Origin of the sequence: Burkholderia sp. BCC1993 (genome assembly GCF_905339865.1) — a bacterium.
Classification (GTDB): Bacteria; Pseudomonadota; Gammaproteobacteria; order Burkholderiales; family Burkholderiaceae; genus Burkholderia.
In genome coordinates this window covers 55,915-113,585 of sequence record NZ_CAJPGZ010000018.1, presented here as the reverse complement: position 1 = coordinate 113,585, position 57,671 = coordinate 55,915, and the positions used below count along the sequence as shown (strand labels likewise).

Annotated in this window: 47 protein-coding genes and 4 pseudogenes (2 of these 51 only partly in view); 18 read left to right on the top strand and 33 right to left on the bottom strand. The window is 59.1% G+C overall.

Annotated features, from left to right (window positions below):
* The 8 genes from tssH to U4Y91_RS28075 all read right to left on the bottom strand — a co-directional run.
* Positions 1-1,000, bottom strand: partial view of a type VI secretion system ATPase TssH gene (gene tssH / locus U4Y91_RS28110; RefSeq protein ID WP_321807818.1) — the 5' end (the start) only. 1,670 nt of this gene lie to the left of the window's left edge; the window shows 1,000 of its 2,670 coding nt (coding positions 1-1,000); its start codon is at positions 998-1,000; its stop codon lies beyond the left edge, outside the window.
* A gap of 40 nt (positions 1,001-1,040) precedes the next feature.
* Complete coding sequence (gene tssG, locus U4Y91_RS28105) at positions 1,041-2,141, bottom strand: type VI secretion system baseplate subunit TssG (protein ID WP_321807817.1); 1,101 nt, start codon at positions 2,139-2,141, stop codon at positions 1,041-1,043.
* Positions 2,105-3,940 carry a type VI secretion system baseplate subunit TssF gene (tssF, locus tag U4Y91_RS28100; protein ID WP_321807816.1) on the bottom strand — a complete coding sequence of 612 codons (1,836 nt, stop codon included), beginning with the start codon at positions 3,938-3,940 and terminating at the stop codon, positions 2,105-2,107. Before tssF ends, tssG begins: the two co-directional genes overlap by 37 nt.
* 77 nt (positions 3,941-4,017) lie before the next feature.
* Positions 4,018-4,503 carry a type VI secretion system baseplate subunit TssE gene (tssE, locus tag U4Y91_RS28095; protein ID WP_044845929.1) on the bottom strand — a complete coding sequence of 162 codons (486 nt, stop codon included), beginning with the start codon at positions 4,501-4,503 and terminating at the stop codon, positions 4,018-4,020.
* A 62-nt stretch (positions 4,504-4,565) separates the two neighbouring features.
* Positions 4,566-5,069, bottom strand: coding sequence for an Hcp family type VI secretion system effector (locus U4Y91_RS28090; protein ID WP_006477093.1), 504 nt, complete (start codon positions 5,067-5,069; stop codon positions 4,566-4,568).
* Between the two features lie 70 nt (positions 5,070-5,139).
* The gene (gene tssC, locus U4Y91_RS28085) at positions 5,140-6,630 is read right to left on the bottom strand and encodes a type VI secretion system contractile sheath large subunit (protein WP_039320274.1); all 1,491 of its coding nucleotides are present in this window, start codon (positions 6,628-6,630) and stop codon (positions 5,140-5,142) included.
* 15 nt (positions 6,631-6,645) lie between these two features.
* Positions 6,646-7,161 (bottom strand): type VI secretion system contractile sheath small subunit, encoded by a 516-nt coding sequence (gene tssB, locus U4Y91_RS28080; RefSeq protein ID WP_121859106.1) that lies wholly within the window; start codon positions 7,159-7,161, stop codon positions 6,646-6,648.
* 44 nt (positions 7,162-7,205) lie between these two features.
* The gene (locus U4Y91_RS28075; protein ID WP_321807815.1) at positions 7,206-7,847 is read right to left on the bottom strand and encodes a tetratricopeptide repeat protein; all 642 of its coding nucleotides are present in this window, start codon (positions 7,845-7,847) and stop codon (positions 7,206-7,208) included.
* A gap of 378 nt (positions 7,848-8,225) precedes the next feature.
* Here U4Y91_RS28075 and tssJ point away from each other — a divergent pair, with 378 nt between their 5' ends.
* From tssJ to icmH, 3 genes are all read left to right on the top strand, one after another.
* The gene (gene tssJ, locus U4Y91_RS28070; RefSeq protein ID WP_321807814.1) at positions 8,226-8,837 is read left to right on the top strand and encodes a type VI secretion system lipoprotein TssJ; all 612 of its coding nucleotides are present in this window, start codon (positions 8,226-8,228) and stop codon (positions 8,835-8,837) included.
* Positions 8,838-8,939: 102 nt separating this feature from the next.
* Positions 8,940-10,286 (top strand): type VI secretion system baseplate subunit TssK, encoded by a 1,347-nt coding sequence (gene tssK / locus U4Y91_RS28065; protein WP_321807813.1) that lies wholly within the window; start codon positions 8,940-8,942, stop codon positions 10,284-10,286.
* Positions 10,283-11,065 (top strand): type IVB secretion system protein IcmH/DotU, encoded by a 783-nt coding sequence (gene icmH / locus U4Y91_RS28060; RefSeq protein WP_044845934.1) that lies wholly within the window; start codon positions 10,283-10,285, stop codon positions 11,063-11,065. Before tssK ends, icmH begins: the two co-directional genes overlap by 4 nt.
* 98 nt (positions 11,066-11,163) lie before the next feature.
* Here icmH and U4Y91_RS28055 read toward each other — a convergent pair whose 3' ends face one another.
* Positions 11,164-11,481: a hypothetical protein gene (locus U4Y91_RS28055; protein ID WP_124893530.1), complete on the bottom strand. Its 318-nt coding sequence runs from the start codon at positions 11,479-11,481 to the stop codon at positions 11,164-11,166.
* Here U4Y91_RS28055 and U4Y91_RS28050 point away from each other — a divergent pair.
* The gene (locus tag U4Y91_RS28050; protein ID WP_321807812.1) at positions 11,468-11,863 is read left to right on the top strand and encodes a hypothetical protein; all 396 of its coding nucleotides are present in this window, start codon (positions 11,468-11,470) and stop codon (positions 11,861-11,863) included. The two genes, U4Y91_RS28055 and U4Y91_RS28050, sit on opposite strands and share 14 nt — an antisense overlap.
* A 415-nt stretch (positions 11,864-12,278) precedes the next feature.
* Here U4Y91_RS28050 and U4Y91_RS36825 read toward each other — a convergent pair.
* The 11 genes and pseudogenes from U4Y91_RS36825 to tssI all read right to left on the bottom strand — a co-directional run.
* A pseudogene (locus tag U4Y91_RS36825) lies at positions 12,279-12,542 on the bottom strand (hypothetical protein); the annotation flags it as partial.
* 103 nt (positions 12,543-12,645) lie between these two features.
* Positions 12,646-12,906 carry a hypothetical protein gene (locus U4Y91_RS28045; protein WP_321807811.1) on the bottom strand — a complete coding sequence of 87 codons (261 nt, stop codon included), beginning with the start codon at positions 12,904-12,906 and terminating at the stop codon, positions 12,646-12,648.
* 174 nt (positions 12,907-13,080) lie between these two features.
* Positions 13,081-13,215: pseudogene (locus U4Y91_RS36820) on the bottom strand (RHS repeat-associated core domain-containing protein); the annotation flags it as partial.
* Positions 13,211-13,636 carry an SMI1/KNR4 family protein gene (locus U4Y91_RS28035; protein ID WP_124667619.1) on the bottom strand — a complete coding sequence of 142 codons (426 nt, stop codon included), beginning with the start codon at positions 13,634-13,636 and terminating at the stop codon, positions 13,211-13,213. The pseudogene U4Y91_RS36820 and the gene U4Y91_RS28035, both read right to left, overlap by 5 nt.
* Before the next feature lie 113 nt (positions 13,637-13,749).
* Positions 13,750-14,220, bottom strand: a complete 471-nt coding sequence (locus tag U4Y91_RS28030) for a hypothetical protein (RefSeq protein ID WP_321807810.1) — start codon at positions 14,218-14,220, stop codon at positions 13,750-13,752.
* Between the two features lie 308 nt (positions 14,221-14,528).
* A pseudogene (locus U4Y91_RS36815) lies at positions 14,529-14,672 on the bottom strand (RHS repeat-associated core domain-containing protein); the annotation flags it as partial.
* 42 nt (positions 14,673-14,714) lie between these two features.
* Entirely contained in the window at positions 14,715-15,110 is a 396-nt protein-coding gene (locus tag U4Y91_RS28020) for a hypothetical protein (RefSeq protein WP_321807809.1), read from the bottom strand.
* Between the two features lie 367 nt (positions 15,111-15,477).
* Positions 15,478-15,603: pseudogene (locus tag U4Y91_RS36810) on the bottom strand (RHS repeat-associated core domain-containing protein); the annotation flags it as partial.
* 217 nt (positions 15,604-15,820) lie between these two features.
* On the bottom strand, positions 15,821-16,216 hold the full coding sequence (locus tag U4Y91_RS28010) for an immunity 50 family protein (RefSeq protein ID WP_321807808.1): 396 nt from the start codon (positions 16,214-16,216) through the stop codon (positions 15,821-15,823).
* Positions 16,213-20,817, bottom strand: coding sequence for an RHS repeat-associated core domain-containing protein (locus U4Y91_RS28005; RefSeq protein WP_321807807.1), 4,605 nt, complete (start codon positions 20,815-20,817; stop codon positions 16,213-16,215). The genes U4Y91_RS28010 and U4Y91_RS28005 overlap by 4 nt, the downstream gene beginning before the upstream one ends.
* 50 nt (positions 20,818-20,867) lie before the next feature.
* Positions 20,868-24,047 carry a type VI secretion system Vgr family protein gene (tssI, locus tag U4Y91_RS28000; RefSeq protein WP_321807806.1) on the bottom strand — a complete coding sequence of 1,060 codons (3,180 nt, stop codon included), beginning with the start codon at positions 24,045-24,047 and terminating at the stop codon, positions 20,868-20,870.
* Between the two features lie 358 nt (positions 24,048-24,405).
* On the opposite strand from tssI, the gene U4Y91_RS27995 reads away from it, so the two are divergent.
* Entirely contained in the window at positions 24,406-25,206 is an 801-nt protein-coding gene (locus U4Y91_RS27995; protein WP_044845938.1) for a cystine ABC transporter substrate-binding protein, read from the top strand.
* 91 nt (positions 25,207-25,297) lie between these two features.
* Here U4Y91_RS27995 and U4Y91_RS27990 read toward each other — a convergent pair whose 3' ends face one another.
* The gene (locus U4Y91_RS27990; RefSeq protein WP_257775202.1) at positions 25,298-25,501 is read right to left on the bottom strand and encodes a hypothetical protein; all 204 of its coding nucleotides are present in this window, start codon (positions 25,499-25,501) and stop codon (positions 25,298-25,300) included.
* An 824-nt stretch (positions 25,502-26,325) separates the two neighbouring features.
* Between U4Y91_RS27990 and U4Y91_RS27985 the strand changes: the two genes are divergently transcribed.
* Both U4Y91_RS27985 and U4Y91_RS27980 read left to right on the top strand, forming a co-directional pair.
* Positions 26,326-26,649, top strand: a complete 324-nt coding sequence (locus tag U4Y91_RS27985) for a type II toxin-antitoxin system RelE/ParE family toxin (protein ID WP_321807805.1) — start codon at positions 26,326-26,328, stop codon at positions 26,647-26,649.
* Positions 26,646-26,927, top strand: a complete 282-nt coding sequence (locus U4Y91_RS27980) for a helix-turn-helix domain-containing protein (RefSeq protein ID WP_044845941.1) — start codon at positions 26,646-26,648, stop codon at positions 26,925-26,927. Before U4Y91_RS27985 ends, U4Y91_RS27980 begins: the two co-directional genes overlap by 4 nt.
* Positions 26,928-27,638: 711 nt before the next feature.
* Here the strand turns inward: U4Y91_RS27980 and U4Y91_RS27975 are convergent.
* The gene (locus U4Y91_RS27975) at positions 27,639-29,252 is read right to left on the bottom strand and encodes an ATP-binding protein (RefSeq protein ID WP_321807804.1); all 1,614 of its coding nucleotides are present in this window, start codon (positions 29,250-29,252) and stop codon (positions 27,639-27,641) included.
* Positions 29,253-29,584: 332 nt separating this feature from the next.
* On the opposite strand from U4Y91_RS27975, the gene U4Y91_RS27970 reads away from it, so the two are divergent.
* From U4Y91_RS27970 to U4Y91_RS27950, 5 genes are all read left to right on the top strand, one after another.
* Entirely contained in the window at positions 29,585-29,788 is a 204-nt protein-coding gene (locus U4Y91_RS27970) for a hypothetical protein (RefSeq protein WP_321807803.1), read from the top strand.
* Between the two features lie 2 nt (positions 29,789-29,790).
* Positions 29,791-31,473: a site-specific DNA-methyltransferase gene (locus U4Y91_RS27965; protein WP_321807802.1), complete on the top strand. Its 1,683-nt coding sequence runs from the start codon at positions 29,791-29,793 to the stop codon at positions 31,471-31,473.
* A complete protein-coding gene (locus U4Y91_RS27960) occupies positions 31,470-33,965 on the top strand; it encodes a DEAD/DEAH box helicase (RefSeq protein ID WP_321807801.1) in 2,496 nt (831 codons plus the stop codon). The genes U4Y91_RS27965 and U4Y91_RS27960 overlap by 4 nt, the downstream gene beginning before the upstream one ends.
* A 162-nt stretch (positions 33,966-34,127) precedes the next feature.
* Positions 34,128-35,075 (top strand): hypothetical protein, encoded by a 948-nt coding sequence (locus tag U4Y91_RS27955; protein ID WP_321807800.1) that lies wholly within the window; start codon positions 34,128-34,130, stop codon positions 35,073-35,075.
* An 87-nt stretch (positions 35,076-35,162) separates the two neighbouring features.
* A complete protein-coding gene (locus tag U4Y91_RS27950) occupies positions 35,163-35,465 on the top strand; it encodes an H-NS histone family protein (RefSeq protein WP_321807799.1) in 303 nt (100 codons plus the stop codon).
* 68 nt (positions 35,466-35,533) lie between these two features.
* Here U4Y91_RS27950 and U4Y91_RS27945 read toward each other — a convergent pair whose 3' ends face one another.
* The 3 genes from U4Y91_RS27945 to U4Y91_RS27935 are packed head-to-tail and all read right to left on the bottom strand — an operon-like array spanning position 35,534 to position 40,874.
* A complete protein-coding gene (locus U4Y91_RS27945) occupies positions 35,534-36,526 on the bottom strand; it encodes a PoNe immunity protein domain-containing protein (protein WP_321807798.1) in 993 nt (330 codons plus the stop codon).
* Entirely contained in the window at positions 36,523-38,055 is a 1,533-nt protein-coding gene (locus U4Y91_RS27940; protein ID WP_321807797.1) for a hypothetical protein, read from the bottom strand. Before U4Y91_RS27940 ends, U4Y91_RS27945 begins: the two co-directional genes overlap by 4 nt.
* Positions 38,052-40,874 (bottom strand): type VI secretion system tip protein VgrG, encoded by a 2,823-nt coding sequence (locus U4Y91_RS27935; RefSeq protein WP_321807796.1) that lies wholly within the window; start codon positions 40,872-40,874, stop codon positions 38,052-38,054. Before U4Y91_RS27935 ends, U4Y91_RS27940 begins: the two co-directional genes overlap by 4 nt.
* Positions 40,875-41,373: 499 nt before the next feature.
* On the opposite strand from U4Y91_RS27935, the gene U4Y91_RS27930 reads away from it, so the two are divergent.
* Positions 41,374-42,777: a hypothetical protein gene (locus U4Y91_RS27930; RefSeq protein WP_321807795.1), complete on the top strand. Its 1,404-nt coding sequence runs from the start codon at positions 41,374-41,376 to the stop codon at positions 42,775-42,777.
* A gap of 96 nt (positions 42,778-42,873) precedes the next feature.
* Here U4Y91_RS27930 and U4Y91_RS27925 read toward each other — a convergent pair whose 3' ends face one another.
* Complete coding sequence (locus U4Y91_RS27925; RefSeq protein WP_321807872.1) at positions 42,874-46,572, bottom strand: SIR2 family protein; 3,699 nt, start codon at positions 46,570-46,572, stop codon at positions 42,874-42,876.
* Positions 46,573-47,075: 503 nt separating this feature from the next.
* Between U4Y91_RS27925 and U4Y91_RS27920 the strand changes: the two genes are divergently transcribed.
* Positions 47,076-47,648 carry a hypothetical protein gene (locus U4Y91_RS27920; protein WP_321807794.1) on the top strand — a complete coding sequence of 191 codons (573 nt, stop codon included), beginning with the start codon at positions 47,076-47,078 and terminating at the stop codon, positions 47,646-47,648.
* A gap of 5 nt (positions 47,649-47,653) precedes the next feature.
* Positions 47,654-48,208 (top strand): HAD domain-containing protein, encoded by a 555-nt coding sequence (locus tag U4Y91_RS27915; RefSeq protein ID WP_321807793.1) that lies wholly within the window; start codon positions 47,654-47,656, stop codon positions 48,206-48,208.
* 106 nt (positions 48,209-48,314) lie between these two features.
* Here U4Y91_RS27915 and U4Y91_RS27910 read toward each other — a convergent pair whose 3' ends face one another.
* Positions 48,315-48,662 (bottom strand): helix-turn-helix transcriptional regulator, encoded by a 348-nt coding sequence (locus U4Y91_RS27910; RefSeq protein WP_321807792.1) that lies wholly within the window; start codon positions 48,660-48,662, stop codon positions 48,315-48,317.
* Between the two features lie 360 nt (positions 48,663-49,022).
* Here U4Y91_RS27910 and U4Y91_RS36805 point away from each other — a divergent pair, with 360 nt between their 5' ends.
* The 3 genes from U4Y91_RS36805 (at position 49,023) to U4Y91_RS27900 (ending at position 51,889) form a co-directional block, all read left to right on the top strand.
* The gene (locus U4Y91_RS36805; protein ID WP_415750506.1) at positions 49,023-49,976 is read left to right on the top strand and encodes a DUF4189 domain-containing protein; all 954 of its coding nucleotides are present in this window, start codon (positions 49,023-49,025) and stop codon (positions 49,974-49,976) included.
* Between the two features lie 85 nt (positions 49,977-50,061).
* Positions 50,062-50,478: a hypothetical protein gene (locus U4Y91_RS27905; RefSeq protein ID WP_321807791.1), complete on the top strand. Its 417-nt coding sequence runs from the start codon at positions 50,062-50,064 to the stop codon at positions 50,476-50,478.
* Positions 50,479-51,058: 580 nt separating this feature from the next.
* Positions 51,059-51,889: a GSU2403 family nucleotidyltransferase fold protein gene (locus U4Y91_RS27900; protein ID WP_321807790.1), complete on the top strand. Its 831-nt coding sequence runs from the start codon at positions 51,059-51,061 to the stop codon at positions 51,887-51,889.
* 74 nt (positions 51,890-51,963) lie between these two features.
* On the opposite strand, the gene U4Y91_RS27895 is transcribed toward U4Y91_RS27900, so the two are convergent.
* From U4Y91_RS27895 to U4Y91_RS27870, 6 genes are all read right to left on the bottom strand, one after another.
* On the bottom strand, positions 51,964-52,398 hold the full coding sequence (locus U4Y91_RS27895) for a DUF6088 family protein (RefSeq protein WP_321807789.1): 435 nt from the start codon (positions 52,396-52,398) through the stop codon (positions 51,964-51,966).
* Positions 52,395-52,865: a hypothetical protein gene (locus U4Y91_RS27890; protein WP_321807788.1), complete on the bottom strand. Its 471-nt coding sequence runs from the start codon at positions 52,863-52,865 to the stop codon at positions 52,395-52,397. Before U4Y91_RS27890 ends, U4Y91_RS27895 begins: the two co-directional genes overlap by 4 nt.
* Positions 52,862-54,760, bottom strand: coding sequence for a hypothetical protein (locus U4Y91_RS27885; protein WP_321807787.1), 1,899 nt, complete (start codon positions 54,758-54,760; stop codon positions 52,862-52,864). Before U4Y91_RS27885 ends, U4Y91_RS27890 begins: the two co-directional genes overlap by 4 nt.
* Positions 54,753-56,243 (bottom strand): site-specific integrase, encoded by a 1,491-nt coding sequence (locus U4Y91_RS27880; RefSeq protein WP_321807786.1) that lies wholly within the window; start codon positions 56,241-56,243, stop codon positions 54,753-54,755. Before U4Y91_RS27880 ends, U4Y91_RS27885 begins: the two co-directional genes overlap by 8 nt.
* Positions 56,244-56,251: 8 nt before the next feature.
* On the bottom strand, positions 56,252-57,244 hold the full coding sequence (locus U4Y91_RS27875) for a tyrosine-type recombinase/integrase (protein WP_321807785.1): 993 nt from the start codon (positions 57,242-57,244) through the stop codon (positions 56,252-56,254).
* 208 nt (positions 57,245-57,452) lie between these two features.
* A protein-coding gene (locus U4Y91_RS27870; RefSeq protein WP_321807784.1) for a hypothetical protein crosses the window boundary here: on the bottom strand, positions 57,453-57,671 show its 3' portion. It continues 78 nt past the right edge of the window; the window shows 219 of its 297 coding nt (coding positions 79-297); its start codon lies off the right edge, out of view; the stop codon is at positions 57,453-57,455.

Here is a 57,671-nt window from a genome sequence, read left to right as displayed (position 1 = left end):
GCGCGAGCGCCGGTTTCAGCAGGTTCGCCGCGTCGTTCTGGCCGGCCTGGCCGCCCGCACCGATGATCGTATGCGCCTCGTCGATGAACAGGATGATCGGGTGCGCGCTCTTCTTCACCTCGTCGATCACGCTCTTCAGGCGGTTCTCGAACTCGCCCTTCACGCTCGCGCCGGCCTGCAGCAGGCCCATGTCCAGCACGTGCAGCGCGACGCCGCGCAGCGGCGGCGGCACGTCGTCGGCCGCGATCCGCAGCGCGAGGCCCTCGACGACCGCCGTTTTGCCGACGCCGGCCTCGCCGGTCATGATCGGGTTGTTCTGGCGGCGGCGCATCAGGATGTCGATCGCCTGGCGAATCTCGGCTTCGCGGCCGATCACCGGGTCGATCTTGCCGTCACGCGCGCGCTGCGTGAGGTTGGTCGTGTACGTGTCGAGCGCGGGCGTCTTCGACGGGCCGGCCGCGGGCGCGGCGCCGTCGGCGGCCGGCGCGACGTCGTCGCCCTCCGCGTCCGCCTGGCGCGGCTCGGCCTCGCTCGAGCCGACCATGATCTCGTCGAACTTGTGTTTCAGGTCCGTCACGTTCATTTCGGCGAACTGCGACGACATGCGCTGCGCGAACTGCGCGAGATCGGGCGCGGTCAGCAGCGCGAGCAGCAGGTGCCCCGAACGGATGCGGCCGAGCTGCGAATCGAGCGACGCGATCAACCAGGCCTGTTCGAACAGCGCGATCAGGTGCACGGAAAACACCGGCGTGCGCGTGTTGCCCGTCTTCAGGCGCGTGAGTTCGCGCTCGAGATCGGCGCGCAGCGCATGCGGATCGACGCGGCTCGCGCGCAACGCAAGCGGCAGGTCGCCCGTCGCCTGGTCGAGCAGCGCGAGAAACAGATGCTCCAGATCGACCTCGTAATGGCCGCGCGCCAGGCACGCGCTCGCCGCGCGCTCGGTCGCGTGCCGGCACAGCGGGTTCAGTTTCGTGATCAGGGTCTTCAGAGGCGTGCTCATGGCGTCGATCTCAGGTTCGATTGTTTGTTGTCGTTCGGAATCAGTGAATCACGTGCAGTTCGTAGCGGGCGTCCGAGCGGTCTTCGGCCGCGTCGCGCGTGCAGAGGAACGCGTCCCAGCCGAGCCGCGAGCCCGCGCCGAGCACGCTCGCGCCGACCTCGGTGCGTTTCAGCACGAGCTTCACCTCGTATTCGAGCGTGACGCCGGCGAGCAGCGTCAGCATCCGTTCGAGCGCGACGGCCTGCGCGCCGCCGGGCAGGAACGCCTCGTAGTCGCGCTTGGACAGCGGACCGACGACGATCCGCGCGCGCATGTCGCGCTGCCACACCCGTTCGCCGACGAGCGCCGTCGCGCCGAGCACCGCGTTGACCTCGCCGAGCACGCTCAGCTGGTCGGGCGGCACGTCGTACCACTTGCCGACGAACTGGTCGATCTTCACCGGCACGCGGAAGTAATCGGACAGCGTGCGCTGCAGGTAGGCGGCCGACATCGGCCGGTGCCGCGCGGCGAGCGCGTAGCCGGCGACGGCCTCGTCGAGCACGCCGCCCGCGCCGGCCGCGAGGCTGTCGCGCACCTCGTCGCTCGGCACGCCGGCGATGGCGAGCAGGAGCGGCAGGTAGCGCTCGTCGCGGTCGAGTTCGTAATGGAACGGCAGCCGGTATTTCTTCCACGCCGCGTAGAACAGCGCGGTCGCGCGGTTCGAGAACACGTCGAAGAAGGCGCGCGCCGCGTGGTCGCGCTTCAGGTGCTCGCGCGCGACGATCTGCTCGGTGTAGTGCAGCGGCAGCGCGCCCTGCCCGCCGAGCAACCCGAAGAATGCGGGTGTCAGTTCGACGTGACCGAGCTCGCCGGCCGCGAGCGCGGCGCCGCGATCGTCGCTCGAGTCGAGCAGCGTGCCGTCGTCGTCGAACGAGCGGGCGCCTTCGATCTCGCTCGGCGGAAAGCCGAGCGACAGCGAGTTGCGGAATTCGATGCGCTGCGCGACGACGTCGCCCTGCCGCCACGCGCCGGGCGCATCGGACGCCTGCCGCGCGAACAGCCCTTCGAGCACGCGCACCGCCTGGAAGAACTCGAAGCGGTGCGGCTCGTCGAGCAGCGCGTCGACTACGCCAGGATCGATTCGCCGGTGCGGGGCTTGCATCGGATGATCTCCTCGCCGGTGCGCTTCGACACCACGACTAGTTGAACGAAACTGTTGAGATGGACGTACAGCCCGAAGAAGCTGTCGAGCACGCGTACGAACGACGCGAGGCTCGCGCCGACGAAGTGCTCCTCGTCGATCGTCAGGCGGATCTCGATGCCGCGCACGAAGGTCGCGAACGGCTTGCCGGGCAGCCACTGCACGGCGCCGCGCTGCTCGACGCCGGCGAGGCCGTCGATCTGGCGCATCGACACGGCGGTGCGCCGCAGGTCGTACAGTGTCAGCATTTCCTTGAGCGGCGCGAGCCCGTGCGCGACCAGCGACACGTGGTTGAGCGCAAGGTGCGACACGAGCCGCCAGTGCGCGGCGCGGCCGCGCTCGAAGCGCACGCTCTGCGTCGGGCGGCGCAACAGCGAGATGCCGCTCGTCTGCGCGCCGCCTTCCTGGAACAGGTCGCCGCCTTCGAGGCCGAATGCGAGCATCGCCGGCAGGTCGCGGTTCGTGCAGGTGAGGTCGAGGCTCAGCGTGTCGGTCTGCGGCGAGGTCGGCTCGAAGTCGATGTCGACGATCGATATCTCGGTTTCGTAGCCGGGGCTTTTCTGCGCGACCCAGTCGTTGCGGCGCGCGAACCAGTAGTGACCGATCCGTGCCGATTCGCCGTGATGCAGCGAATAGAACGGCCGGAACTCGATCACCGATTCTTCATGCGCCTGCTGCCGGACGAGCTTCACCGAATCGATCGAGTACACCTCGTACGCGAACGCGCGGCGCGCTTCGGCGATCACCGGATACGACACCGCGCGGTGCGTGATGCGGATCGGCTCGCCGTGCTGGCGGAACAGGTTGACGATCGGCGTGCAGAACAGCCGGAAATGGCTGGCCGTCAGCAGCTCGAGCAGCCGCGCGACGTGCGAATCGCTGCGCACGTCCTGCAGCACCAGATGCAACGTCGCACGCTGGCAGCGGCCCGACGCGCGCGCGATCGCCGCAAGGTCGAAATCGACGAAATCGAACTTGTCGGGGAACGCGAAGTATTCGGTGAGCAGGCGATACGCGGGGTGCGACTTCGCCGGGTAGTCGATCAGCGCGTCGTCCTCGTCGAAGCCGGCGTGCGCGATCGGCAGCTTGCGCAGTGCGGTCCAGCGGCCGTTGCGCTCGGGCTCGACGTACGCGCCGAGCACGTTGACGAACAGGCAGTCGGTCAGCGCGGCGACGAACGACTGCTCGCCGTGCAGGTGTGCACGCAGCGTCGACAGCTTCAGCGCGCCGAGATCGAGCTGCGCGGCGAGCGATTCGAACGTGATCGAGATCACGCCCGTCGCGTTCGACGGCAGCACCGTCGCGCTCGGCGCGAGCGCGACCGGCATGTAGCGCGCCTCCGAGATGCGGATCGGCGCGAGCGTCACGTCGTAGGCGGTGCGGAACCGGCACTGCACGCCGCGGATCGGGCGGCTCTTCAGCTCGGTGCCGCGGTCGATCACGACCGGTTCGGTCTGCTGGCCGGGCGACGCCGGCGTGAACTGCGCGATCGAGCACGACGGGAACGGCCGCAGGTAGTGCGGATACAGCACTTCCAGCAGCGCTTCGGTGAATTCCGGGTAGTCGTCGTCGAGCTTCTTGTTGATGCGCGCGCCGAGCAGCGCGAACGACTCGATCATCCTCTCGACGTGCGGATCCTCGCAGTGCTCGCCCGACAACGCGAGCCGCGCGGCGATCTTCGGATAACGCTCGGCGAAATCTCGCGAATAGCGCCGCAAAAACGATAATTCGCGCTCGTAATACGGCAGCAATTCTTCCATCGACGACCCCGAACCTCAATATTTCCTGCCGGACCCTGATCCACCACCGGGCGGTCCGGCCCGCTCGGCAGCTCGATTCACAGCATTCTGGCCGCGCGTGCGCGCGTGACCGAATACTGCAGCGTCGACGGCTGCAGCATCGCGTCGAAACTCACCGGCTCCTCGGCCGGGTGCACGACGAGCAGCGCCTGGATCGCGAAGTAAAGCGCGTTGGTCGACTGCTCGTTCAGCTCGAACGTCACCTGCACCTGCTGCAGCCGCGGCTCGTGGCGCGCGATAGCCTGCTGGATCGACTTGCAGATGAACGCGCGGTCGTAGTGACTCGCGAGGCTCAGCCCCGCGAAATCGTTCAGCCCGTAGGTCAGCACCGACTTCTGGCATTCCGGCAGCGCGGCCAGCTCGATTTCGGTGTGCGCGATACGGGTGTTGAGGATCGCCTCGACGTCGCGGGCGACCGTGTTCTTGAGCTCGTCCAGCGACAATTGCCGCATCGCGGCCGAGGCCGGCAGATGCGGTTCGTCGTCGAACAGCTTGTCGAGAAAACTGGGTTCGAATCGTTTCATCGGCCGGCGTGCCCAGCGAAAACGGCAACGGGACGCCGAGCGCCCCGTTGCCGCAACCGACCTTAGACCGCGTAGGTCTTGTCGTTCTTCGTCAGGCTCCAGGCGCCTTGCGTGTTGCCGCCCTGGTTGCCGCCGATCTTCTGCTGGGTCTGCTTCCACTGCACGGCCGCGTACTTCAGCGAGAACGTCTCGAGCGGCAGACCTTCTTCGCGAACGCTCGGCGCGATGCTCGAGATGATCACGTACTTGAGCTTCACTTCCAGATACTGCACGCGCTTGCCTTCACCATCCGCGCGCGAGAAATGGACCGTCACTTCATCGAACGTGGTGCCGCCCGATGCGTGCTGGTACAGCAGCGGGCTCGACGAATCGATTTCCTTCGTGAAAATCATGTCGCCGTGCTCGCAGCGCGTCATCGTGTGACCGCCTGCGGTCGATGCCGTTGCCGAACGCGGCTGAACGATCGAGTGATCCCACGATTTCAGTTCGATCCAGCCCTGATGGTCTTTGTCCGCGGATTCACCCTTCACCGCCGGACTACCAAACTGCAAGTGCATATGTAACATGGCCCTTCGACTCCCCAAAGAGGTGGTTTTAACGTCCTACCCAGGCGGCCCGCCCGGGCGATTTACTCGCTTATGAATTTGCCGGTTTGGGCAGATCAGCGACAAGTCGCAGAGAAATCGAGAGTTCGTCGAGCTGAAAGTGCGGACGCAGGAACGCGACCGAACGATACGAGCCCGGCTTGCCCGGAATCTCCGACACTTGTATGGATGCCTCGCGCAGCGGAAATTGCGCCTTCTGCTCCTGCGACGCGTTGTCGTCGAGCAGGACGTACTGGGAAATCCACCGGTTGAGGAAAGTCTCTACGTTCTGCGCCGATGCGAAGCTGCCGATCTTGTCCCGCATCATCGCCTTCAGGTAGTGCGCGACGCGCGATACCGAGAAGATGTACTGAAGCTGGGCGGACAGGACGGCGTTCGCATTCGCGCTGTCGGTGCTGTATTTTTTCGGTTTCTGCACCGATTGCGCGGCGAAGAACGCAGCGTAATCCGAGTTCTTGCAATGCACGAGCGGGATGAAGCCGAGGTCGCTCAGCTCCTTCTCGCGGCGATCGGTGATCGCGATTTCGGTCGGGCACTTCAGCGCGACTTCACCGTCGTCGGTCTTGAACGTGTGGGTCGGCAGGTCCTCGACGAGGCCGCCGCCCTCGACGCCACGGATCGCCGCGCACCATCCGAAGTCGTCGAACGCGGCCGTCAGGCGTGCCGCGAAGGCCCACGCCGCGTTGCACCACAGGTACTTGTCGTGCTCGGTGCCGTCGACGTCCTCGACGAAGTTGAAGTTCTCCGCGGTCTGGCCGTCCTTCGGATTGAACGGCAGGCGGCCGAGGAAGCGCGGCAGCGTGAGGCCGACGTAGCGGGAATCCTCGGCATCGCGGAACGACTTCCACTTCGCGTATTCGACCGTGTCGAACACCTTGCCGAGATCGCGCGGCTTGCCGAGGTCGGAGAACGACTCGAGGCCGAGCAGCTCCGGCGACGCCGACGCGATGAACGGCGCGTGCGCGGCCGCCGCGACGTGCGACATCTGCTCGATGAAGTACATGTCTTCCGGCTGGCGCGAGATCTCGTAATCGCCGATCAGCGCACCGAACGGCGAGCCGCCGAACGTGCCGAACTCTTCTTCGTAGACCTTCTTGAACAGCGCGCTCTGGTCGAACTCGCTCGCGCCCTTGAAATCGCGCACGAGGTCGCGCTTCGGTGCGTGCAGCGCCTTGATCTTGATCGTCTGGCCGGTGTTGCTTTCCTTGACCAGATAATCCATCCCGCGCCACGTGCTTTCGAGGCGCTGGAATTCCGGCGCGTGCATCACCGCGGACAGCTGCGTGGAGATCAGGCGATCGAGTTCCGCGACGCGCGCGTCGATCGTCGCCGACAGGTTGTCCGACACGATCACCGTGCCGTCGAGCACCTGGTGCACGAGTTCGCCGATCAGGTCCTTCGCACGTGCATGCTCGGAATCGGATTTCGCGACCTTGCTCTTCTCGACGATGTCGTCGAGCAGCGAAGTCCCGGCGGCGTATTCCGCGCCGCTCGCTTGGGCCGCAGCCGTTTGCTGGTTCATCTCAACACTCCGTCGTCATTCGCCGTCTTTGTCGCTGCCCGTGCCCTTCGCGAGCTCCTGCAGCTGCTGCGTGTTCTTCAGCACCTCGGACAGCAGATCCTCGAGCTTGTCGTTGCCGGCGAGCTTGTTGCGCAGGTCGGCGAGCTTCGAGCGCGCCTCGAGCAGGCGGCGCAGCGGCTCAACCTGTTCGACGACTTCGTCCGGGCTGAAATCCGACAGCGAACGGAACTTCAGGTCGACCGCGAACTTGCCGCCTTCCGGGCTCAGGCGGTTTTCCACCTGGAACGCGGCACGCGGCTCGATCGCCTTCATCACGTCGTCGAAGTTGTCACGGTCGATGTTGACGAACTTGCGGTCGCGCAGCTTCGGCTGCTCGACTTCCGACTGGCCCGCCAGATCGCCGACGACCCCGACGACGAACGGCAGTTCCTTTACCTCGATCGCGTCGCCCTTCTCGACCTCGTAGGTCAACTGGACGCGCGGCGGCCGTATTTTCTGCAAGCTTTTCTGAATGCTTTCTTTCTTGGCCATCTCGACGGCTCCCAGGTTAGTTGTGGTTATCGCGTCAGTTGCAGTCAGTTGCGCAGTGCGCTGAACGGATCGGCGCCGCCCTTCTGCGGCGCGGTGTTGCCCGACGCCGTCGGCGTGGTGGCAGCACCGGCGGCTACCTCGGTTGCGGCGCCGGCGCCGGCCTTCGGACGGTGAATCTGGCGACGCACGACCTTGCGGGTTTGCGCCTTCTGCTCCGGCGGGAACAGCGCCGATTCGCCGAGCGTGTCGCGCAGTTGCTTCGCGAGCGCCTGCGCGTCCGACTTCGCATCGCCTGCGAGCGACGAATCCTGACGCAGTTCGCCGAGCGACTGCGTCGCGATCCGCAGCCCCGCGACCGCGAGCACGCTCTTCGCCTGACGGTCGGTCGCGTCGCGCTGCAGTGCTTCCTGCGCGGCGACGATCGCCTGGCCGTAGTGGTTCTGGGCAAACTGGATCTGCGCGATGCGCGACCACGGTTCCTCGCGCGTCGGATCCGACTTCGCGAGCTGCTGGTACAGGCCGAGCGCCTTGTCCTGGTCACCCGATTTCGCAACGGCGTCCGCATCGGCCAGCGACTTGTTGAACACCTCGGCAGTCGGCGGCGCCGGCGGCTGGCTCGCACAACCGGCGATCACGCCGCAAGCCAGCACTACCCCAGACAATTTTGCGAAGAGACGGTCTTTCATCGTTATATCCACCGGCGCGTGAGTATTAAAATCGTTGAGAATCTGGTTCTTTTGCTTTGCAAGAAGCGCGCGGGTATAGTACCGATCAATTTTTCATAATTCAATCGCTGCGTGCAGAGTAATTCCTTTTAAAATCGTGCACTACCCCCTCGAAACGCCTTTGGCAGCGGCTCGCCGACGGCTTTCGCATCGACCGGAATGCGCAAGTTTTACTTGGCCTGCAACGTCTAGCGCGAACGACGGAAAAAATTTCCGAAGGCACGCTGCCGGGCACGTGTGCTTAATAGTTGAACGGCCGATACGCCGGGCATTCGCGGCGAACGCGGAAATACCCGGCAGTTTTGACAGGGGAGTTAAAGGCGGCACGCCGGAAACACGATGAGATCGTCCATGATTCGCTATGCGCTGCCGCTGATTGCCTGCGCGCTCCTGGCCGGATGCGCGGCCGCCCCGCTGCTCGGCTCCGCCGCGAGCGCCGTCATGCAAGCCGCCGGCGTCGGCAAGCCCGACGTGCCGGATGCCCAGAAGCCGCCGCGCAACATCGGGCTCACGCTCGCCGCCGCGCCGAACCTCAATGCCGCGAACGATCGCAAGCCGCTCGCATTAGTGGTCAGGCTCTACGCGCTGAAGGATCCGACTTCGTTCCAGCAGGCGCCGTTCGACGCATTCACCGATCCGACCAAGGAAAAGGCCGCGCTGGGCGCCGATCTGCTGAACGTGCGTGAAATCACGCTGATTCCGGGCCAGCGCTATACGGCAACCGAAAAGCTGTCGCGCGAAGCGCAGGCATTCGGCATCGTCGCGCTGTTCCGCGATCCCGCAATCCAGCGATGGAAACTGACGTTCGACCCGGCAAAGTCGGAGAAATCCGGCATAATCATCGGCCTGCATAATTGCGCGATGACAGTCACCGACGGCTCTGTCATCGCACCGCAACAGGGTGCGCCTTCGCAACCGCTGAATTTGCTTTCGTCGGTCACCTGCGGTTAAACATGACGCACGAATGTCATTTAACAAGAGTTAACAAAATGGCGATTAATTCGGGCACGAACGAATCGATTACATCGCAACGCGACATTAACCGGATTTGACATGAGTTATTCGGCCAAGGTGCTGTGGGGGGAAGGGCTGTTCCTCCGGCCTCAACACTTTCAGCGGCAGGACGCGTACCACGAGGCGCGCCTGTTCGAATCCATCCAGGCGATCCAGCCGTACAACTGGGGCGTGCGCTCGGTGCGCATCGACCGCGATGCGCTCGGCAGCAACGTGCTGCGCGTGGCCGAGCTCGCGCTCGTGTTTCCGGACGGCGCGCTTTACGCCGCGCCGCAGGCCGACGACCTACCGCCGCCGATCGCGCTCGACACGCTGCCAGAAGGCATCAACGATTTCGTGTTCTACCTCGCGCTGCATCCGCTGCGCGAGAACGGCACCAACTACAGCGACGATCCGGCCGCCGGCTTCATGACGCGCTTCGTCAGCGAGCAGACGAGCGTCGCCGACAACTTCACCGACGCCGCCGAAGCCGACATCACGTTCCTGAAGACGCAGGTCAAGCTGATCGCGCACAGCGAGCCGCGCGACCAGCTGCTGTCGGTGCCGCTCGTGCGCGTGCGCCGCACCGCGACGTCCGGCTTCGAGATGGACGACAGCTTCGTGCCGCCATGCCTCGCGATCGACGCGTCGCCGATCCTGCACCAGCGGCTGCGCCAGCTCGTCGACGCGCTGCAGGCGAAGGTGAACGCGCTGTACGGTTTTCACCGCGAACCGTCGAAGAACATCATCGAATTCCGCTCGGGCGACATCGCGTCGTTCTGGCTGCTGCACACGGCGAACGCCGCGTTCGCGACGCTCGCGCACCTGCACCAGCACGCGGCGCTGCATCCGGAGCGGCTGTTCCAGGAACTGCTGCGCCTCGCGGGGCAGCTGATGACGTTCTCGAAGGGCTACACGCTCGCCGACCTGCCCGTGTATCGCCATGACGATCCGGGCCCGAGCTTCGCGCGTCTCGACCTGATGCTGCGCGAGCTGCTCGACACCGTGATCTCGACGCGCTACTTCGCGATCACGCTCGACGAGGTGCGTCCGTCGTTCCACCTCGGCCGCCTCGATTCGGGCAAGATCGACGACAAGACCGAGTTCTACCTGGCCGTGTCCGCGGACATGCCGAGCGTCGAGCTCGTCGATGCGGTGCCGGCCCGCTTCAAGGTCGGCGCGCCCGACGACGTCGACAAGCTCGTGCTGTCGGCAATGCCCGGCGTGCGGCTGTCGTACACGCCGCAGGTGCCGCCCGCGATCCCCGTGCGGCCGGGCGCGTGCTATTTCTCGCTCGACTCGCGCGGCGCGTTGTACGAGCGCATGCTGCAGGCCCAGTCCGCGATGATCTACGCGCCGACTGGCATCAATGACCTGAAATTCGAACTGATCGCGGTCACATCATGAGCTACGCGCCTTCCCTGTTCGGCGACAACGCGCCGGCCCCGCTGCATACCCCGGCGTCGACCGACGCCGCGTTCCAGGCCCGTTCGCTGCTCGACCTGCTGTACGACGGGTTCTTCATGCTGTTCCTGCTCAAGAACGGCCGCGAGCCGGACAGCGCGAGCGAGTTCAGCACGAAGATCCAGGAGTTTCTGGCGGATTTCGAGCGTGGCGCGAAGAAGCTGAACATCCCGGCCGAGGACGTGTATGGCGCGAAGTTCGCGTATTGCGCGGCGGTCGATGAAATGGTGCTGTCGTCGCAGTTCAAGATCCGCACCGACTGGGAGCGCCGGCCGCTGCAGCTCGTGCTGTTCGGCGAGCAGCTCGCGGGGGAGAAGTTCTTTCAGTATCTCGAGGAATGTCGCGCGCAAGGCGCGGCGCGGTTGCAGTCGCTCGAGGTGTTTCATATGTGCCTGCTGCTCGGGTTTCAGGGCAAGTATCTGCTCGAGGGGCCGGAGAAGCTCGCGTACCTCACCGCGCGGCTGGGGGATGAGATCGCGCATATGAAGGGCAAGCGGGCGGCGTTTGCGCCGCATTGGCCGCTGCCGGATCAGATCGCGCATCGGCTGAAGCGCGAGGTGCCGGTTTGGGCGATCGGGGCGGTGTTTGCGCTGGTGGCCCTGCTCGGGTATCTCGGGCTCAATACCTATCTCAAGGACAAGACGCTGCAGGCGTTGGCGCCTTACTCGCAGGTGATCAAGGTCGGGCCGGAGTCGGCGAATTTGACGATTTCGTTGCCTTGAGGGGCAGGCTTTTCGTTCGGATGTTGACGCTTCGTGAAGAAAGGACCGCTCGGCGGTCCTTTTTTACTGTGGTGCGTGGGGCGCGTCGTCGTGCGTCGTCAGAGCAGAATGAATTCCTCGTTGTCGACGTAGAACACGAACGCGTCGAACAATTGCGCGACGCTCGGTTCGTCGACCTGGTCATGCGCGTTGATCACGATGTCCTCGATCGTCGCGCTATTCAGTGTTACGCGCCAGCCGGGTTGCGGTGCGGTAGCGGGCGGCGTCGCGGCTTCGGGGTCGTTGGCGTCTTCGGTGAATGCGCCCTCTGTATCGAGCGTCCAGGGCATCGGCGGCAGGCAGAGCCAACCGGAGAAATCGCCGGGGTGTTCGAGAATGTGTTTCAGCGACGCGGTGGTCGCGGTGATGGTCGACATGGGTATTGCGGTGGTAACGGGACTGGAATCAACGCGCCGGAACGTCAATGCGGCAGATGAACGAAAGTGCCAGCGCCGCGGTGATCGTGTCAGCGATCGCAATTATGCCAACTCCGAAGGCGCGAGGGGACCGGTTGGTCAACGGGCGACGACACCGGCCGAGGTACAGGATGCGATGCTGACGTTCAACGAGGCAGTCATCGGGCGCGCTGTGCAACATACTGGCGAAGCCGTGCGGGCTGCTTTCGACGCGAAATCGTCCATGAATCAGCTTGCCATCTTGCTCGGCAAACCATTCACGCAGGTATGGATGACCCGTTGTTCAATCGCCCCGCCCGCGAGAAATGAGGACGGGCTCCACTGCAGCCAACACTCGCACTGAAGTCCTTTGACGCGAGTCCGATTGCATCATCGTCTACCTCGTCAAAATTCGAGCAATGCCATCAAGCTCATCAACAGAAAAATCGCTCACCGCCTCAATTGAAACTCCGTAATCCGAATCAAATTTCACATTGAAATCTTTACCCTTATACGTACAACACAAAATATCAGCCTCCGGTATACGGACGACTTTTTCAAGGGAAATTTCACCCTCCCCCGCGAGCAATGCACTTCGAACACTCTCGAAGTCCAATGCATCCAAATCCCTCGAATTAAATTCCCGCATCGCTAAGTACCTTATCGCAGTCAAGATCCCCGATCGTCATCTTGTCAACACCGGGCCTCGATCGCTTGGACGACCCGATGATGTAGTTGTACACGTCATCGCCTTGATAGCCCTTACCGTTTGCCTTGACAACCGCATGCCCGTCCGGCCGCACGGTACGTCGTCGGTTGCCGAGCTCGTCGTACTCGTGGCGCCCGACGTAGCTACGCCGCTCGCTGAACCAATCGTAGGCGCGATGTTCGTGCACCAGATTGCCGACGGCTCAAAGAAGAACTGCACGCGCTGTATCGGTTCACCGCCCCGATCAGCCTGCCGCTCCGGTCGTAGGCAAACCGCTCCTCGCTTTCCCCGCGACACGCTTCATCAGGCGACCGTTTGCGTCGACGTCACACAACCTGCTTCGCTAACCTAAACAAGACTGCCTCTCTCCTCGCCGAGCCTCAACTCATCACACAAACAGCAAGGGCCGCTCACGCGGCCCTTCTGTCATTTAACCACTAATCCCCAAGCAACTTTACTTTTTCTTGATTGATAGCGATCACGTCAACGTGATTCTCATACAAAAAGTTTGATATCGAATCTCGCAGATGCACGTGTTCAGCATCATTGGAGTCCATTTCGTAAGCCGCATTAATCAGGAATACACCAAGAGCTCTAATTACCTCCGGCTTGGCAAGGATGGAAATCTCATCCAGCCTCAACGACCTATCGTCGCCTTCCTGGGTTCCAAAAATCTTCACTTCACCGAGATCAGTCATAGATCGAAACCCTTTTCACGCAAACCATCTTTCTCCGTTCGCGTCAGTCCAGAGACGCCCCGCGCGACCCCTGGCTCTGCGTGCCATCCTTATTCACGACAATCTCCTGCTTTCTGGACTTGCGTTGGCAGTGAGCATGAACTTGTTGGTTCGTATTCCCCACTGACCGGATCGGGCCAGGCCTAACGGATCAACCCACTGCACCGGATCCGGCCCGTACTGGTGGACGTTGATCCCGCCTGCGAGCCCGATCGGGTCCTCGCTAACGAACCGACCGCTGCTCGGATCGTAGTACCGATGCCGGTTATAGATCGTTGCCCGTGATGCGGCCGTCGCGGATGCTGGTCAGTCCTGACACGAGATCGCTAGCCAGTGGTTTGACTTCATCCTCAGCTAGCGCACCGAGTGGCACAACAACGAAACGTTCGCCCCTTCGGAGATCCAGAGCAAAGCAGTAATCCCCACCGTCCGTACCGATGCCCACGAAACCTCTGCCCATGCGCGTCGTGATCGAGTACAAGGCATTGAGTTCGACGGCCTGCACGACGGTCCACATGGACAGATAGAGGTCACCAACTTCGCCCTCGCCCCCATCCGACCACGCAAGGAAGTCCTTATAGTCCAGTGGGAGCGAGACGCCTAGCGTAGTTTCCAGGCTCGCGATTTCTGCAAGGTTGGACGGGGCGCTTCTGCGAAAGCCAACGCCCAGTAACGCGGTGAAGTCCGTCATTTGATGGCTCCGAGTTTGTCGAAGTATTTGTACGCTGCCGCGACGCCTCCGCAACGCGTGCCGACAGCAAGCGATTGAATTCGCCCTACTCGTATTCCTGCTCACTTGCACTTCTATTTACACCATTTTTTTATATCTATCAATTGAAGCCCATTCATCTCAAAAAAATCGAAATCAACAACCAATGACATGTCAGTCGATATAAAAACAAGATCATTCAATATCTCACCTCCAAACTCGACCACCACATTCAGAATTTCTATCGCCCCCACCTTCAGCAAGCCGCAATATTTCCAGTCCTCGTCGACCAAAACATAAAAACCGCCCCCGAAATTCCGAATATCTGACAATTGAGAATGAAGCTCTCCCGCAGGAATCCGGATTTTTTCTTGCCGAAGATCAGCACAAGTTAGTCTGAATCTATCCAAAATTGAATCCGTCTCCTCAAGGGATAGCAATTCTGGACGAGCAAGAGATGGAAATAACACCGCCACCTTGGAAAGGTACGCGCCTAAAATCTTCTTTCCGTTGGCCCTCCTGAAAAGAAGCTCCTTCCGGTACTCAGTCACATGGTTCTCGCTCATTGCCCCCCCCCGTAATAAGCCTTTCCTTTCGGATTAGCTATTTTAGGTCGACCATAGTCATTCATCCGCGTGTCGCCGCTGATTGGATCGATCTTTACCTTGCCCGCCTCCCAGTGGGGATCGTCAAGGTGGCTCACATCCATCGTTTGTTGCTGGACAGTGGCCTGAATTTTTCCTCCACCTGCTTGTGGAATTTCATAACGATACTCCCGGCCAGATGCGTTCTTTGATTGACCGATTGGTTGTTGGCTCGTCGGAATACCTGCCTGCCGCATTGCTTCGCGACGAGCTGCTCTCGAGGTTAGACAACGAGCCAATCCAAGTGGATCGATCCATCCCGTCGAGTTCGGTGCGTATTGATAGACGTTGATCCCGCCCGCGAGCCCGATCGGGTCCTTCGACACGAAACGCCCCGATGTCGGATCGTAATACCGATGCCGGTTGTAGTGCAGTTCCTAGCCCGCGAAGCGCGGCGGGCTCGCGCCCGCCGAACTCTATGTAATTCTCTTGCCATCAATCCACAATCCCGGCTTAGAGACGGTCCCTGTTTTCAATACGCATTCGCAGCCGAGAAGCCGGTCGCCAGAGATGTAGCACGTCCCCAAATATCTACTATCTTCGATCAAATAGAAAACAATCTTCTCGCTTCGATCGAGCTTACTGAGCGTCGCGATCAGCTCTTCAATGCCGAAGGTCTCTTTACCCATCTCACGAGTACCGGCTTGTCGTCTTCTCGCTTGATCGAGAGCAAAGGATACGATACAGCTTTGCGGATTGTCCGGCTTCTCCAGGAAATCCTCTGAAATCAAAACGGACCTCAGCTTCTTCGTCCATGCAGCAGCCGGTGCCCTATCGAGCAACTTTAGCAAATAAGCAGCGTCAGCTTTCACAGGCATCCCTCCCGCGAGACATTTACACCGGTTCTTGTGCCCTCTTGAAGCATTTCGGGCTCTCCCCACTCGGTAATGTGAGTCCATCCCCAGCTCCAAGCATCCCCAGCCGACGGTGCGCCTTGTGGAACCGATAGAAGCACGCCACCAGGGCCATCCTTGTTCGCGTTAGTAAGCGCTATATCTTTATTCGGCGTCCAAGATACATACTGGCTTTCACCGGTAAACCCCCCTTTCGCGTGTTGCTCAGGAGTAAGGTTTCCTTCAGGGTTTGCCGGGCGAACGATCCCTTTCTTCGCATCCGCAATTGCTGGGTGGCTAGCGGAAACGCCACGATACAGGCGACACGTGGTAAGACCAAGTGGGTCCAGCCCACTGGGTTCGGGCCGTACACGTAGCCGTTGATGCCGTCCGCCAGTCCGATCGGGTCTTTCGAGATGAACCGTCCGCTGCTCGGGTCGAAGTACCTGTGCCGGTTATAATGCAGCCCCGTCTACGTGCCGCTACGGACAACCTTCCAGCTGTCGAAATCTCCTGCGGCGATGCACGTCACATTCATCGTCGTAGCGGTATCACGCGGTAAATGAATCGTCGTTGAGCCTTGTGTAGCACGGATCAACGACATCGCACGACAGTTGGTCAGAGCAGTTCAGTGCGCATGTCGTACACGCATCGAGAGCTTCGGAATCAAACCCAACGAGCGCCTCACGTTAGGCGCTACCTAGATAGCCATACGTGATTCCCTCCACGCGAACCCAGTCGCACTTCAACGCAATCGACGCGCCCTCCTTGCAATTGATCATTATCGAAACATCATTGTCGGTGACGGTTGATACAAACGTCGCAACAATGTTGTCATGTCCCCACTCCCCGATCGAAAGGCCGGAAGCACCAATAAACGATAAGCTTAGATAGACGACGTCGTAGTCTTTCGGCCATCGGTTCGGCTGAGACAACGGCTTCTGAGTAATCATGATTCTCATCGACAGTCGCGGTTCGTCCCGCTTGAGTTGAATCTCAACGATCTCGGCACCATCAAGCGGTGCATCGCTCCCATAGAGCGCGGTGAGGGCTTGTGGATTCATGATCCGCTGTATCAGGCTCATTTCTTGTTCCTGCAGTCGAAGTAGTAGTGGTCGTCCATTCCCTGGACCTTTCCCGTGCGGGTGTTTTCTTCAGGGCGCACGTTGTGGTGCGACGGTTGATCGCCGATCCCCCCTTCTCCGAATACGTGACCTGCTGAATGGTCTTGGATGACCACATTTTTACCACCGACCTGATAGGTCAGTTCCCGCGTCATGATGGGCTTGTTGTTATCGCCGAGAAGCCAACTTCCGCTGGAATCCGTCATCGGGACCATTTTCTGACTGATCGGCTGCTGCGACAATGGAATACCGAGTTGCCGACGAATATCTCTCAAGCTTGACCGGCGAGACTTTTCACACGGATCGCAGGGGCAGCGGGCAAGGCCAAGCGGATCAATCCAGCCCGTTGGATTGGGCGCGTATTGATAGCAATTGTCGCCTCCCGCGAGACCGATCGGGTCCTTTGACACGAAGCGACCTGAATTCGGATCGTAGTACCTGTGTCGGTTATAGGTGAGCCCGGTCTCCTCATCAACCTGCTGCCCCTGAAACCGCAACGGGTTCTTCGGTACGACGCCCGCAGCCTTCGACACTCGCGCAACGACCTCCCGCGCTTCGCCCCACGCCTTATACGACGCTTCCCACACGACGTCTCCGTCGTCATCCGTCAGCAACTGAGGCGTCCCAATCTGATCGCAGTGGTAATAGAACAGCACCGCGTCACCCCGCCGCTCCGGCATCTTCTGCAGCGGATCATCCTCCGGAACGTAGCGGTCGGTACTCTTCCACTCCGGCGTCGAGATTCCCTCAACCGGTTCCGCCACGTACTGCGCCAGAGGCACAAACGTTCCCGGCTCGTACAGATAGTGCGTGCCACGCTCGCCATCGCTCTCATACGCCAGCGTGTCGCCATCCCACCCGAACACCGTCCGCTCGCCGTTCACCTCCTTAGCGATCCGTCGACCGAACGCATCATAGAAATACCGTGACTGACTCTGCCGCGACGCCTCCGCAACCCGCGCCGACAGCAAGCGATTGAACTCATCCCACTCGTATTCCTGCTCCCCCGCCGGCGTGCGCTTGCGCACCAGATTCCCGCGCGCGTCATACTCGAAGTGCATCCCCGCATACGCCTTCAGCAGGTTGCCCAGCACCTTCGGCACCTCGACCGGCAACGTGCTTTCCGGCCGCACCGGGCTCGACCGGGAGGCCGGTGTTTCGGTAGACCGCACCGGATCGATGATGTTGCTCGCCGGGTCGAATGCAAACCGCTCCTTCGCGACCGGACTGATCGCCTCGATCAGCCGCCCGACCGGATCGTATCGATAGTCCGTCCCGCCCTTGCGACTGTCCTCGATCCGCGACAACTGCCCGACCGCGTCATAGCGATACCGCCGCTCGGCGAGCGGCGCGGGCGATGTCGATCGCTGGATCGTCTGCTGCAGTACGCGTCCTGCCGGGTCGTAATGCGTGCGCTGTCCGACCTTGCTCGACAACACGCGTACCGTCTCGCGATGCAGGTCATCGCGCTCGAATTGCACACGCTCCTCGCCATCGAGCAGCATCCCGTGCACATATCCCGAGCCATACATCAGCCAGTCAACCGCATGCCCATCCGGCCGCACGGTACGTCGTCGGTTGCCGAGCTCGTCGTATTCGTGGTGCCAGACGTAGCTACGCCGCTCGCCGAACAGATCGTACGCGTGATGTTCGCGCACCAGATTGCCGACCGGATCGAAGAAGAACTGCACGCGGCTGTACCGGTTCACCGCGTCGATCAGCCTGCCGCTCCGGTCGTAGGCAAACCGTTCCGCGCTTTCCCCCGCCACACGCTTCATCAGGCGACCGGTTGCGTCGACGTCGATCGATGTCACGCAACCCGCTTCATCAATCGAAACAAGGCTGCCGCTGTCCGGGTCGTATTGATAACGCGTCGACTTGCCGTCAAAACCGATTTCCTCGATCAACCGCCCCGCCGGATCGTAGTGGAACTGGTACGTCGCAAAGTTCGCATCGGTCAGCGCGGACAAGCGGCCGAGACGGTCGTAGCGATAAGCAATCGTCTGCCCGAGCGCGTCCGCGCGGCTCGCAATACGACCCACTGCATCGTAGCCGTATCGGGTTGATCGATTGAGTTGATCCGTATGCCGCAACAACCGGCCTTCTGCGTCGTATTGCACGTGCTCGACACCAGCCGGCGAACGCGTCTCCGTCAATTGGCCGTTCGGGCCATAACCATAGGCAACCACGCCACCGGACGCGTCCTTGGTCTCGATCACGCGGCCGATATCGTCGTACCGCCACTCCGTCTTCTTTCCGGAGCAGTCCGTGTAGCTCGTCAATTGCCCGGCGTCGTTGTATCCAAGCGCCTTCGAGCCGCCCTTCGCATCGGTGATCTGTGTAGGCAACCCCTTGTCGTTGTAGGCGTACTTCGTCGCATGTTCGAGCGGATCGATTTCCTCGACGAGATTGCCCGCGTCGTCGTACTTGCGCTGCCACACATGCCCGTTCGGATCGACGAGCCGGATCATCTGATCCTTGTCGTCGTATGCCATCTCGACGATGCTGCCGTCCGCGCGCTCGTGCCAGGTCCGGTTGCCACGTGCGTCATAACGCATCTGCTCGATGCTGCCGTCCTGCAGAATGTGCAGCGTCAGATTGTTATGCTCGTCGCGCCGGAACCATTCCTCGCTGCCGTCCGGATAGGCGATTCGATAAACGTATCCCTTGATGTTGAAGTAATAGCGCGACATCTGACCGAGCGCATCGGTCACGTAGGTCAGCCGAATGTTCGGATGCCATGCGAGGCGGATATCGAGGCTGCCGTCGTCCGCGTACTCGCGCACGCATGTCGCGTTCGCGTTGTCTTCAGCGTCCGCGCCGTCCCATTCAAGCGTCATCCCGCGGCCGGTGCGATCGGTATAGCGCGTCACGAGATGACGGTGGTACTGATAGCTCCATGCGTCGCCGTACCGGTCGGTTGCGCGCACGAGATCGCCCGCTTCGTCATAGGCATAACTCGCAAGCGTACGGCGCGTTCCATCGTCGAGCACCTGCTCGATCATCACGATCCGGCCTCGCTTGTCGTGCTCGAACGACAGCACGTTGCCGCTCGCATCGATCAGGCGTGCCACGCGGTCGAGCGCGTCGTAATCGAGCGTGATCGTATTGCCCGCACGGTCCTTCTGCATCGCCAGCCGGAACGCATTGCCGCGCCGTTCATACACGTGAAGCTCGTCGTGGCCGTATGCAATCGTGACCCACGTCTCGTCCAGACGCGTCAGCGTCAGGTTTTCCGCGAGATCGTCATGCACACCTCCGGCTGCAAGCGCGCGATATTCGATGCTGCGCCCGCTGGCATCGCGAAAGAACCATGTATCGCCTTCGACATCGATGCGCGTCGTATACGGCGTGAGCCACCGCGCGCCAAGTTCCCCGTTGTCGTATGCGGAGAGGCGCGACCGGTACGTGCGCGCCCAGACGAGCGGCAGTGCGCCGGGCAGTTCAAAGTCCGTGTGAGTGAAAGTCTCATCGCCGAAAGCAAAATCGATCGACCCGGTCGATGCGCCAATCCCGCAACTTTTACAAGGACTCTGGCCGGCACCTTCCGCATGCGCCTGCTGTCCGGTCGCACCCACCGGCTCCTGAGGACGCTCATGCTGCGCGCGCCCCTTGCCGCCGGGCGGTACGTCGGCGGTCTTTTCGTGAAGCTTCCCGCGTGCGCGCACCCTGGCCACGGCCTCGATCACTTGCGCGATCAGCCACAGCATCTTGCCTTCTTCGCTGCCGTTCAGATCGCGGATCGCCTTCGCGACTTTCGGCGCCTCGTCCTTCAGGAACGCGACGATATCGCGGAACGGTTGCAGCCACGAATCCGGAGCAAGCTTCGCAGCAGTCCCGACCGTCGCGTTCCCGGCTTCCTTCCCCAACGCGATCGAACCTTGGTAACCGTACTCGATCGCATCAACCACCAGCATCGGGTTGTACCAGGACCGCTTGTCCATCTTCCGGGCGATCTGCGCAGTACGTCGCACGTTGGCGCTGCTGTCGAAAATTTTCCCTTTGAGGGCGAGTTCCAGCCCGGTAGCAATACCGACCATCAACTCCTGCGCCTTATGCGCGCAGTCGTTCAGCAGTTCGACAAGAACGTCCTGCAGGGTCTTCAGGAAGTTCTCGATTTCGGTCGCGGCCGCGGCGTTGACATGCGTGACGAGCACCGAAATGAGCGCCGCGCCGAGATTGCCGCGAGACACCAGCAATTGATTGCGCACGAGCGCCAGCAGCGGCCGTGCCGACAGTCGAAACGATGCCAGCGGCGGCGGAACCGGAATGACGCCGATCAGGTTGATCGCAAGCCCGAGGTAATCGAGAAGATTGGCGTGGCGCTTCTCGACGATCATCACGATGTCGCACACCGCATCGTAAAACGCCATCAGGTTGCCGATGATCGGCACCGCGCTTGCGAAGGTTTTGAGATCCTCGAACGAAATGTGATTGCCGCTGATCTTGAGCAGCCACTTGTTGAAACGGTCGCCTCCGGCCGCTACATCTTTCGGCGAAATATCGCTGAGCCAGGAAACGGCCTGTTCCTTCTCGGCGCCCGGTGGAAGTTGTTGTGCCATGTCGTTGTTCGTTCAATTCGTTTTTTCAAAACGGCTGACAAGCCGCCCTCTCAGGATTTCAGCGGTCCGCCGAACCCGCTCGTCGGAAGCTTCATGCCGGTCGCACCGGCGGCTGAGGCCACCGTCGTAGCGCCCTTTCCGGCGATCCCGGCGACACTGGGTAGCGCGCCCTGCAGCGCACCGGATGCCGCATTCGCAGCCGGCGCGGCCAGCGCCGCGAGCCCATCTTGGCGAGCTGCCTGCACCATCCCGGCCACCTGCTTCGCGGCACTGCCCAGGCTCGATGCCGTCTGTAGCGCGGAAACAGCGCCTGCCCCACCCAGCGCACTTGCCGCAGCCGGCAATGCGGAACGCGCCAGTCCGCCCAACGCAGCACCGACTCCACCTCCGCTCGCAAGCCCCACCGCAGCAGCCGTCGTCGCAGGCGCCATCCCCTTCAACTGGCTCGCGAGCTGCTCCGTCGCTGCGGCTTGCGCCGCCTGCGGCGACGGCTCGACGGGCTCGACTGGCCACTGCGCCTGCTTGAAGTAATTTGCGGGTTGAGCCGACTCGCGCGGATCCTTCCCGAACTCGACACGCACCGCACCGGGCGGCAAACCGCTCACGGCCGTATAACCGCTGTTGTCGAGCGCCCCTTTCTTCAGCACGGCGCCGTTCACGTCTCTCACCGTGAACAGCCCGCCCTTCACCGCCTCGCCGTTCACGTACTTGTGAAACAGCTCCAACTGCCCCGGCTGATCCGGCCGCGGGCTCGGCAGCGGATATCCCATGCTCGCCGGCCCCGCGAACGTATGCGACGCGCCCTTCACATCGACCGCACCCGGCGTATGAATCTCGATGTTGCCGTCCTTGATGCGGATATACCCGCCGCCGCTCGTCAGCAGAATCCCCTGATCGGCCGCAATCTCGATCCGGTCGGTTGCGGACACAACCTTCACAGCCTTCTGCGCGGTCACCTCGACGTTGTCCGACTGCGCCTGGATCTCGACCTTGCCCTTGCCCGCGAACAGCTTTATCCCCGCGTTCTGCACGAACAGGCTCAGCTTCTGCCCGATGCTGCCGATCAGCGACTTGCCTGTCGCGACGTGCACGCTCTGTCCGCTCGCGATATTCACGTGATCGTTCGCGACCAGGTGCAGCGACTGCTGCGTCGACATCCCGATCCCGGACGGACTGCCGAACAGCATCACCGGCTCCTTGAACGCATTCGCGCTGCCCGTGCCGCCGCCCGCCGTGCGTCCACCGGACGCGTTGCCCGATGCGCTGTCCTGCGTCGCGTCGGTGAACGCGCGCATCGTGTCGTGGGCTTCCTTCAGGCTTTCCGCCTGATGCTGCTCGCTCACGCCCGACATCGCCTCGACCAGGCTTTCACCCGTCACCAGCTGCTGCTGCGCTTCCTTCACGTCGAGCGGCTGGCTGTTCGGCGCCTTCGGGTGCGTGGTCATGTACAGTCCCTGGCTCGCCCGCACCGCGCCATACGCATCCGAACGCAGGTCGAAGCCGCTGCCCAGATACGACCCGCGCGAATTGCCGTTCTGGTCGATCAGGTAGCCCAGATGCAGCAGGCTATTCGCGCTGCTGCTCATCAGCTGCACGCGGTTCTGCCCGGTCGCGTCGTCCATCACGAGATGGTTGTAGCCGCTGCCCGAATATTCCTTCGACCGATAGCCGGACAGAATCCCGTCGCTATGCCACTGCGGCTGGTTCGCGCCGTTGTACACGCGCCCGACCGCGAGCGGCCGGTCGCAGTCGCCGCCGACATGATCGATCAGCACTTCCTCGCCGATGCGCGGCACGTGCACGCCACCGTAGCCGCCACCGGTATCCGACTGCACGACGCGCACCCAGCACGACGCGTTCTCGTTGCCCGGGTTCAGACGATCCCATACGAACTGCACACGAATCCGGTTCAACTCGTCCGTATAGACTTCCTCGCCCTGCGGCCCGACGACGATGGCCGTCTCGAGATGCATCTTCGGCTTCTCGTGCTCGAACGGGCTGCGATACGGCACGCTCACGCGCTGCGCCTCGACCTCGACGAGGTAGAAGCCGACCGAACCGTCGTCATGCGGCACGCGAAACGCGGGGTCGGCACCATAGCCTTCCTGCGCTTGCATCAACGCGTCGCGCAGGCTGTACGGAAAATCCGCGCTGCTGCTCGCGACAGGTAGGTTGTTCTCGATCCACCATTCGACGCCGATCGCCGCGAACTCGCGCTGGTCGGCCGGATCGCGATCGTGTTCCGGGTGATCCGCGAGCGTAAAACGACGGCCTGCATCGATCGCGCGCACGCCGCCCGCGCCATGGAAGCGCTTCGCTTGCGACTCCCACTCCTCCATCCGCACCTTCGTCAGATGGTCGCCGCGCGTCTGGTCCAGATACGTGTACGCACCGGTGTACTCGTAGACTTCGAGCTGGTCGGGCAATTCGCCCTGGCCGCCCATCGTCGGCAGCATCGTGCCCTTCGGGTTCGACGGTTGGGACGGATTCTTGTAGTCGAACGTGCGCGTCGTCCGGGTCACGCTCTGCAGCGTGCGCGAGCCCGACCATTGCGTGAACGCGTCGGCTTCGCTCGCCGCGCCGCCACGATAGAAGCGCACGGTCTCCGGCGACAGCGGCGCGAACGCCTGCAGGTTGTCGGTGATCACGAGCGTATGCGACTTGCCGTCGTCGGCCTGCTGCCATGTGCTGTAGAGGCCTTCGCTCTCCATCAGCCGATGCACGAAATGCCAGTCGGTGTCGTGCTGACGCGTGTATGAACGGCTCGGCAGCGGTTTCGACAGCGCGAAGCGGAAATGCCCCTGCGCCTGCGGATGCCGGTTCAGCACGTCGCTGATGATCTGGTCGACGGTCGTGTCGTTCCAGAGCCGCTGGTCTCGGCGAAACTTCAGGAAATGGGTGAAATCGGCGAACGTGAGCTGATAGGTCGTGAGCCCGCCGTCGGCGCCGAGGCGGCGCGCGGTGTGCACGTACCCGTTGATCGGCCGATAGTTGCGATCACCTTGCTGGATCCACAACGTGACCGGCTGCGCGATCAGCTTTTTAAGTTCCAGATCGCTATCGGTCGACAGCACATCGAGCGTGAATTCGTACGCGCGCCCGATGCGCGAACGGCCGACGGCCCGCTGCACGGTCAGCACGTTGGCGCACAATGGCGTATCGAGCTTCAGCAGCCGGTCCTGCTGAAGCAACCCGCCGCGCAATGCGGCAACAGTGTTCTGCATGTTCATGGCAACGGCCTTTTCTTCTTTTGACGCGCCCTCGGATGGCGCGTGATGCGATTTCGCTCGCGCGATTTTACAGACAAATTACTGCCCGACTCGGAAAAATGACTTGATTTAAAAGAGTATTTTTAATCGTGGTCCGAACATCCCCGGCAATCCATTCGAACGCTCGTCCAGCCCTCGCGTGCCGCGTCGTCACGCTGCACCGCCACCCGCCGCCCGCTGAGATCGATTGCAATCAGGGCCAATTCGACTTCCGGCGCCGCCCGGTTGCGAGTAGTGTCTACGTGCCCGTCATTCGGCCCGGCCCGGGCACGATCGATGCCCGGTGCTCCATCACCACACTGAACACTGGAGATCCACGATGAAACGTTCGAAGTTCCTGCTATCTGGCCTGCTGCTCGCGTCGGCCCTCGGTTTCACGGCCGTCGCCGCGCACGCGGAAGACCTGCTCGACTCGGTGAAGAAAGCCGGCGTGCTGCGCGTCGGCCTCGAAGGCACGTATCCGCCGTTCAACTCGCGCGGCACGTCGGGTCAGCTCGAGGGCTTCGACGTCGACGTCGCGAATGCGGTTGCCGGCAAGCTCGGCGTGAAGACGCAGTTCGTCCCGACCGAATGGAGCGGCATCATCGCAGGCCTGCAGGCCGGCAAGTTCGACGTGATCGTCAACCAGGTCACGATCACGCCGCAGCGCAAGGAAGCGCTCGACTTCAGCGAGCCGTACACGTACTCGGCCGCGCAGCTGATCCAGCGCAAGGACGACACGCGCAACTTCAAGTCGCTCGAGGACTTCAAGGGCAAGAAGCTCGGCGTGACGCTCGGCACCAACTACGACCAGATGGCGCGCAGCGTGCCGGGCATCGAGGTGCAGACGTATCCTGGCGCACCGGAAAAGCTGCGTGATCTCGCGGCAGGCCGGATCGAGGCGACGCTCGACGACCGCCTGATGCTGCCGTACATGATCAAGACGTCGAACCTGCCGCTGCGCTCGGGCGCGGTGCTGAACGGCGGCAAGCAGGAGATGGCGATCCCGTTCCGCAAGGGCAATCCGAAGTTCGAGAAGGCGATCAACGATGCGCTGGAGTCGCTGCGCAAGGAAGGCACGTTGAAGAAAATCTCGATGCACTGGTTCGGCAGCGACGTGACGGTGCCGGTCGCACAGTAAGCGGTTCGCCGCGCTCGCGTTGCGTCACGTCACTCGCTGCGGCGAAGGCGTGACGCCTCTTCTCTCCCGCTCTCTTCGCTCTCCCCTTCGCTCAGGCCGCTTCGTCGAAGCGCGCCAGCAGCATCTGGCCGATCGGGGTCAGTGCCGGGCGCGCAGCCACTTCATTCACGCGTACCTGCGTAGCGTCGACGAGCCGCTTTTCGACGAGCACGGCGAACGCAGGGTTCGCCAGGTCGACGCTGTCCGGTGCGCGGGCTATGCGCAGCAGCATCGAGAATTCATGCGGACTCAACATGGTCCTTGTCTCCTGATCGTCCGCGATCCAGCTCGATCGGCGTCGATCGTGTTTTCGAATGGAATGGTGCGAGGCAGAGTCGATGCGCCGCCGGGAGCGAGATCCCGGTTGACCGTTGCGCAACGCGGGCACGGCGTCGCGTGCGGGTCACGCACGCCCGGATCGCGACGGCGGCGCCGCGGCGGGAACATGCAACGTTAGGGGCGCAGCGTGACGCGGGCGTGACAGGGAAACGGGGGGGCAACGATGTGCGATGCGCGCTCGGATTGCCCGCGCAGCGCACGTGGTGCGGATCGGGGCAGGAGCGTAGGCATCTTCAGCCTCGAGAACGATGCTTGTGGCCGAGTTGGATTGACGTGCCATGCGGTCGAAACGTTAGCCTCCATTGCTCATGCGCCTCAAAATTCTCCCCTTCAAATTTTTAGTACTCCAACCAATATCGGCACGATTCCGTTGACGGGATAGGCAGCGTTCGTCGCCCGAAATCGAACTGTCTCTCGCAGCGCCCCTCCCTCTGGAATCTTCGCCTCACCTCATCTTCCGTTTGGTCAGTGTTTCTATACCGATCGGCCAATTTGCACTCAAAGCAATTGAAACCGCCTACATTGGACGGACACCAAAGTATTTTTTCTCCGCGAATCTTCACCGAGATTGTGAAAAGTCGTGTCGACGGCGAATGCGCTTCATGAGCACTGCATAGCCGCCACCGCCGGCGCCACTGTTGCCGATATCCGCGCATCAAGGGATGGGCGTCGATGCAATCCCCGTGGATTGCACGCAGTGGGCCATTCACTCACCCGATATAGCAAAAAAGCGATAAACTGATGACCTGGCATGTTGAGTTGATACCCGAGGCAACGGCCGAATTGCTGGCATTGCCTCCCGATATGCGCGCTCGCTTCCTCCATATCGCGGAGATGCTGGCGGAGTTCGGCCCGCAACGCGTCGGGATGCCTCATGTGTGCGCGCTGACGGGAAAGCTTTGGGAAATCCGTATGACCGGGCGTGATGGCATCGCGCGGGCGATCTATGTCGCGCGGACGAAGCAACGCCTGATCGTGCTGCACGTGCTCGTGAAGAAGACGCAGAGAACACCGCATCGCGCTATCGAAATGGCGTGCGCCCGGATAAGGAGGATTGAGCAATGACCAGCCTTGCAACGTTGAAGAAGCGCCTGTTGGCCGACCCAGCCACGCAGGCCGAGTATGACGCGCAGGCACCGGAGTTCGCCGTTGCCCGCGAACTTGTCGCCGCACGCGTGCGCGCCGGATTGACGCAGGAACAGGTCGCCGAGCGGATGCAGACCACTCAATCGACCATCGCGCGGATGGAGAGCGGTCGCACGATGCCGTCACTGCGCACGCTGGCCCGCTATGCGAAGGCGACGGGAAGTCGCGCCGTGGTACGTCTGGAAGCGATGAAGTAGTTCGACTGCCGCGCGAAGGCCCGGGCGTCGCGCAGGCGACGGAATCCGCGGGCCGACGCCCGTCCCGGCGGATTGGCGATAAAGCACAGTCGGGAACCATTGCCCGGATGTGCAGCGCGCACGCCGGTGATCGCTACGAACGAAAAAAAGGGTTACGGAAAACTCCGTAACCCCTTTTCGGATTTGGTGCCGGCTGCAGGACTCGAACCCGCCACCTGATGATTACGGGGCGGAATGTGTACCTAGGGGCCGTTGCGTTTCCAACCCTTATCCCACGAGAGCCTTCCCACCAGGGTGTTGCCTTGTTTTCACGCAGGTGTTGCGTTTGCCGCGTAAACGTGGTGCCGCGTGTCTGACTCGAACAGACGACCTACCGCTTACCTTACCACTACGGCTTTCGCCGCCAACTGTTTGTGGTCTGGACTATCCCTTAGCCATGGCTGACGCTTTAGGCTCCCCCCGTCTAGTCTCTACACCTTCTTGCCGATGGCAAGCTTGGCTCGGGATTGGCATAGTCCTAACAGACCTTAGCTTTCCCCGAGTTTGAGGGGTTCTACTCCCACCGTTTCCGATGGGGCACTCGTATCTTCAAGGCGGGTGCTCTACCAACTGAGCTAACACGGCACAGTCGACCATTATAGCTCAATAATTTTAGATTTCGGGCACCCAGATGAGGACACGTCGACCGCCGCGCCGTCACACAACTGCCGGCTACGTGCCCGCGCCTAGTCGCGCGGCAGGTTCGACGGTGGCATGCCCTAAGCGGGCAAACACCCCGGCCATCGTGGCCGATAGCTCGGCCCCACAAATGCGAGCCACCACCCGCGCGCAAGCGTCTCGACAACTGTTCTCATCCAGCGCAAAGCTGTCTGCCAGGCAGAAGAGTTCGCCATGCTTCTCTGCATGCAGAGAGGACCCCAACTCTTCCCGGGTTGTATCGATGTCCGTGCCGAACTCGCCACAAATGGCACTCAGCCCGACGTCCGTTAGTAGTTGTTCGACCATCCAACGCTCAGGCCACGTGTCTCCGGGAAGGAAAAAGAGGCTACTTTCGAACCATTCCTTCGCTGCATCAACATCTGGGGCTGCTTCCAGCGCATTCGCAAATACCTTTGCGTGCGCCGCCAAGCGCTTGGATTGGTCTCCGTCCAGAATTGCCAGTACATTTGATGTCCGCTTTTCTTTGTAGCGCGCCGCCATTTGACGCACCACGGCTCCTGCCGAGCCAATTGGACGTATCGTCACGCGCTTTCGCGCCGACACGGGCAGCGCTGCGGTCACCAATGCTGCGGCTACGTCATCCTCGACAAAGATGTCGAGCTCGAGGCCATTCACACCACTTAATTTTCCGGCGGCGAAAAGAGCTGAGATAGCTGGAACGACAACCGTCTGATTCTCGTTACTCTCGACGTACAATCTTCCTTCGGGTGGTAAAGCATCAAGAATCGTTGGCGAATGCGTTGTGCAAATAATTTGCATCTTTCTGTCAAAGCAAAGCTGCTTTAAATGTTCAACGAGACGCTTTTGTGCTTGTTCGTGCAACCCAAGCTCCAACTCGTCGATGAGAACAAGTGGACTTCCCGGGCAAGCATATAAATAGGACAAGAGGTCAAAGAGAGCATTTTCACCTGCCCCCATGTTAAAACCGGAATACGTTCCCATCCGACGCCGAACCACCGGCAAACGATGCTTCAAGGCGCGTTTCAATTGAAAATCGTCGTAGGAGACCCCGAGAATTTTTCCGACGGCCGCCTTTACCTCATCCTCCCACCCACCGCGCTCGATAACTCGAAACGTCGCTCGATGCCCTACTGCACCACTGCGCTCCGAATGGGGAACCACGCGGTTAATGCCAAAAAACATTACTTCTCGATTGACGCGGCGATTGTACTCCGTCCATTTCCCACCCTTCTTTTTTTGCCGGACTTGACGCCCCAGCCCAACTCCGCCGGGCAAATGAGAAGTCTCCCTCCACTCATCGTGACGAATGGAATACGCAATTGTGATTCCCTCGGGCGCCACCTCTTCGATTGATTGAACAAAGAAATCCGAAAATGTGTAGTAGTCGTGCTTCCTCCCTGGAAAGCCAGGAAGGCTGGACTCCGGATTATGAAAAGCACACGCCGCTATCGCAAGCATGGTCGATTTCCCAGACCCATTTTTTCCAGAAATAGCCGTGAGTGGATATCGAAATTCCACTGCACATGGCTTAAGGCTACGAACACTCCCTTCTCGCAATACTATTCTTATTAGGCTTTGCCTGGAGTTGTCGCTGGAAAACCATTCCCGGTTCCTGACATCCAATCTTGAGTACTTATAACTCATACTTCCCCGCAGATTCCAATGAATCGAGGTCGCGCCGTATATCGACTATTTTTTGGATGCACATCAACAGCCCGGAAACGATAGTCGTGGTCGCTGAGTTTTCCATTGTTTTCATGCACCTACGTCACCTTGACGGCCACCACCGTAGCCCGTCTGAGGGTCGGGTAGCGGCTCACAGCATAGCAAGTTCGCATCGCGTTTAGGATTTCTCACCCTAAAGACATCCGAGCAAGAGGCTGGTGACTTGCTCGCGCTCGCCGACCGAGCCGCAACGCTAGCGCGTCAGCACTGTAATGCGTCATACTATACACACCTTTGACCGAGGAGTAGCCGTGCAAGACAGCAAACGAATACCGGTCAGCTTTCGAGTGACGCCAGCGTTCAAGCGCTGCTTAGAGCTTGCTGCGCTGGCTGAGCGACGCTCCCAGACCAACATGATTGAGAAACTGGTCTTTGACTATTGCAGGAGCAGAGGTATCGACGTCGACGTGGAGTCGACTCAGACCTTACATGTCTCCGAGACAAGGAAAATTTGAGCTTGGAGTACGAGAACCTTACCAAACAGGCGCTCATTGCCATTTTGAAGCGCCGCGACGCGCAGGCACGATATGGCTTGCATTGGGAACGCTCTGACATCGAAGCCGACAAGGCGCTGAACCGAGACTTTGTTGGCTTAGAATTCGACGCGTCCCTTTCGTGTGGAGCAGGACCTCATCGCAACTTCATCATAGAAGGTGACAACTACGATGCGCTCCGGCACCTTGCGACCACACACGCCGGCGCGTTCCATCTCATCTACATCGACGTGCCGTATAACACGGGCCGGCGCGATTTCGTCTATAACGACCACTACTTCGACACCACGAATAGATATCGCCATTCAACGTGGCTTGAGTTTATGTATCAGCGACTTGTGCTTGCAAAGTCGTTGCTGCGAGAAGGTGGAGCAATATTCATTTCCATCGACGATAACGAGCTCTTCAACCTTGGGTTGCTCATGAACCAAGTGTTTGGAGAGAGGCGCTTTGTCGCAAACTGCATTTGGCAAAAGCGTTATTCTCGTGAAAATCGCGAGGCTATAGGCGACGCACACGAGTATCTTCTCGTCTATGCGCCTAATCCGGATAAATTTAAGCAGCGTCGAGGCCGCATTCCTCTAACGGAGGTTCAGGCGAAGGTCTATAAGAATCCTGAAAATCCAAGCGAGACGGACCCGACTAAACGTTGGCGCGGCATCCCAATGACTGCCCAAGGATTTCGACCAAACCAAATGTACGCGATTACGAGCCCCACCGGGAAGGTACATACCCCTCCTGAAGGTCGGTGCTGGTCCATGGTCGAGCCTGAATTTCTGAAGCTTCAAGAGCAGGGGCGAGTCTACTGGGGAAAGGATGGCAACGCCCAGCCGAGCATCATCCGGTATCTCTCCGAGGTTGAAGGCGCGGTCCCTTGGACCTGGTGGCCACACGAGGAGGTCGGCCATACAGACGAGGCGCGAAAGGAGATTCAAGCAATCTTCGGCACGCAGACTGCCTTTGACACCCCCAAGCCCGTCCGACTCATGGAGCGCGTGTTGCAAATTGGCGCCCCAGAGAAAGATGCACTAATCCTCGATTTTTTTGCTGGCTCTGGCACCACTGCGCAAGCTGTGCTCAAGATGAATAAAGAAGATGGGGGGGCACGGCGATTCGTGCTCGTCTCAAGCCGAGAAGCAACAGACGAAGACCCGGACAAGAATCTCTGCCGCGACGTCTGCGCGAAAAGAGTTCGTGACGTGATTGAAGGTTATCGGTCTACGCGCACTGGCGAAGTGCCAGGCCTCGGGGGAGAATTCGCATACCTACGCGCGAAGCCGGTCGCCATGCACCGACTCGAAGAGCACCTGACCGATGAGATGGTATGGAACTTCGCGCTAATGGCATGCGACCATCCGGTCACTGCACTGGAGCTGCCATTAGCAATTTCGGTGAATGGCAGCCATCTAGTCGCATATTGCGCGAACACCCGTCACTCAACGTTGGACAGACTCGCCGTCCAATTGGACGCCTTCGAAGGAAAGGTTGTCGTGTTGACGTGGGCTCCGCAAGCGGTGACAAGTGCTTTGGGTGACCTCGCCGACCAGATAAGTATCGTGTCCATACCTGGCGACTTGCGACGAATTTTTAAGCAAGGAAACGCACGCGTAACTGAATTCAGTGAAGAACTAGAGGTGCCGGAATGAGCCGAATCAACCCAATGCCGTTTCAGAAACAACATATTAGGGCGTTGCTTAGCCGGTTCCGCGCACTGAAGTCTCGCTATGATGCGCTCGGTAAAGATGCATCTGAGGTCGAGCTGAACAGGCTCCGTCGTGCAGACGCCTGCGTATTGCTTCAAGCCCCGACCGGGATTGGCAAAACGCTCATTGCTTGCGAACTGCTCAGCCAATTCTCAGCCGAAGAAAGAGTTCTGTGGCTTTGGTTTGCTCCTTTCGCTGGGGTCATCGGCCAAGCCAAGACTGCGTTGACCAGCCAAGCGCCGAATCTAACTCAACTTGATATCGAGTCAGGCCGGCGCGCGGAGAATCTGTTGCCCGGTGCCACTTTTGTGCTGACATGGCAAACGGTTGCCGCTCGAAGCAAGGATTCCCGTCTGGCTCGGCAAAATGGTGAGGCCGGGCTGGCCATCGACGACCTTCTCGCACAGGCTCGTCACGAAGACTTTCGAATCGGCGTCGTTGTCGACGAAGCTCATCATGGATTTGTTCGAGCATCGGAAGCCAGCAAATTTTTTGCGAACGTAGTGCAACCCGACTTCGTGCTGATGATGACTGCGACGCCTCGTGATGCGGACGCTGAGAAATTCTCGCAGCAAACGGGGTATCGCATCGGCGGCCCTTCCGAATGGGCATCCATCACGCGCAAGGAAGGAGTCGATGCTCAATTGCTGAAACAGAGCGTCAAAGCGGCACGTTTCATCGCCAAGAATCATGATGATGCTCAGTTGCTGGCCTTCGAGGAAGTGGCGCTGTCTGAATGCGCAACGATGCACCGACGAATCAAGGAAACATTGGCCGACAGCGGAATAGGGCTGACACCACTCATGCTTGTCCAAGTTCCCAACGGCGGACAAGCTCTACAAAAGGCGCGTGAATATCTAACGGGGCCTCTAAAGTTTGCTGACGAAGCGGTTCGGGTGCATACAGCCGATGAGCCGGACCCCAGTCTGGCGGCGCTGGCCGATGACCCGCAGGTCGAAGTCATCATCTTCAAGATGGCGATAGCAACTGGCTTTGATGCGCCTCGCGCCTTTACGCTGGCAGCGTTGCGTGGAAATCGCGACATCGATTTCGGCATCCAAGTTGTTGGACGCATTATGCGTGTGCACAGACTGCTGCAAGGAAAACTCGCGTCCGTTCCGCCTATCTTAAATTACGGTTATGTGTTTCTAGCAAATAGTGAAGCACAGGAGGGGCTGGTCGGTGCGGCAGCAAGAATCAATCAGATGCCTCAGCAGCTTGCTTCGGCAAGCCCATCGACTGTCGTGACCGTCCTTGCTGGTAGTGCGACAGTCCAAGTCGTTCATCCAGGTGAATCACTGTCGCTCTTGCACGACGAGAGCAGTACCGCCCCCGAAGGCTTGGAGCCCTCTGAAGATGAGGGTGTCGATGACGTTCCTTTGTCAGCACTGACAGGAACTCAAGCAGCGTTGTTTGAAACTTTGGCTCCGGATGGCCGCGATGTATCGCAAAAACTCGTGCACGGCTTTGCGGAAACGTCTCCGTTAACGCACGCGTTCGAGTTAGAAGCGCAATCGGGCGGCCAGCGATATTCGCTCAAGGAAGGCATGCCGTCGACTCTGGTGACAGAAAAATTGCCAGCGGCTCCGGACGACGTAGAAGAACGCCTCGTCGCTCATATCGATTTCAGCAAGATGCTGGGTGACCGATATAAAGTTCGGTCTCGTGTGACCGAACGAGTGGAAGACGTGTTTTCCAAAGCCACTCCAGAAGACCACGATGTCTGGGCCAACGTGTCACCGGCCGCAATTGCGGAACGCGCGCGCCAAATCGCATTCGAGTTTGACGAACTCGACCGACGGCAGCTGTTGCTTGCGTTGAAGGAACGCTTCAAAAGCGCGCTCCAAGACGAGGGACATGAGCTTCCGGACTCGGAGGAGCAACTTACTCGCCAACTGGAATTGGTGCTCGTGCGCAATGAAGGCCTGATTCGTCAAGCGTACAAGCGCGTACGGGCAGAAAATGTCGAAGCAGTAAGCGTACAACTTCCATCTGCAATAGAAAGCCTCACCCCTCTGCTGCCGGCAAAGCGCAACATCTATGGCGTTTTCCCTGACAGTTTGTCGCCTCAGGAACTAGAATTCGCGGAGTACATCGACTCGGCGAAAGAGGTCGTATGGTGGCATCGCAATCCTGTTCATAAACCAGAGTCAGTCAGCTTATACCAATGGTCCGGCGGCATTGGCTTCTTCCCTGACTTCGTAATTGGCATAGCTGGTCGCTCTGAAGGGGGCGGAGTTGCTCTGCTGGAACTAAAAGGACCGCAACTTCAGCAGTACGATAGGGCTAAGGCGGCTGCATGCCACATCACGTACGGCCGGGTCTTCATGGTCGGAAAGGAAGGACGCGACGGTGGATTCCGCCTTTGGCGCCTCGTCGATGACCGCCTAGTTGATGACGGACCATTTGAGACGCACAGATTGCGGTATTCGTAATCTGTTTCGCCTGCCCCTAGAATCGGGGCAGGCGAAACAGTGGCGTATATTCCTGTAGAGTTAGAGTCACACAATCGCGACCGATGTTTTTCTTTCTCGGCCTTGTGACACGCCTTTATAATTTTTGCCGGCCAAAATTTCTACAACCGAGAGGGACGGCACGTGAAGCAAAAGAACGAGAGCCTCAAAAGTAGCGGCATGTTCACCCGACTGTGGGAAGACACCATCATTCTCGCACTGCGAGATTTGCAGTGGCATAAAGCTGTCAAGAACGGGCCGTTCAAGCCGCCCAAGGCATTGTTGAAGCTGGATGGGAATGCCGAAACCGCGCTCGGGGATGCAATCACCTCGGCGGACGACCGCTTCTTCCTCTTCGAGTTCAAGAGCGACGCACACGAAGGTGGCTCGGAGTTCAAGAAGCCACTTGTGCATGTCATGAAGGCCGTCGCCAGGCTGTCTAGCGACAACCCAGAGAGAACATTGTTCGAACAAGACTCACGTGCCGCGCATCACTTCGTTTTCCCGGAATACAGCTCGGACGATATCCCCTCGGACCGAGAGGTGACAACTCGGAAGGCAATTGTCGCCACGGACGGCTACTATGACGTCGCTGTTGCAATGACAGGTAACAAGTGCCATCTGAGCAATAAGGCCGACATCGTCAGCATGCTGTATCCTGCGAAAAAGCACGGTGCGACCTTTGGCCTGCCACTCGCCAACATGGCGGCATACCTCTCTTACTTGGTGCAGCGCTACTCCGAGTGGGAGAAATCCGAAGCTGAAGGCAAAAAACCAGAGTCGGAAGCGAAGGATGTCGAAGTGCCGATGAAAGCGCTCGTATGGAGCGACGCCGGATTCTTCTGGCCCTGCGGGGACATGTCCAATCTGCAGCACGTTGCTCAGGTGCTACGCGGTTACCATCACACCGTGGACCTTCACAGCGCCCTAGTACAGAGTGGCTATCCGAATCCGCTTTCCCGTCTCGACTTTTCCAAGTCGGGTGCTGTCAGCACTCCGAACAGCGATTCGGCTCCGGGCGCTCCCGGCAATACTGACACCGTCGACGGTGCGACCACAACACCGAAAAACAAAATGAGACATTCCGGTTAGTCTGGTCCGTCCTGAGGCATACTTCCTTCGAGCAACAACTGGATTGCTCGAATATGCAAATTTTTCGAAAAACAGGAGGATTGGAGCGTGGCAGAAAGCTATAAAGCACTGAAGGCGCAACTTGACACGCTTCAGGAACGCACTGAAGCAGCGCGCATCGCGGAACTTGAAGCAGTTATTGCCCAGATTCGCGAGCTCGTCGCTCAGTACGGCATCACCGACGACCAGATTTTTGGTCGCAAGCGAGCCAAGAAGGCCACAAAGCCGGCAGCGGCTGCTGAGCCGAAGTACCAGAACCCGAAGACCGGCGAGACGTGGTCAGGTCGCGGCCGCGCCCCGCAGTGGATTCGCGACGCAAAGAATCGCGACCGTTTCCTCATCGCAAAGTAAGGCGACAAGTTGGACAAAACCGCACGCATGGCCATTCATGCGTGCGGCTTGGAAAGTTCGCCTATACGTCAGGCCTTGCGTTCAAACTCCCAGAACGCAGGTTGGGAACGGTATGCACCTGACCGGTCCGGAGCGAACACTTCCGGCATGCGCTCACCCTGCTGTACCAACACTCCTGGAACGTGATGTCCCTGCGCTTTCCAGATGCCGGTCTCTGGGCAGACTTGTCCAGTGCGTACCGGTTGCGGACCGGCAGGTGCTGGCGTGGATTTTGGAAGTTCTTCAAAGGTCCTGGCGAAGTCCACCAAATCCTTCGGATAGACAGCCTGTTCCCGAAGCGGTGTATCGTCGAGTCCGCGAAGGTAGGCTACCGCGGCGGCTTCCACTGCCCAATAACCGAAATAGCCGCCGCCGCGCTCGGATAGGTCGAGATGGGAGTCATGCCAACCCACGCTCTTCATGGATGCATACCAGTTGTCAAGGTACGCGTTTAGGTAAGCCACGCTTTCATCATCGCCATCAACGTAGATACTGTTGATGCAATCGCGGTACGACTCGTGATACCACTGGTCGACGTCAACCCGTCCCTCCAAAGCGTACGCAAGGAGGTCCTCATACAGGGTGTCCTGACCGCGGTAGTACGAGTCTTCGAGAGCTGCGATGCGCGGTAGCAGGTCACGGCGATGCAATAGGTGAGAAAGCCCGATGAGCTGCATCGTCCGCTCGTAATCGGACAACTCAGTAAGAAGCAGCGCCGGCCATTGCGGGTCGTTGCGCGCGACCCGTTGACGTGCTGTGTAGTCTTCGTACGACGTCACCACATCATCCAACTCGTCCCGCATCGACGTGAGCGGTTCGCCGGCCGTGTATTTGAGCATCATTAGCTCAAAGCGGGAGGCAGCACGCAGCCACGCAGCCGTTGCGTGCTTCACTGCCTCGGTACCATTCGCAGGCAACGTGTGTGTCCATTTTTCGATGGACTGGACCTGAAAGGCTGACAGCCAGTCGAAATACTGCTTGCTGATGAAGCGTTGTCGTTTTCGCGTCGAAAAATCATTCATTCTGTGGCCTGTCCTGCCTTAGCTAGGCGCGATTCCTTTCGTTTTACCGCTTCCTCAACTTCCGCTTCACGATAGTGGTGTGTGAGCGGGACATCGTGGTCGCCATGGTCATGTTCCTTGCCGGTCAACAACGCCACCTCGTGCGCAGCTGCACAAGGAAGGTAGAACGGAACATACACGATATGCCGAGAGTACCCGTGCTCTATGATTTCCATTTGCATACGACTTCCAACCGCATCCTTCAGATTCTGAGTAATCCAGTCGGTGCTCATCTGAACAATCTTAGGCGTTTTTCGTTTTGCTGGAGTTCCGGAAGAAGTGGCCGCGGGAGTAGCGGGTGGGGCTCCGCTTGTCTTGGCAGGGGCGCGACTTCCCTTGACTTTTCCACCGGAAACTGGAGTCGGAGACGGCGCGCCGGCTGTCTCGACGGGTGGTTCAAGCAACTCATCCCCACGTGGTCGCACTTCATCGACTATTCGTTCCGCTGTACCAAGCTTTGGCGTCATGTTGCGTTTGCCATTCGCCGCTTTGGTAGGCTGGTCTACTTTCGAAGACTTGGCTTCGACGATGGCAAATCGCTTTCCTTCATTGTTTGAGGGTGTTGCCCTCCATGCACCATCGATTCCTTGTCCTTTGGCTTTTGGCGCAAAAAGCTTGGCGAGCTTGCCATGGTCATTGAGCTTGCCTGGTACGTCGGCGCCTGGTTCACGCGACCAGCGCCCCAGGTATCCTTGGTCGTGGGCTTCCCACCCGCTACCCCATTTGAGCTTCTCATAGCAGTAGTAGTCGGTAATGTGCTCACCGAGTAGGCCCGTGATGCTGTTGGTGATTTCCGTCACCGCCAGTTTGGCATTCACGACGCCCGTGGACGGCGCGGAGGTCGACCGGTTGTGGCCCTGTTCCGCCTCAACACCAACCTTCCCTGGCTTCTCGGTCTCTTTACGCAGCGAGACCGAACCCTCTGCCGACGAGTTGGGCTGCCTCTTCTTCCAGTGCATGAGCTTGCGCTCGACGAACTGAGTGAGCCAGTACGGCAGATTGGTCTCGACAAAGACGAGTGCCTGGGCGAAAGTGGTCTGCGCGGCGGGCGGCATCTCCCGATATAGCCACGACTTCTCGATGTGCTCGCGGGACTCCGTCAGTAGCTTCTTCAGTCCGGAGGCATCGAACAGCTTGGCGACCAGTTCTTCGGGGCTCGTTGGACAGTGCGCGCGCTGAAGCACAAGCCGGAGGATATCGAACAGCAGCGGACCGTAGATTTCGGACTTGTGGTTAACGAGCCGAAACGTGCGCTTGACGCCTGCGCCGACCACAGGCACCCAGCCCACGACCGCGAACACCAGGTCAATGCCCGTTTCGATTCGGGTCATCTCGTCGGGAGCGCTTCGCGCGTTCCACACATTCCAGACGCTCTCGCTGGTGTCGTAAATATTCTGCGCTACGTAAAACAGAGGGAACGCATTGGCGGCCATTTGCAGGCCAATCTGCTCGACCGCGTCCTCAATCGCTTGTTGGTCCGTGTTGTTCATTGCAAGTCGGGGCGGCCAGAGAATTGATTGAACAGGCTGGCAAGGTCTTCGTGGGTGATGCCTTCATGGCCACCCGCGTGCAGCTCTTTTAGGACGTCGTTTGGTTCGAGCGCTTTTGCTGTCGGCAAGGGCTGCTGAACGAACGGGCGCGTGTCTTCACCGAAAAAGGCCTTCGCCGTGCCGTCGGGAACGTCACGTAGCACCGCGTGTCCATTTGCATCCAGCTTGCCAGTAAGCGTTGTCCCATTGTCAAAGACGACCTTGTAGGGCGCATTGGGTACGGCCTTCAGATTGTCGTCCGTCAGGTTCAGCTCAAGCTTGTTGTGCAGGTCGCCCTTGGGCAGGGCCGGCAAGTCGTAGGGCGCGCTCGTGGGACCGGCGAACGCATGCTGCGCCCCCTTGATGTCAATCTTGCCTGGGGCATGAATCTCGATATTGCCGCCGTGAATTCGGATGTACGCGCCACCAGATGTCAGCAGGACACCCTGGCTTGCCGCGACTTCAACCTTGTCTGTCGCCGACAGCACCTTGACCGTCTTCTGCGCGGTCACTTCGATGTTGTCCGACTGCGCCTGGATTTCCACCTTGCCCTTCGCGGCGAAGAGCTTCATCCCTGCGTTCTGGACGAACAGGCTGATGCGCTCGGCGACACTCGCGAGCAGCGATTTTCCAGTCGCGATGTGGACGCTCTGGCCGCTGACCACGTTCACGTGTTCGTCCGCGCCCACGTGCACCGACTGTTGCGTCGACAGTGCAATGCCCGCCGGGCTCGCGACCAGAAGAATAGGTTTTTTGAACGCGTTGGCCGAGCCTGTTCCGCCTCCCGCCGTGCGGCCTCCGTTCCCCTGTCCTTGCCCCTGAACGCCGTCAGTCGTGGCGTCCGTGAGAGCCTTGAGCGAGTCGCGGCCTGCTTTGAGGCTCTCGGCCTGGTGTTGGGTGCTCGCGTCAGAAAGCGACTCGACCAAGTTGTGTGCGCCGGCGAGTTGCTGCTGCGCCTGCTGGACCTCGAGCTGTTGGGGCGCGGCGCCCGAGCCAGGGTGCGTCGTGAGGAATAGCCCCCGGTTGGCGCGAATGGCGCCGTAGGCGTCCGTGCGCAGGTCAAAGCCGCTCCCCAGATAGCTGCCGCGCGTGTTGCCATTCTGGGCGATGAGGTACCCCAGGTGAAGCATGGAGCTGCTCTGCGACGAGAAGAGCTGCAAGCGGTTCTGGCCCGTCGCGTCGTCCATCACGAGCTGGTTGTAGCCAACTCCACCGTACTCCTTCGAACTGAAGCCCGACAGGATGCCGTTTGTGTGCCAGCGAGGCTGTGTCGCCCCGTTGTACACGCGGCCAGTTGCAATGGGTCGGTCACAATCACCTCCGACCCAGTCGATGGTGACCTCTTCCCCCACCCGCGGTACATGCACGCTGCCATAGCCGCTTCCGGTGTCGGAAAACGCGACGCGCACCCAACATGTCGCTCCAACGCCTTCACGCCGGTCCCAGTGCATACGCACCAGAATACGGTTCAGCGCATCGGTGTACACCTCTTCGTTGCCGGGACCGACCACCGTGGCCGTCTGCAGGTGCATGACAGGTTTGATGTGGTCGAACTGGCTGCGGTACGGCACTCTGCGACGCTGGGCCTCCACCTCAACCAGAAAGAAGCCTTCGCTGCCGAGGCCATCCTTGAGGGTGAACGCCGATTCGGATTGCTCGTATGCTTCGCGGACTTCGGCGAGACGCTCGTCGAGGCTGTGCGGATACGGCCGATTTTCGCCTACCGGGAGATTGTTCCGGATGTACCAGTTGGCCTCGATAATTGCAAACTCGCGGTCGTCGGCGGAGTCCCGGTCATGCTCAGGATGGTCCGCGAGGGCGAACCAGTGACCCACGTCGACGCTGGGCAGGCTGCCCACGCCGTAGAAGCGCTTGGCGCGCGATTCCCATTCCTCGAGCCTGAGCTTGGTCAGCTGGTCGCCGCGGTCATCCTCCAGGTAGGAGTAGGGCCCCGTGTACTCATAGACCTCAGCCTGCTGTGGCAGGTCCCCCTGGTTCGCGATGGTAGGGAACGACTTTTCCTTACGCACGTCGGGATTCTTATAGTCGAACGTACTGGTCGAATACGAGGTGCTCTGTAAGGTCCGCGTGCCTGACCAGTGCACGAGGGCATCTGGCTGGCGGGTTACGCCGGCACGATAGAACTCCACACGTTGCGGAGTGAGCGACGGAAGCGAGTACAGGTCATCCGTGATAACAAGGGTGTGCGACTTGCCGTCATCAGCGTGCTCGAAATAGTAGAACCAGCCTTCCGACTCCATCAGCCGGTGCACGAAGTTCCAGTCGTCTTCGTACTGGACACAGAATGAGCGCGCGGGCGAGGGCTTCTGCACATCGATGCGATAGGCACCTACCGCCTGCGGATGTCCCTGAAAGACTGTTTCGAGGATGGTCTCGACGGTCTGGTCCTGGAAGATGCGAGCGTCCTTGCGGAACTTCAGGAAATAGAGCCACGACGAGAAAGTCAGCTGCAAACTCACCAGTCGCCCGTCGGCGCCCAAGCGTTTTGCCGTATGCACGTAGCCGTGCCTCGGCCAGTAGGTCTTGTCGGCCTGCTGAGTCCAAAGTGTGACAGGCTGCGCAATGAGCGACTTCAGCTCGATTGAATCCTGCAGCGAAACAACATCGACGACAATCTCAAAATTGCCACCCAGGCGAGCAGTACCCGCCACGATATGTGGCAGCAGTACATTCCGTCCGGCCGGGGTATCCAATTTCACAATCCGGTCGGACTGGAGTACTTCGGCATTCATCAACGCGATAAGGTCCTGCGCTCCCATTTGATTTTCCTTGTGCCGGCCTCTCTCACGGCCGAGCAAAATCATACGGGGGAAACCCTGTGTAGACAATAAGCGGGCGGGACTTATGGCCGACGTACGCCGACGTGCCCTCAGTGCTCTTCCATTAGACTTGGGAGAGGCATAATTCCCGCATGTTTCATAGATTTACTTCAAAAAAATGGATAATCGGCGTGCGGTCTCTTGATGACGTGCCTCCTCAATCAAGAAGGCTGAGCCACCGACACTGTCTAAAAAGGAAATACCTCGCGGTGAGACTATCGCCCGACTCCGTGGCGACGGGTTCGCAGCGGTCATCGCAAACGCCATGTACGAAGCGGCCACCATCCTGGCTCAACGTATCATCGAGCAGCTGTCTAAGCCCTAAGGGGGCGCTGGATGCGAGGGGGCTTGCTTCGCCCAGCTTCAATCCACGGTCACAATCAAGTTTTACCTGATGCGACCGATAAGCAATGAATAGCAAAAAAGGCGGAGGTCCCTCATGCGTTACTTCGCGGTTCTAGAGTCGTTAGATGGTGATGTCGACCAAGAACACGTGTATCTAGACTGTATTTCTCAAAAGACATTTTCAATCATGCGGCGAGTCGGAGGGCTGGCTCAATTTTCATCTGAACAGGCTGACGAGTATATGGGAGCCGTACTCCAGGTCAGGCGCGAATCATTTGCGCCGAGTCTACTGGATAGAATCAACAACGCGTCTGTACGAATTTGGTTCACGCTTACGGTTTCTGAGGTACGCGACGATGCAGCGGCGGTAGACATTCCTGCGACGTTTGTTTCCCTTGCCCCGACAGCCGCTGATGCGGAAGCCATTACTCTGTATATTTCACGACCGGAGGCACTCGACGCCGACACTCAGGCCTCGGCCGAGCGCATTTTTGACGCAACGCAGCTTGCCCCCAAGTCGTTCGAACGGTTTGCGAGGCGGCTTGAAAAATTGTTTGCAAGCGAAGGCCGACGACATGTGGTTGCCTATCACGTTGGCCAAGGCAATTGCAATGCAGTAGTCGATGAGCACGAGCATCCGGTATTGTTCTTCGACCTAGGCTGGCCCATTCAGACCAATATAGCTGGCGCGCCAAATCCGCCGCCGCAGCTTTTCGATGTGCAAAGTGATGCCGGCATAGCACCGGTTGTGCTCTCACACTGGGATTGGGACCATTGGGCATATGCGCTCGAAAGCTGGCGTTACGACAGGGCCCGAGGCGCGCCTTTCGCGACGTGGAAAAGTGCGGCGCTTCACCGCCCGTGGCTTGTACCTGCACCGGAGAAGGCAATGAAGCTTGGTCCAAGCCATTATCTTCTTATTTTGAAACTCTACCATCAGCGATGGGAGGGGCGGCGGGCACTGCATTTCTGGTCTAGGCGAAACAGCATGTGGGAAACTGGCAACCTGACGCTACTCAAGTGCTCCACCAAAAAACGAGACGTGTCCTATCGCAACAACTCCGGATTGGCGATGGTCGTTCGTATCGATGACGGTTGGAAGCGGGGGCTTGTGTTACTGCCGGGCGATTGCGAATTTGACAGCATTCAGTTTGACCGAGTTAGTTCGTGGGATTCACGTCGAATTGTCGCGATGGTCGCCAGTCATCATGGCGGGAAATTGAATGTCTTCGCCATTCCAGAGACCACCGTCTCAGACGCACGTCTCGTCATTTCGTCAGGTAAGAATAGATACGGCCATCCGAACAGCCGCATGTTAGACAATTACAGATTGCAGGGGTGGCATGACCAACAGCACACAAATTCATGGCACCATCGTCCGCCAATGTTGTCCTTAGTTCCGCGCACTGGAGCCACTCTCGTACAGCCCGTGAGCTTTGACAAGCCACGATGCGAGTGTGGAGGTATTCCCGACGCCAACATGTCTCTCGGAATCTGACCAATGTTCGCCGCATATATGAAGCGGCGAACATCACATCATCCAACCAAATCGGCGCACATACAGCACGCGCCCCTTAGTTCAATGGCGTCGCGTTCAAGAGACCACTGTAGTCGCATGCCGAGACGAGATATCGCGCAACCTCTGAAAGTTTCTTCGTTTGGTTAGACTGGGTTGAGCATTACCAATTTTCTCTAGGCATACTGCCAATTCACTGGTTGGATATGGGTTGTCCGTCACCACCTCACCTAAAAGCTCTAAAGCAGCGGCAGGACTGGTCTCACACTGACCCGAATCGGAGAGTTCCTTAACGACAAGATAGATATCGGGAAACGCTTGCAGGAACGGCTTGGATTCGCGCACCCAATTGTCCAGGTCTCCCGTGCGGATGCAAAACAGGGCGATTGCGCGAGCCTCGCCAGGCGAGCGGCAGTGTGATGACTTCGGCCACGGACCGGGATAGACACGACGAACGCGGTTCGCCAGATACTCGCGTAGAGTTTCCTTCCTATCGACGATTGCCTGCGCAAGCGTATTCGCCGCTTCAGCTAAGCCGTATGGTGGCAAGTAACCGAGTGCATTTGTAAGCCCCTCCACGTCTTGTTCATCTGCTACTTCCATGATGGTCCAAACGAGAAGAGACGCAAACTGCCCCTTGTGCTTGCCTAAAAGGACGTACTCTCCAGCCGCCGAGGTAAATAGGCCAACCATCTCACGGAATAACCTCGCGTCGATACGCGGAACCCACAGGTACCCTTCCCAACAAGCGGCAGCCACTGCGGGGGAGCAACTGAAATCAAACCGCGGCAGTAGAACCGAGCGGGTCCAATCAGGGTCAGCAAGAAACAACGAGTAAAGGTTGGCGGCGGCAACAACAAGCCCAGGCCGGTAGGCATCAAACTTGCCGGTGCATATCGTTTCAAATAGGCTGCGATACGGTTCAGCGAGGCCTCGCCCGGCTTGTGGCTTTGTTGTATACCAATGGTCGAAGATAGCCTCGACCGTCCGACCGATGGGATAATTGATGGCTTGGCCAACGACATCGTCTGTCGCATCGAGCGGCTCAGCCTTCAGCGTCTCGAGAATACGCCCGCATATGTCCAGAAAATTCCCTGCATTTTGCACAGCGATGGTTTTGGCCTGCTGTTTCAGCCACCACGGTAGCGAGTGCTGTGTTTCGGCGAAAAACGAATCCGGCGCCGTTGCAATTTGGTAGCCGAATTCCGCAATAGTGACGACAGGGTTGGCACTTTCGACGGACGAGTTCAGCGCGTCCCGCCATGCACTCCCGGGCCAACAGCCAGTACCGACGAGACGCTTTAACGCTCCGCGTGCGAGGTCCGGCTCTTCCGAGCACACGGTCAACCAGTCATCGGTTGCAATAAAACTATCCGTCCGCTCGGTTAGCGCATGAGCAAGGCCAACGACATCACGGGGCAGTATTGAAATTGTTCGCCAGTCTCCAAAACCCGAACTCATCCAGCTACGAAACTCTAAGGGTTCGCGCTCCTCTGCGAGCCATTCCGGATAAGCCGTCTCAAGTGTGCGGAGTAACGACAAGTAGGGCGAGGGAAGCGTCGCTTTCGACTCTTTCCATTTGGCAAGTCTCACCCATGTAGTCCGGTCACGAACATACTTCCAGTCAGCCCGCGAAAGGTCCACGCGATACATTTTCCGTGGCGGGCCTTTTGAAACTCTCGATAGCAAGCGCCCAGCATCAACTTGTTTGAGCTTTGGGGCGATGTGCATCATGAGCTGAATTGCCTCATGCTTGCAGTTTTCGGACCATAGCGAGTTTTTATCGACGAGGAGCTCGAGAGCTGTCTTCGTCGGAATGATTCTGTTGCTAGCAGCGCAATACATTGCCAGTCGTCTGAACACGACATAGTCAATGGAGCGCCAGCGCTCGAACTCACTCAAAGCCAGTGCTGCGTTAACTTTTGCCGTCGCGTCCCATGCATCTCTGCAAAGTTCGATGAGAATTGTCCACGCATTGTGATGTCTGTTCTGGCTATGTGGGGCAATGGACGGTTGATGCCAAACCGATAGGTCCTCTTCAGGAGAAGCCCCTTCCAGTACCACCGATAGGTCAATACAGCTCTTAAGCAACTGCGTAAAGACAGGCAAGCTCTCAACAAGAAACGAAGACCAATCCTCCCTAGTTCCGAGTCTCTCAAACGCATCGTGTGGGTGCCCTCCTTCGAGAGTCAAGCTCCATCCAACGATGTCCGACACCCGCGCCTCGCTGCCGGGAAGCGGCTCTTCTGCACTTTCCTCTCGCCACCGATAGGGCTCACGGAAGCTGACACGAGGCTCAAGCAAGCGATAAAGCAACATCTTCGCCGTGGTGCTTATAGGTCCCGGAGGCAATTGAAACGCCCATCCGTTAAATTCGCTCGAATTCTCCTCCGTCTTCACGCACCCTGCGGCGATAACTTCCCAGATGCGCCTGTAGGCACCTCCAAGCTCCGTGCCCCGCAGCTGATTTCGAACCAAGTTTTCAAACATCGGGTGCAGTCGGCCACCGCTCTTAGTCACCCAAAGAATCGTCTCGGACTTATCGAGATGTCTGCACAACCACTGAGCAAGCCATTCTGAGACTGGGTCTAATCCTGCGAGCGCAGCCAGAAATCCATCGCGTGTGACGAGATTAGTCCAGCGGGCATACGCCGGCGCGCTCGGGTGGTTGAGAAGACTGAATTTCAACTCGCCGTCACCTGGTCGCCGACTAGGCAACTGACCGCACAAAATGCCGAATTGTGGCAGGTCGGAGCGCTGAAACCGTGGCTCCGTAAACGACGCTAACCACGTGATAGGTGGTACGGACTCTGCAGTCGCGAACGCTTTGGCAATTTCGCCAGACGACTCATTCAGCGCCCAAATAAGACGGGCAGTACTTCCTGACTCATCGAGTTTGTCCGGATTTAGCCGAGCTTCGCGTAAAGCAATCCCTCTGCGCCCCTGAAGACCAGTTTGATACGTCTTCGCCCAGCTTCGAAGCGTCTCATGTAAACTCGAATGCCTGTCTCCGTCGTCGTAAACGACCGGTGTCACCCCCTTGGCTTGCCAGCTCTCTCGAGTCACCTCCTCGTCGCCAGCACCGGCCCCCGCGAACGCAAACACCTCGATGGGCTGCTCCCCAAGTAGCTCGTCCGCCGATAGCGCATCTAGCATGTACCGGAGCACAACGTCGTCGGCGCTATAACCAACGAAGCAAATGGTGTACTTTGCAAAGAGTTCGCTGACGAATCGGCTTGCCCAGCGTTCGGTGAGGTAAGCGAGACCAAAGTCACCGCTCGTCAAAACCAATCGATTTAGGTCGGTAGCTGATGGTCTCTCTGCCATCAGTCCATGAAGATAGACAACGCCGTCCCAGCGACTTTGCTTTGGCATGGGAAGGTGACGCGCAGATATGTGCCCAACTTTCCTGTCCGACTTGACGAAAAGTCGGTCAAAATTGGTTGTGACCAGACGTGTTCGGTCGCTTCTATCACGAGCCAAGGTTAGCAACGCTCGATGAGTAGCGAGAGCATGTCGCCTTCGAAGGTCTGGCTTCAAAATATCGGGAAGATGCGAACGAAGTGTCTGCCGCCCACCGGCCAAATCTCTTTCTAACAAGTTAAGCACTGCGTCATAACGCTTTTCGTTATAAGCAGCTTCTTCTGGTCCGCGCCTCGTTCGGTGAAGCCGCTCGTAGAGTTGGTCCACGAGCCATGTGAAATTCCGTAAGCCCGCAGGATATGAAATCCCGGCGCCACAGAAGAACACTACCCGCCCCTCTTCGTGCGCCCACATTAGGCGTTCAGGAATTTCCGGTCCTTTGGGTATGAAGCGCATTGTTCTTGGTCTCGTATGTTAGTCAACCGTGCTTACATATCGTATCCCAACGAGACCATGCACGCCTACCTCTCCGTCACCGCAAGCAGTATGGAAGGGCTTGGGCGTACCGGACGCACCCTGGAATCCGGGAGCCGTACAGGGGGCGGGGGTCCGAATTTCAGCGCACTACCTCGGGCAATTATGCGACATGTGAGAAACGCGCAGTTATTGCGTCACTCTCGCGTGCCTTATCCAGCTGCCTAACGAAGGCGCGGAAATGAGTCATTGTCGCGTCGCTCGCCCCTTTTGTCCCAGATTTCGGATGACAAAGACAGATTGCGTGACTTTCCCATACGAGCACGCATGAACATGGAGCTTTGTGCTTTTGTGCAACAAAGATGCGGATGCCTAATTAAATTTTCGAGTGTGCTAGCATCTATTTTTCAATTGATGAATTGAAAAAAGGAACGGGTGCTGACATGCATATGACGGTTGTGGAACTCGCGGAGCAGCTTAACGTCACCGAGCGGTATGCGCGCAAGTTAATCGAGGAAGGTCGTCTGCCGGCACGGTTAGGGCCTGACGGCGAACCTGTCATCGAATGGGTAGCAGCTCAATGGTACATTGCGGAGACAAACAACCTCCGGCGTAAAGCTACGGACGAGCTCATGCTCGTATCTGCGGAGCAGCACGCTATCGAGCAGTTGCATGTGCACTTTAATGAGTTCATGCATGTGGCCAGAAGGGCCACTTCGGCAGAGGTGGTGCGGGTGCGCTGCGCGTACGAAGCTATGTATGGGGTCATGCGGTTCGTCGCGAACATGGATGGCACTGACAGCGCGGCGAGGGGCCAGCCCGACGCGTTCGCGAGAGCAGTCGTCGCGCTTGCAGCGAGAGTGCTCGGGCTGTCGCCTGAAGAAGTCCGGCAGGCACATGTACTGACCGACTGGGGACTGACAGGAGTTCCAGCTGAGCCGCCGATTACTGCAGATGTAGCAGTGCAGTTGGCGGAACGGGTGCTCGCAGCGTCGCTTGGGTCTCAGGGGAGGTAGATTACATGCCGACACGACTTCCCGAGCCTATATTCGTGATACCTCCTCCCCGACACACGGGAGGACGCCTGCTCTTTTTGGACCTTGACGGAGTTTTGCACCCGGAAAGCGTCCATCTGAGCCACAAACACGGCCCGACGCTGCTAGATGCGCCGGGCCATGCTCTTTTCGAACACTGCCCGTTGCTTGAAGAGGCACTTGGACCGTACCCCGAAGTACGCATCGTTTTGTCGACAGCCTGGGTGCGGCGCTACCGCGGCAGTGTCGCCCGTGTGTCGCGCAGGCTGACGCCCGGCTTGCAGGCAAGAGTGGTCGGCGCAACGTATCACTCGAGGATGGACCCGGCAGAGTTCGCTGCTGCGCCGCGAGGCATGCAGATTTGGAGCGATGTGTTGCGGCGGAAGCCGGAAGCATGGCTCGCGCTGGACGACGATTGGCTTCATTGGCCGGCTTGGTGCCGTGACCATCTAGTTCGCACGGACCCTGTGCTTGGCATAAGCGAGCCTACAGCCCTCTCGGATTTGAAAACAAAGCTGGCGAAGATGTATGACGGCACCTGACGTTGTCACGCTGCTCGGTGCCAACCGCCGCACTCGGCGTGTAGCAGAAAATCGGCGTCGTGCTCGCAGATGCGCGGTGTGACGCGGTTCACCGGCTAGCCATCCGCTATTTCCGTTTCGCGAGTTTCTCGCACATCTCTGCTACCCACCGACGCACAAAATCGCGATTTGGCGAGTCGAGCTTTGACAGCATCTCGGCAATGTCGGTCGCCTCGTCTGCAACCCGGTTGGAATTCGCTCGCAGAAAGGATTCAAGGGGAACATCGAAATAGTCGGCAAGCTGTATCAGCCGCGGTAGCGGCGGCAAGGTCGCGCCGCGCTCGAACCGACTAATGGTTTCCTGTTCGACACCGATGATTTCGGCGAGCTGCTCCTGCGTCAGGCCGCGTGCCATCCGTTCGCGCGCAATCGCTTTCCCAAGCCGCTCCGGTATTCCCGCCGATTGCCGCACCATAACCACGTCTGTTGTTGTTAAGCAACATCAAGTGTGGTGCCGGACGACTCTAAAGTTAACGACATAGAATGTCGTAATAAGCGATTTTATGTATGACACTACGGATGCCCAGCGCGACATGCGGGGCAATGGCGTATCGACGCTCTGCACCTCTGGGGAAACAATGAAAAGACGCGTTCTCTTACCGCGGCGTTGTTGCCGGCGGTCTCGTTTGTCGGGTGTGGAGGAGTCAACGGTTACCGCGTCGAACGTGACGGCTATCTCAACTTTCGCCTCCGAAAATAAAACAATTGTATGCATGACTAACTTTATGCTCGAGGACAACTGTGGTGCAGGCGCGGATATGGGTAGGGTGTCGATATGACATTGAGGAAACCGCGAATTGTGCTCGCAGCTTGGCTTTGTGTGTTCACTGCGCAGGCGAATGCATGGGTAGTCGCCGCCCATGGCGACGATGGATTTGCGTTTGTCGCGCGTGACGCGGCATCTTCCGAAGAGGCCACTCGGGCGGCACTGGATGGATGCGGTAGGAACTCTGGCGGATGTCGTCTGGTAGGCAAGCCGGTTCCTGGGCCTGTCGCGCTGGTCATCGCGCGCGGAGACGACGGAATATCGGTGTCGACGAACAGAAACCCAATAACCGCTGCCGAGCGCGCCATGAAAGATTGCAAGGCTACGTTTAAACAGCGCTGCCGGATAGACCTTGCGTCATGGGATGGCGGCGAGCGATGGTACGCCGTAGCCATGGGTAAGGGCGGCGCTTATGTGGAGTATGGCAGTGAGTCGTCTGCGCAAGCTAAATCGAGTGCGCTTGAAGGTTGCCGAAAACGCACTAGCCAACCAGAGACATGTGAAGTCAAGGCGTCGAACAGCACGCCAGTTTGGATTGCGGTAGCCGAGGGCAAAACTACGTCTTCGTGGGTGATTGACGATACGAAGGACGGCGCCCTCGGGCGGGCACAGAGCGCATGCGAGCAGTTGAAAGAAGGCGAGAACTGTAGCGAAAGAACTGCGGTGTTCAATCCAAGCCCTGTCACAGCGCCTGCGTCGTTTGAGCAAGTGCAAAGACGAATCTCGCAGGAACGAGACACCAGCGCACCGCACGATACAACTGCTGGCGCCGGTGCCATCACTCGGTACACAGACTCCTGCCGTAACGTGGATTGCGTTCGCCGGTACGAAAATGGCAGGTCGGTGAGATATACGGCCTGCCTGAATCCCGCTACGGCCTTACCGATGAACGACCCGACGCGTATCGGCGGATGTGGCGGCGCAGATTCACGTGGCAATTTGTTTGGGATGGGGACTATGTGAGGGGCTAAGCCAGCGCCGACCGAGGTGCACTGTTACGCAGACTGCACCTCGCGGAGCGCGTTCACAAGGCAATTGGAGGCGAACGATGGGCGCAGGAATGAAATCAGAGGTTCAGTTCGTCGTGCTGGTGTCGCACGTACGAGGTGTAAAGCAGGAGCCGATTTGCAGTCTGTTCATCACTGGGCCGACACCGGAATACCGCCACGCGCTTACCAGTGCGCTCGGCTTGTACACGGAGCCGGCTCCCGATGAGGACCGCCTGCCCGCGGAGCCATGCGTCCTGCTCGCCCTTGTCTCTCTGGTGGACACGCCGGATACGGTCGGACTTCGACTTGTCGTTGACGTTCGTGGTCGCGCCGCTCGAGGTTTCTGGATGCACGACCCAATCCCCGGCGGAGGCTGGTTGAAGACCGGTCTGAGCGAGTGCGTACCGGTGGCGCCAGACGCGAATGCGATGCATGTGGTGCGCGCCGTATGGTCGGCAAGACAGTGGGTCAGCTAACACCGGTCAATAAGAAGCAGGAATGCTGCGCGTGGTTGCGACGGCGGACATCGGCCGCGTGCGCCCTGGTGCACACGCTGACCACCAAGTGCGTCTCAAGGAGGGCTTACGTATCGGACTGGGAGGATTTCCTTCGGTGCTATCGATAGCCTTGTTTCTCAGGACTTCTCATGGAACATGAGAAAACGGCATATATTTCTGGCCCTATATTTGCTGTACTTTTTGCGGGAAGTGCAGTACCGCGAGACCCTTGTCGCATAAGGCGATGCTGGGAGTACCTGTTCGTGAATACAGCCTGTTTTTCTGTACAGCGACGTGCTAGTTCAACCGCCCGAACGTTCTCTCCAGCGCAGACGGGAGCCGCCGCGAGCTTCCCGAAATACCTCAGCGCCCAAGCGGGTCAGATTGCCTCTGGCAACCGTCGGGAGCCATTGATTTATAACGATTGGCCGTTTGTAATTTGAAAAACAGACTTCTACGGCCAATGCCCGACTACCTACCGCTCCCGGATAACGCCGCTCGCCAGGCTATCGACTCCTCGACTGTGTTCGAGGAGTTCTGTCGGACGAAAGCTGAGGCCTTGAAGTTTGCCGGTGGCATGTACTGGAAGAGCCAGGGTCCTTATGAGTATCTGGTGAAGACGTTTGCCGGCAATCGGCAAAAACGCATCGGGTCACGCTCACCCGAAACCGAACAAGCCTACGAAGCCTTTACCTCCCGAAAAGCCGAGATTGAGGCCCGCATGACGGACCTTCAAGCGGCGGTTGTTGAAGCGGAGCGATTGAACCGCGCACTTAGAGTGGGTCGGGTCCCAGCTATCGTCGTGAATGTCCTGCGTGCTATCGAGAAAGCCGGGCTGTCGTCCTATTTCACGGTCGTTGGTACGCACGCCCTGTACGCGTATGAGGCCGCAGCAGGAGTTCGCATTGAAGGCGTAATGGTCCCCCAGGATGTCGATGTGCTTGGGGATGCGCAAAGACATGTTTGCTTTCTGACCGACATGGAACGCCCTGACGTTTCGATGCTCAGCATTTTGCAGCGTGTTGATAAGAGTTTTCGGCGCAAAGACGACCATCGCGAGACGGCCATCAACAGCAAAGGTATTGAGGTCGACTTTTTGCGACGACCGCAGCAGGACTCTGCCCCTCGTCCAGGCCGACTGTTTGCTTACGAAGAAGACCAGTGGCGTGCACAGATACCGGCGTCGGCACCGAAATTCGAGCAGGTCGTGGTGGCCACGACCGGAAAAATGGCCAGGATGTCGACCATTGACCCGCGAGTATTCATCGGCTACAAGACCTGGATGGCGAACGCGGCAGAAAACCGAGACCCGTGTGTGCGCCGACGCGACCAGTTGCAGGCCGATGTCGTCCGGACGTTGATGGACCAAGGCTTATTGTTGTCGCGGTAGATGCATGGTCGGCGCTGCGCGTCCCTTGATTGCGTTGGCTCTCGGTGTGAGAGGCGCCGTCGTGTGTCAGACATCTATTCGTCTGCGCTTTTCTCGTACTTCACCGTTTTGCTCCCAACCTGGATTTTCCGACGTATCCGGCGTGTGCCCGTACTGACCGCCCCGTCCATTGGAATTTGAGTCGTTGCCCCTGCATTGTACTCGCGTGCGAGACGACCAGGGACTACCTTGATACCCAAGCGTTGGAAAGTCTCCGCCGCAATGGTCTCGAACGGCGCCGCGGGCGACAGCTTGCCTGTGAATCGATTGATTCGCGTTTTGGCATATACGCCTTTGCTAACGCGTACGAGTGCACCATTGGCAACAAGCTTCGCAAGTACTCGACCAACCTGCGCAGGGCTACCGAGCGGAGCGACGTCAGAGCGTAGTACGACCACCCCCTTGCGTTGTTTGATAGAGAGGACGATGCGGTCCTCAAGCGTCACGCGCCTTCCTGTCGAAATGCTCATCGTCTACGAGGCTTGTCTTCCCGAAGTCTCACCACCTCGGCCGCTTCCGGATACGCACTCAGGTCGCGAAGCGCTTCCCCAATCGCCTTATACTCCTTCCAGTACCGCTGAAGCGCAGCCATGCCTCCGGCTGCCATAACGGCTTGTATGCATGCGGCATGAGACGTCACCAGTGTCTTGACCTGATTCTCAAGTGCGTCGATGCGTGTTTCTTTCTGGCCCAACTGGTCGCTCAGCGACGAGGCCCTTACCGCATGAGGGTTGAGAATTGTCCTGAGCTGAACTTGCCGCGACTGCGCCTGCCCGATAAGAGTTACTCTGCCGGCGTCGCGTGTAAATGCCGTGGCATGATGCAACGTCGAATGGCGTCTGGCCACCTCCCGCGCGGTGATGGTTACGTCCTCAGCCAACAGCGCGTCCAGTATTCCCGCTAGTTCAGCGTTACTCGCGTCGAATCGGGGTTTCATGCGAACAGGTCCCTCGCTTGCTCCGAGTGGTCGTATCCATTTTCGAACACTACGTCGCCAGGATTCGCCTTCAAGGCAGCATCGACACCAGCCAAAAGTTGCTCTGCGTGTTCAATCTGATTTCTGCGACCAATCGAATTCGCCGGCCTTGCGGAGGCGATTTTTTTCATTACCACAAGCTTTGACCGTAGCTGCTCGAGCGACACAGTGTGCTCCCTGAGACCACTCGCAACAAACTGTTTGCATCTGTGAAAGCACTTCAAGTGTCGCACACACGGATTTAGAGCAAAGCTGGTTGTACAGAAACCGTACGGGGTAACGTGGAAGCCGTCGGAATTCGTGGCCAGGTATTCGAATGCTGCATCGTCACCGTGCTCCGCCTGAATCTTTTTAAACGATTTGGCGATGTGACTATTGGACGCGAATCCCCCGACAACCATCTTCGCAACTACCTCCTGGGAAGTACCGGGCACAATCATCTTGACCGCGCTGGGCGGAAGCTGGACGAAGGACAAACGCTCAGCAAGACTACGATGGTCATACTCATAGCTCTGCGTGACCGTTTGCCGCCCGAAGTGCTGCGTAATGATGGTGTCCGGTATGTTGAGCCGAAAGAACTCGGTGTTCATCAAATGTCGAAGGGAGTGCGGATTGACCGTCATGGCGCTGCAATCGGGTGTCTTACCGTACCGCATGAAGATATTGGTCCGCCCCCCGCGCACCCACCCCATGAAGGAGTAGACACCGCTTTCGTTGAGCGTTTCGATGATGGCATCTTCAGGGATAGCACCGGGCAGTTCGCCCCTGTTCGCGACCATGGTGATAAATAGAAGGTCAGCCGTCGACAACTCTCGCCCTGCGGAAGTCTTAAATTGTCGAACGCCGTCGAGATTTCGATTTAACACCGCCCGCAACGGTGCGGTTGCCTTCTGGACGATTTTTACGGCTTCGGCGATAACGCTGTGAAATTTTTCCGGAACCCATTGATGGTCCTCAACGAGCAGGTCGGGCCGTCCCTCCTCGCGTTTTAATCCAAAGTATCGCAACTGAAGCGTACGGCTGGTTCCGCCAATCTCGCCGGCAGGCAATCCGGTCACGACATCGACGTGCGTTTCCCACCTTAGACAGTCCAGCGGAAGCATCAGGATTTCGTTTAATCTCAACCCGGTGAAGAGCAATAAGCGAATAACAGAGAAGCGAAGGCGGTCGTTGTGACTCGCGGGTCTCTCGCAAAAAACGATGCGAGTGAGCTCGTGCAGCGCCTCCGGGTCCGGCAGTTTTTGCGCGTCACTGCGCTCGTCCAGAACTGTGGCAAGCATAGCTACGAACTCTGTACGGTAGGCGGGCTCCAGCGGAACGTAAAGCGACAGCATCTTCTCGTTTATGAGATTCGCGAGCGTATTCAAGATAACGCCAGCTTTGGTGCCTTTGAACAACTCGGTGAAGCGGTCGAAGTCCTCCGTGCTCAACTCCCATGGAGCCTTCATTGTTGCCGAGAAGAACCTGCGGAAGACCAGCGCTTCGTTTCTAACCGACCTTGGCACGATTCCTTCTCTGCACCGCTGCGCGAGCACGGCTTTCAGGAACTCCCGTACTTCTAACCCCAAAACCGAACTGGTAGGAAGAAGCGCTGTCGGCCATCCGGCAGCAATGGCGCAATTTCGGACGCTGTCTTCAACCGCGAAGCCGTTGGTACGTGAAGCACTACGGGCATGACTATCGGTTAGGGCTCGCAGGTCCCAATCGACGTTCTCATCGACGCTCCCGTCCTCATTGACAGGTATGTCCCACGATAGCCCTTTCGATTCGACAAATCGTCGCGAACGTGCAATGAACACATCGTAGGCTTTCGGTGGCTGCGTGGCATATAAGGTACCAGGTCTGCGCTTAGCCATGCGCTTCTCTCAGAATACGAGTGGACTCATCCAGGGCTTGTTGTGCTCCCGCCAAGGATTTCATCATTTGAAGGTAGGCAGGGCTAGACTCTTGGCCGCCTCGTTTCATAAAGACTATGACCTGCTCTCTCATGCCGGAAATAGCCTCCATGTGCGCTGTGGGGTCCAGCGCAGGTACGTATTTGAAGCAGCCGTAGCACGAGAACACGGGGTCGTAATTGCAGGCCTTCTGTTTTGTTCGGCACCGACCAATGCCGCTAACGAGCCGGTCACCGACCACGGCACCAATCTGTTCATCTTCATGTACGCAGCGCAAGTCTTCGACAGTGATGAAGTCACCGGCGGCCAATGACAGTAGCCCGTCGTAAAGCTTCGATGCACCGAGAGCTGCGTTTAACAGATTGCCCTGGTGACGGCTCGCACGGATATAAACGGTCGCTGAGTTCCCTCTGGTATGCGCGAGAAACCACTGTATGCTCTTCCGGCTATGGCCAGCATCAGCGAGGGCTTGCGCGGATGTGTGCCGCAACTTGACGGCAGTGAAATCGACCTTGAAGCCCGTGTCGGCGCAGACACGCTTAACCTTCGCCCATAGCTGCTCCCCTGTGCTTCGGGAGAACAACCGGGTCCGCTTCTCTCGTTTAGCGTATTCAAGAAGTACGATTGCCGGCTTCACCCACTCGGGCTTAAGCTGGCGAAGGACTTCACCATTGTCGGTGCGTGCGCCTTGCTGCTTTCCCGTGTGGAACGACACGATACAGACCCAATCTCCAGCTGCATCCTTGAACACGTTGACGTGCTCTACCAGCAGAGACAGGAGCTGCACAGGCCGCATGCCGTGCTGGAAGGTCAATGCCAAGGCGGCCAAGCCCTCCGCTTCCCACTCTTCCAGCCCATTTTCTGACGAGCGGGCGTCGAGAACTTTGACGAGTTGCGTCTGCCGATTGAGGTCAATCAACTTTTCTCGCCTCTGACGAGCGCCGCGCTGAGCTAGCCCTTCTGCGTTTGAGCGGCTATCCAATCCTTTGATTAGATTCCTATGAACTTCCTTCCACGGGCCCACGCCAGCGGAACAGGCGAGGCGGAGAATCGCCTTAGCTGCCCTCGCGGTATCAATGTCGGGCACTTGCTCGTCCCAGTAGTCCTCGATTCCTTCTGGGCCGTCCTCGAGAATCTGAACATACGTCGACCAATTCAGCAAAAGCGAACGAGTGAATTTGTAGATAGACGAAGGAGAACTGTCAACTTGTGTAAGGAACACCAATTTTTGCTGTAGCAGCCCAGCAGCCCCAAACGCGAACTCGAACGGTTCTGTCCTGCCCTGAACGGGCACCTTCCAGACTCTTTCACCGGACGCAAGGCCAACTTCGACATCGGCGTACTTGTCATAGACCTTGAACACTATCGGAGACGGTGGCCATGGCCAATCAAGAACGCTTCCGCTGCGGCCATCGAGTCTCAACGTCCGGTCTTCAACCTGCATCCGGCGTCTCATGATTGCCCCTTTCGAAGTACGGTGATGCGCCGGTCGAAGACGTCGTTCCACGACCGCAACAGGTCATCTTGAATCGCTGCACGCGCGTACAAGTCAGGCATGTCCGACTCAAGCGCCCACCCAAAGAACGCCCGCATGCGCTGCATTGCCAAGTCTCGATTGAAGTCAGCTGATTTCAGGAACAGGTCGTATCTGACAGTTGCACAGGTGTGGCGCAGGTCATGAGGCGAGATGCGAAGCTTGCTCCCCGTCCGTTCCTGAAATCTCTTCATCGCCTCTGGCGAAATAGCGGCTGATAGCGTGGCGAACATCTTGTTCACCGATTCTGCAGAAAGGGGATTGCCCTTCTTTGCCGTGAGCAGGAAGCGATGCGAGTCGCTGTCCGCGCGATACTCAGCCACGTACGCTTCGAACGAGGCGGCCAGCTCTTCCGATATGCGAACTTGCCGATGCGACTCGACGGTCTTGATGCTCGGACGGGACGACCGCTCGTCCTCATCGTCATCCGTTGTGGTGACATCGAGCCAGTAGGTGCTTTCACCGGACGCAGAGTCAACGCCGTGCTTCAATGAGTCGACCGTCAGTAGCAATGATTCGCCGCGACGAAGTCCACAGAGCAAAAGGAGCAGAACAATCAACCAATTCCGCGCCTGAACTGATGCACTAACGAATGGATTTCGACCTGCCCCCGGCTCAGCCACGGCGAGCAGCTCTTTGAGAGCGACATCTGGCAGCGCGCGAGCGAACGCAATACGGCCCCGCCTCGGTGTCCGGATACGGCCCGTTCCATTGATTGCGCCGATGACATAGCCCCACGCATCACTACTCACCGCCCAATACCTGGCGAAATGAAGTACGAACTTGCGTACGGAGTCCCAGCATTGCACATCGGCCGTCGTGTAGTCGGCGTTAGCGGTCAAATCGACGTAGAAGTCGGCGGACATCTCGCAAACGCGGCTTGCGTCGCTATCCCCCAGCGCCGTATCCAACGAGTCTGGGCCGAACTTGGAATCGCAGTGCCGGTAAAACCGGTCTAGATGCCGTAGCTGCGTCTTATGAGTATTTTCCTTCCAAGCCCGTCCAGCCGAGCGGAGCGACCAGACCGTCGACCAAAAGCGGGGACGGCCGTAATAAACTGGGGAGGAAAGAATGTAGGGGGGATTCGCGCCGGTTCGGAGGACACTCATCGTCGGCACCCTACAGGCCAAAGCCTTGCAGGATATGGACGGCCCCGGCAAAGTCGACTCGCGCGAGGTGCATGACGAGGTCAACCGCTCCGCCACCGCCTTTCTGCGCACGGGTATCCCAGAACTTGGGACCAGTCAAGAGAAGTTCGAATTCGCAGCTGCCATAGCGAGCATGCCATCGACTGGAAAGAGGGGATTTGAGCGCGACATAGGACATATCGCGCTTTGC

Excerpts from the sequence above, each read along its gene's own strand:
- tssG (WP_321807817.1), bottom strand. The coding sequence starts at position 2,141 with ATGCAAGCCCCGCACCGGCGAATCGATCCTGGCGTAGTCGACGCGCTG.
- tssF (WP_321807816.1), bottom strand. The coding sequence starts at position 3,940 with ATGGAAGAATTGCTGCCGTATTACGAGCGCGAATTATCGTTTTTGCGG.
- tssE (WP_044845929.1), bottom strand. The coding sequence starts at position 4,503 with ATGAAACGATTCGAACCCAGTTTTCTCGACAAGCTGTTCGACGACGAA.
- U4Y91_RS28090 (WP_006477093.1), bottom strand. The coding sequence starts at position 5,069 with ATGTTACATATGCACTTGCAGTTTGGTAGTCCGGCGGTGAAGGGTGAA.
- tssC (WP_039320274.1), bottom strand. The coding sequence starts at position 6,630 with ATGAACCAGCAAACGGCTGCGGCCCAAGCGAGCGGCGCGGAATACGCC.
- tssB (WP_121859106.1), bottom strand. The coding sequence starts at position 7,161 with ATGGCCAAGAAAGAAAGCATTCAGAAAAGCTTGCAGAAAATACGGCCG.
- U4Y91_RS28075 (WP_321807815.1), bottom strand. The coding sequence starts at position 7,847 with ATGAAAGACCGTCTCTTCGCAAAATTGTCTGGGGTAGTGCTGGCTTGC.
- tssJ (WP_321807814.1), top strand. The coding sequence starts at position 8,226 with ATGAGATCGTCCATGATTCGCTATGCGCTGCCGCTGATTGCCTGCGCG.
- tssK (WP_321807813.1), top strand. The coding sequence starts at position 8,940 with ATGAGTTATTCGGCCAAGGTGCTGTGGGGGGAAGGGCTGTTCCTCCGG.
- icmH (WP_044845934.1), top strand. The coding sequence starts at position 10,283 with ATGAGCTACGCGCCTTCCCTGTTCGGCGACAACGCGCCGGCCCCGCTG.
- U4Y91_RS28055 (WP_124893530.1), bottom strand. The coding sequence starts at position 11,481 with ATGTCGACCATCACCGCGACCACCGCGTCGCTGAAACACATTCTCGAA.
- U4Y91_RS28045 (WP_321807811.1), bottom strand. The coding sequence starts at position 12,906 with ATGACTGATCTCGGTGAAGTGAAGATTTTTGGAACCCAGGAAGGCGAC.
- U4Y91_RS28035 (WP_124667619.1), bottom strand. The coding sequence starts at position 13,636 with ATGACGGACTTCACCGCGTTACTGGGCGTTGGCTTTCGCAGAAGCGCC.
- U4Y91_RS28030 (WP_321807810.1), bottom strand. The coding sequence starts at position 14,220 with ATGAGCGAGAACCATGTGACTGAGTACCGGAAGGAGCTTCTTTTCAGG.
- U4Y91_RS28010 (WP_321807808.1), bottom strand. The coding sequence starts at position 16,216 with ATGAGCCTGATACAGCGGATCATGAATCCACAAGCCCTCACCGCGCTC.
- U4Y91_RS28005 (WP_321807807.1), bottom strand. The coding sequence starts at position 20,817 with ATGGCACAACAACTTCCACCGGGCGCCGAGAAGGAACAGGCCGTTTCC.
- tssI (WP_321807806.1), bottom strand. The coding sequence starts at position 24,047 with ATGAACATGCAGAACACTGTTGCCGCATTGCGCGGCGGGTTGCTTCAG.
- U4Y91_RS27995 (WP_044845938.1), top strand. The coding sequence starts at position 24,406 with ATGAAACGTTCGAAGTTCCTGCTATCTGGCCTGCTGCTCGCGTCGGCC.
- U4Y91_RS27990 (WP_257775202.1), bottom strand. The coding sequence starts at position 25,501 with ATGTTGAGTCCGCATGAATTCTCGATGCTGCTGCGCATAGCCCGCGCA.
- U4Y91_RS27985 (WP_321807805.1), top strand. The coding sequence starts at position 26,326 with ATGACCTGGCATGTTGAGTTGATACCCGAGGCAACGGCCGAATTGCTG.
- U4Y91_RS27980 (WP_044845941.1), top strand. The coding sequence starts at position 26,646 with ATGACCAGCCTTGCAACGTTGAAGAAGCGCCTGTTGGCCGACCCAGCC.
- U4Y91_RS27975 (WP_321807804.1), bottom strand. The coding sequence starts at position 29,252 with ATGAGTTATAAGTACTCAAGATTGGATGTCAGGAACCGGGAATGGTTT.
- U4Y91_RS27960 (WP_321807801.1), top strand. The coding sequence starts at position 31,470 with ATGAGCCGAATCAACCCAATGCCGTTTCAGAAACAACATATTAGGGCG.
- U4Y91_RS27945 (WP_321807798.1), bottom strand. The coding sequence starts at position 36,526 with ATGAATGATTTTTCGACGCGAAAACGACAACGCTTCATCAGCAAGCAG.
- U4Y91_RS27940 (WP_321807797.1), bottom strand. The coding sequence starts at position 38,055 with ATGAACAACACGGACCAACAAGCGATTGAGGACGCGGTCGAGCAGATT.
- U4Y91_RS27935 (WP_321807796.1), bottom strand. The coding sequence starts at position 40,874 with ATGGGAGCGCAGGACCTTATCGCGTTGATGAATGCCGAAGTACTCCAG.
- U4Y91_RS27930 (WP_321807795.1), top strand. The coding sequence starts at position 41,374 with ATGCGTTACTTCGCGGTTCTAGAGTCGTTAGATGGTGATGTCGACCAA.
- U4Y91_RS27925 (WP_321807872.1), bottom strand. The coding sequence starts at position 46,572 with ATGTGGGCGCACGAAGAGGGGCGGGTAGTGTTCTTCTGTGGCGCCGGG.
- U4Y91_RS27920 (WP_321807794.1), top strand. The coding sequence starts at position 47,076 with ATGCATATGACGGTTGTGGAACTCGCGGAGCAGCTTAACGTCACCGAG.
- U4Y91_RS27915 (WP_321807793.1), top strand. The coding sequence starts at position 47,654 with ATGCCGACACGACTTCCCGAGCCTATATTCGTGATACCTCCTCCCCGA.
- U4Y91_RS27910 (WP_321807792.1), bottom strand. The coding sequence starts at position 48,662 with ATGGTGCGGCAATCGGCGGGAATACCGGAGCGGCTTGGGAAAGCGATT.
- U4Y91_RS36805 (WP_415750506.1), top strand. The coding sequence starts at position 49,023 with ATGACATTGAGGAAACCGCGAATTGTGCTCGCAGCTTGGCTTTGTGTG.
- U4Y91_RS27905 (WP_321807791.1), top strand. The coding sequence starts at position 50,062 with ATGGGCGCAGGAATGAAATCAGAGGTTCAGTTCGTCGTGCTGGTGTCG.
- U4Y91_RS27895 (WP_321807789.1), bottom strand. The coding sequence starts at position 52,398 with ATGAGCATTTCGACAGGAAGGCGCGTGACGCTTGAGGACCGCATCGTC.
- U4Y91_RS27890 (WP_321807788.1), bottom strand. The coding sequence starts at position 52,865 with ATGAAACCCCGATTCGACGCGAGTAACGCTGAACTAGCGGGAATACTG.
- U4Y91_RS27885 (WP_321807787.1), bottom strand. The coding sequence starts at position 54,760 with ATGGCTAAGCGCAGACCTGGTACCTTATATGCCACGCAGCCACCGAAA.
- U4Y91_RS27880 (WP_321807786.1), bottom strand. The coding sequence starts at position 56,243 with ATGCAGGTTGAAGACCGGACGTTGAGACTCGATGGCCGCAGCGGAAGC.